The following is a 48,058-nucleotide window of genomic DNA, read 5'->3' on the forward strand; positions in this document are numbered from 1 at the left end:
TAAACGCATAACTGAGTTGTTTATCGCGTTCACCTTTAATTTTAAGCTTCATAGTAATTACGCTCTCCAGTGCCGGAAACTTGAATCAGGTATCTGCCTGAAGGTCACCCTGAATAAAAAAGAGGGAAGATGCCAGTAGCAGAAATTCAGCAGCCAGAATGACCCCTGACCTTTTTTCAGATATCTGATGGTTGCCCACAGCAGGCCCGCGATAACAGAAAGCTCCAGTGACATATTGTTCAGCACACCCAGGATAATTAAAGGTGCGACAATTAACAGTTCATCGAGAGGGAGACCGAAATAGCGTTCCTGCTGATTGAGTGTTTCCGGGAAGTAGTATTTATCCTCTTCCCCGTTCATGGTCAGCTCGCAATACTGAAAGCGACGCGGGTGAAAATGATACACATAACAATACCGACAAAGACCATCGGTGAGCGTACTTTGATGTAAATAAACAGGCCCATGATAATTTCGGCAATATAAAACCATTTTACAATGGAAGAGCCAGAACCGAAGGTTGAGTTAACGGTTGTGTTTTGTGATGCAAGTAAATCAGTTCCGCTGGCCAGAGCCGGGTGTGCGACCATAAGTGAAATTAAAATCAACCCTCCGTTTTTAATAAATTTTTTTAACTGTCGGTTTTCGCGAGCTTTACGAAATAAAGACGCTACCGCCCATCCCTTCATGACATTAAGGGCATTACCGTTTGTGGACATGCTTGTTTCTCCGGATGTAAACAAAATGAGTGTACGTAAGTGCTTGTTTACGCACGCGATATTGTCCCATGACTCTAAAAAAAAAAAACTGTGACACATGTCACATTATCTAAAATATTTAGGATTTTTCTGAATATATAAGTGAGTAGGCTTGGTCATTCAGGTTGTTGGAGTGTTGAATGCGAGATCTATAGCAATGAAAGTAAAAGAGAAAATGTGGGGTGGCCGGGGAAGGCCGCGTAAGTTCCGCCCGGGTGAGGCTGTTGAGTGGCGACTGCGGGCGCCGGATAATTTACTGATGGAGCTGAGAGTGTGTGCCAGAGCAGGAAAGAGAAGTGTTAATGACGAAATTATTGCACGCCTGTTATTGTCTCTGAATTATCAGCCGGATATTCCTGTTATTAAAACGGCGGAAGGTGAGAGACTGATTTCTCTGGCGGTGAAGTTTGAAGACTGGCTGTATAACCTGCTTGATGTGGATACACGTTGCGGGGAGGTAAATAAAAGGGATAGTCCCCCTGCGGAGCATCTTTGGGTGTGGCGTGAGGGTGAGCGAATATTACTTCCGGGTAAGACAACAGGATATAGCATGCGTATTCCGGGGAATCTTGCCGAAGAGATTCGCACAATGGCCAGGGTTCACAGGCGCAGTCTGAATGATGAAATGCTGACGAGGTTGATGAGTACACTGAAATATTTTACAGGGCGGGTACTTGAACAGAATGAGGATGCTCAAGCCCTGAAAGTGCTGTGCATGGAATTTGAGAGTTACTTAAAAGAAAAAATTAATGAGGCAGAAAAAAGCGCGCTTCCGTGGGATAAGGATGGCGCGCAGTGATCGACGGAGGCCGGGTCGTCCGGCCTCTCGTGCTATTTATCATCGATAATGAAGTGCTGTTTCTCTGCTGCGTCTTCAGCAATATTAATGGCGCTGATGTTATTGTTTATCAGGTCATCAAGTGAAACTCCCGCCTGTTGCCCCTTGAGGTTAACATAGATTTCAGAGACCAGTGCAGTCAGAATCATAATACCTTCCCGCGAGCCTGATACTTTCTTTATCAGGTCGCGGCGGAATCCATCAAGGTCGAAGGTTGACCCCTCTTCTTTGGATTTATAAACCATAAGACCAAGCCGGACAAGTTCATTGACTATTGAAGAATAGTTCATTTCAGAGGTGGTTGCGCCCTTCTGAAGTTCAATATCCAGTATATCCTGTATTTCCCTGTCGATTTTATCTTTGAAGTATATGTTCTTGCGCGGCATAATATTTCCCTGATTTTTTCATGCAGTGCCGGATACGGCACTGTCGACCATTTTTCATGTGAGTAAATTCACCCTCAACCTGAAGAATGCGTTCATATAAAGACTGTTCTGATTTAAATGTGTGTGTTAATCCGGCACTGTGATGTGTGTGCATCCGGCACCATCAGGTGTGTGGATTAGGCACTGTGATGTGTATGCATCAGGCACCATCAGGTGTGTGGATTAGGCACTGCATATCACTAACCTACTCTATTATCAGGATACACACAATCCCCACACTTTACAGTGCCTAATCAGGCACTGCAAGGTGTGGCAATCAGGCACTGCAAGGTGTGGTAATCAGGCACTGCAAGGTGTGGTAATCCACACACCTTTTTCCCACATATTCCAACTTTCCGCATAATGGCATAAGTTATTTCACTGAATTCAAAGAGAAAAACTGCAAGATGAAATCTTGCGTGGGGTGTGATGTTTTAAAGGGTTAGCAAAGAGCGGCAAGTAAATAAGTGTGCCCGGGTTGTAACTGGTATTTGAGAGCGTGGCTGAATGCATGATTCAGAGCGCTTCCGCGCGTTTGTAGGGAATTATCTTGATTCAAATGATCTGGCGGAGTATTTTTTATTGCGCAGCGTATACCGGTTTATGATCGACATAAGGTCCATAAAATGAAAATAACGAAATTCCCCATCCTGTTGATGATGTTCTCACTATCGATATTCGCCGCACCGCAGATGTGTTTTGACCAGGCGGGGAGAGACTATCAAATAGATCCGCTGCTGCTTATGGCAATTTCAATTAAAGAGAGTCGTCTTAAAGCGTCTGCGGTAAATGGATCAAACAACGATGGATCAGAAGATGTCTGCGGGATGCAGGTGAACAGTTATCATTACAGTAAACTTAAAAAGTTTAATATTACCCGCGATCGACTATTAAAAGATCCATGCATATGCGTTTACTCGGGTGCGTGGGTTCTGGCGCACAACTTCCAGTCCTACGGGAAAAACTGGGACAGCGTTGGAATGTATAATACAGGGCCACGTGATGTGATGATAAAAAAACGACGTGCCTACGCTACAGAAATAAAAAACATCTACCGTATTCTGCTCGCCAGAAAAACAATACTGGAACAATCATCAGAGCCCCCCTCAGTGTCAGCAGCGAGGAAAACCGAAAAAATCGTTATCAACAAAAATTAATAAAATAAAAAACCGCTCATAGGAGCGGCTTTTTCTCAGGCTTTGAGTTTTGCAAACTCTTCGGCCATTTTCCAGAGAACCTGATTTAATTTGATGTCACCATCTATTCCGGAGACTTCCCGCGTTCTGGTCATCTTCCCTTTTGGCGTTCTGCCACGAATCCCCCCACGGATCACATTTTCCTGCACCACGTTAAATGTTGTCCATAAATCCTGCCCTTTATCGAGAACACGGCGGGGGTTAATAATTTGCTCCGGCGTTATTGGTGCCGGTTTTCCGTCATACTTAAGTTCCAGGGCTGTTGCGCCAAAAAGGCGCTGCTCAGGCAAAGTAAGCTGAATGCTTTTCATCAGGTCAATATTTTCATCGACCGCGTCAAATGTTTCCAGCACCGTGTAAGCACCTTCGATAACCTGCCCGACAATATCTCCTTTGTGTGGCACGCGAATTTCGCCAAAATCCTTCCATGCAACCAGGCCATTACTACAAACCTGACGGAACATACCGGGGATCATTTTATAGCTACTTGAACCATCATGGCTATTCAGCAGAATAATTTCCGGTACTTCCTTTCCGTTAATCTGGTCATGACGACGCAGGCGGAGCATATGCTTTGTAAAGTCGCGTTTATCCTGGTCACGCGTACGGGACTGGGTTGCATAATATGGCTGAAAACCTTCATCACGTAATCGGTCAAGAATGACAATCGTTGGAATATACGTATAACGCTCTGAACGAGAATCGTGCTTTTCCTCAGAGAACGCACTCGGAACAATGCGCTGTAATTCGTCATTCGTCAGCGGGCGGTCTTTACGGATTGATGTTGGCATACGATAGCGGCTTGCGAAACTGACCATAATTATTTACTCCTGATTATTTAGTGAGAGATGAAGAAATAACGCGATGGAAATTATCCAGCGGCGCTGCAGCTGCTACCGGACACCCGTCGACTACCCAGACAGAGATATAATCCGGGCATTCGTAATCAATTAACGTCAGCTCAGAGGCATTCGCTGGCGGTGTAAAAATACCTGGTTGTGGCTCCCCTTCCGATGCAGCCAGGACCCAGCAAAACAGATCCGTGAACTGGGACGGAGTGAGGTCTGAATCACATGTTCCGGTAGGGGTGTTAACGTTCATAGGGTGTACTCCTCGGGTTGTCCGGGTTATTCCCTGCGAAAATGACGCGGGGACAGTTCATGGGGCAGCAGTCACTGCCCGTTCGTTAATCGTGATACGGGCAGGGTTCACCGCTGCCGCTCTGGCAGCAGGCACAATTCGACGTTTCCTCGACGCCAGCGGCCTGTGCCCATCCGCTATGCCACGCACTTACCAGCTCCGGAACGTCTGAAAACATATGCGGAGGGGTATGCTTACCACTGGCAAAATCGCCGTAGCCTTCAAGCATCGCCTCAAAAACAACATCCAGCGCCTCGTTTTTCGCTTTCACGGCGTCGATAACACGCATCACGTGCGCTTTACCCCACTGAATGCGCAGTGCCAGACCTCTCAGCGGAGGTAGTTCGCCCCCCATCTTCCTGGAAGATTCTTGAGCGGCGGTTTTGACGTTGACGTTTCGTGTGTGCATCCTGGTTTTCTCCTGTGGTGATGGTTGTCCATCTCCCTGGTGAGTTCTCTCGCGGCAAAGGGCAAAGGAGCAACGGCGAAGGGAGGAAGGAAAGGGGCGCAGACAAAAGTTTTTGCGGATACTCGCAAAAAGTTTTGGCGGAGTGCATTTCACCCCTTGGATGACGACCCGACGGTGCTACGACCAGCCCTCCGCGTGAGGACACACGGGACGATGGCCTCACCGGGGGAACAGGGTGCACACACCCGACACGTCGGAACGGCGTGGCGGCCTTAAAGCGACAGTCACACCGTCGCGGTCAGGGCGGCGCGACCGGCACGGTCGCAGCAAGCCAGGGGTTGACCTTCGCCATCAGACCCTAGCGAAGCCCGAACCCCGAAGGGATTCGGCGGAGACTGGCGGGTGCGCAGCAGCTGCCCTGGCGGAGTGGGGCTCGACGACCGGACAGCAGCGCTGGCCGGGAGCCGAAGGGGGCCATCGCCCTGCCCGTTTTTCTGTTTCAGGCCATGAGAGAGCAGTGCCATCACTTCCGCATTCAGATCTCCGGCGAGGCGAGGGAGGTTTGAAGACTTTAATTATTAATGCTAATGTACGCATACACTAGCATTAATCTACGGTCCATAAATGGCTGAAGAATCTCAGACTGAACAGTCCCGCGCTTATTTTTACCGCAACTTTAAGTACACCCTCGAACATCTGGCCAGAGATTACCAGGCAGAGCTGCAGCGTTATTCCGATGAATCATGGGAATTCCCTCAGAGGGCTGCACGTCTCAGCGCAGCAGTTAAACGCTATAAAACGTACCGGATGCTGAGTTTTATTTTTGAAATCGCAGACGACATCGATCTGGATTTAACTCCACTGATTGTAAAGCGTCTTTGCATGCGTCTTTTCGGACGTTCGGGCAGTCAGGACATCATCGTCAGCATTTTTGGCCAGAAAGGTCGCCAGCATCGCAGCAGAGACAACACCCCTGCCATCCTTGATGAAATTGCCGCCCGCTACCGTCTTGCTGCACATTCCTGCCAGGCTTCAACGCTCAGTGATATTGAAAGTGTGAAAAAGAATTATCAGGCAGGCATCCGTTCAGCACGGAACAGGGAAAAATAACCTTCCCATATTAATGCTAATGGATGCGTACAGTAGCATTAATATGTAATACAGAGGTAATACATGAAGGGAAGAGAGCGGGCGCGCCGGAGGCGCTGCCGCCCTGCCCCGTTCCCCTGGAGGGAACCTTCCTTTCTGGTTGTTCATGCGTGCGGTCGCACCAGAAGTGGAAAAAGGGGCTGCCAGCGAACCGGCAACCCCTTCATAAAGGCGCTTCAGGCATGTCAGACATCATCAGTTCCTGAATGGCGGGGGATTCCCCCGCCGGGGTTAGCTACTTAGCGGATTCGTAAGCCATAAAAGCCGCCACCTCCCTGTTCGTGTCCCTGTAGCGAATTTCGCAGAGCGATTTCCGGGTCAGGTAAGTGAATATCAGCAGTGTGAGACACACTATCAATACACACCAGAGCAGGGTGTTTCGCGGCAGTTTCATGGCCTTCTTCTCCTGTCAACGCAAAGCAGAAGTGTCACCATCGGTGCGAAACAGAGATGTCATGCTTTGGTTCAGAGAATGCGTTTGACCGCCTCGCTATATACTTCCGAGCGTTCTCTTTTCCCAACAGAAATCACGAAAACGACAACTTTCTCGTCTATAACCTGGTATACAAGGCGATAGCCTGAAGACCGGAGCTTAATCTTGTAACAATCAGGCATACCACGGAGCTTGTTTGCTTCAATCCGGGGTGACTCAAGTACTTCAACCAGCTTCTTTTTCAACTGTTCACGTACCGTCGAGCCCAGCTTTCGCCATTCCTTTAGTGCCCGCTCGTCAAAATCCAGAAAATACGCCATCAGAGTTCATCCAGCGTCACACGTACTGGCTTAGGATTACGAAGTCGTTCTTTCACTATCTCCACAAGTTCAGCATCTTCATCACTCAGGAGTGTCTGTTTGAACGGCAAGCGTTCATTGTCAGCGATATACTCGAGCATGAGACGAAGCGCTTCAGAAGGAGTTACGCCCATTTTTTCAAGCGCGGCGTAAGAACGCGCTTTAAGTTCATCGTCAATACGTAGGTTAATGCTACCCATGTCTTACACCCCTTGTAATTACAAATGTCATTACAAGTATCGCACTACAACATGCTTAGGGCAAGTCACGAAGTAAGTCAGAAAGTAGTCGTAAGAACGGTGATCACTGTCCGCTTTGTGCCAGAAGCGGACTTTTTAAAAATATTGCGTGCCCAACAATTGGGCGCAGGTCACATCAAGTACCCTCAGAATTATAGAGAATACCTGAAATTTTTGTAGAGCGAGGTTTGTTACCCTGCCCGACCAGCGACATGTGGTTAGTTTAGTGATCAGAAATGTCGAGCGTTTGGTCGTTCATTGACGCGGGATCTTCCAACGGTTCCACATGAGTGGTGATATGGATAAAAGGCAGTGCGGTGCGGATATCATTCTCTATACGCTCGGCCCAGTCGTGCCCATATTGAACAGTCCATCGCCCAGGAACTAGGATGTGCATTGTCATAAACGCCCGCCCGCCAGCCTGGCGTGTACGTAGTGCATGGAAATCAAGCCCCTGTTCACGATATCCTGCCAGCAGTGACTCGATTTTTTTGAGTTCTTCCGTGGGTAGCGATACGTCCATCAGACCTGCAGCTGAACGACTCATAAGCTGATAACCAGTCCAAACGATGTTGGCTGCGACCAGCAATGCAACGATCGGATCGACCCAAAACCAGCCGGTCAGATAAACCAGTCCGACACCAAAAATGACACCGACCGACGTCCAGACATCGGTCAGCAGGTGATGAGCATCTGCCTCAAGAGTGATAGAGTTGTGCTGCCTGCCAGCCCTTAACAAAATGCGAGCCGTCACAAAATTAAGGATTGATGCGACTGTTGAAACCAGTAATCCGAGACCAATCTCCTCAAGCGGCTGTGGAGTTAACATCCGCTCAACTGCGGTATAGGCGATACTGGCTGCCGCCAATAGGATCAGAAATCCTTCGAAAGCACTCGAGAAATATTCGGCTTTGCCGTGCCCATATGCATGGTTCTCATCGGCCGGAAGCGCAGCCAAGGTCAGCATCCAGAGCGCCATTAGGGCTCCTGCGAGGTTAACTACGGATTCGATGGCATCAGATAGCAGACCGACCGAACCGGTCATTTTCCACGCCACACCTTTGAGTCCGATAGTGGCAATAGCCGTGGCAATGGAAAGCCAAGCGTAGTGCGTCAGCGGACGAGGTAACCCTTTTGTTTTAGTCATTATTAACTTCCTAAAATAGGACGACTAACTCACATTTCTATCCATGATAGATAATTAAACAATCATTTCGCCATGAATATTTTTTCGTTTTTATTAAATTTAATTAAAAAGTCTCTGCAAGTGCTGTTTCATCTTCTAGTAAACTAAATTTTATTTTTAGGGTTTTCTTCAACTTGAAGTAATATTATCTCACAACAGATTAGTCACTTAGGTTAACTGAGCGGCTTTTATATTTTTCAATTAAAATATGCAAAACTCCCATTGCACCATGTGCATAAAAATAGACCTCAATGAAAGTAGTAAAGAACTTATGCCAGTGGATTACTGTTTCAGCCAGATTTGACTGCATGGTATTCAACAAGAACCATAGGCCACCTGAAAGTGCTACAATTAGCAATGCTAGAACTCCAAATCCTTGGATTGTACTGGCAATACCTCCCGAATGTGCATCGGGCAGTCGGAAACTAGTCAACGTTTTTATATCTTGCTTAATACCACTAAAGTCAAGCCCTACCCATGAAAAATAATAAGTAAAACCTCTTTGAGTAAGCATCCAACTTAACATAATAAAACCACAAATAATCAGTCCTAACCCTGAAATAATGTGCATCCAGGTTATAACTCCTTCAAGACTATGTTCACCAATTGCTTCGGTCTCTGTCAGATTAGAGTTAATAATTTGTGATAATATTAGAAATGCCACAATGATGTGAAGAATACGAAAAAAAGGAGCGTAATCATGGGGTAATAGATTCCAGAGTCGCAATTTCATTAATGAGTCCTTAGTAAATTTATCGATGATCTTAATCATACAAAAGAATTATTAGGATAACCTTAATTCTTAAAATTGCAGCAGGCATTAGTTCACCTCTGATATGGCCACTTGCGAAATGGGAATGGTAACTGTTATTACTATGTGTTTACTTGCTGTTCTTGTTACGCAGCCCCTTAAACACATTACTTTCAAATATGATTTCCTGCTGGGTTTAAATATGTGTCTTTCTATAGTGCGGCAACCTATTTTTACACCAACTCATGAATTAAATAAGAATCATAAATTAAATGAGAGGTTTAATTCTCTTGCTTAACGCGATGATATTAAATGGAAATTTTAATTTTTGTAATTTATTAAACAGTTAGAATGAGACATGGTAAATACGATCTTCCTTTAGATAATTCTGATAGCACTTTTTCTACTGGGCAGTCTGCAATGTCCGCTTCTCGCTCTTAGCGGACATTAGCATAGGCTATTTACCATAACGCCGCATTACGCGTACCGCTCAGACGGCCTGAGCGCGTTTCTGACGTGTCCCCGTTAAAAACAGTAACAAACCACCCGAAAATGCACGCCAGAAACGCTACGTAAGAATCTATCCTATGACTGGATATGCACTCAACTGAATAACGCCTGGTTTCAGTCCATTTTATCGGGATCAGCCTTCTTTCTGGGTAATTTAGGGGGCTTCACTTGCTGATTACTTTGCGTGCGGCGCGTGAGCCAAGGATGGTCAGCTTTAGGTTTTACGTAGAATTTTGAGCGTAAATCAAAACGGGCATTATCCACACGTTCATGGACACTTTTTTCATCATCCAGTGGTATAGGCTCCGGGCCATCAACATATTTTTCCCATCCCAACGCTTTCCCATCATACAGAACCTTAATTTCACCGTTAAAGCTTTCGCATACCGTGACAACCGAATGCCGAAGTCGATATCCCCGGCCTTCACTGCGAATCTGAAACGCACTGCTTTTGTACTGGAAAGTGAGATTTTTGGAGAGAACGCGCTTCGCCTGGAGGCTGAAGATATAACCCAGTTCCTCTTCAGAATGGTGTACATCAAGATGGGCGTTATCAGCAATACGAGGCGGCGTAGCAAACCGGTTGTTATAGGCTTCAATAAAGGTCGGCAACCATGCGTTTGCTGTTTCAATATCACTGATACCCTGAAGCCGCATTTCTTTGACCAGCCTGTCCTGCAGTGTCTGATTGGCACGCTCTACCCGCCCTTTTGCCTGCGGGCTGTTGGCATGGATTGGCTCGATGCCCAGTGTCTTTATCGCACGTGTGAACTGAGTCAACTCTCCTTCCCGCTCCGGGTTATTTACTCTGAATATACTGTGTCTGTCAGAATAGAGAGCCAGTGGTACGCCATGATCATTAAGGTAACCCCGGAGGGTTTCCATGTAAGCCCGGGTTGTTTCTGCAGGAGCGAATCGTAGCGCCATCAGAGCGCTGGTAGCATCATCGATAAAGACTATCAGTGTGCATTTGGGGCCCCGACCTTCAAACCAGTCATGAGGCGAGCCATCAATCTGGATGAGTTCACCGTAGGATGGGCGCCGCATCCGGCGCTGATAAATTCGGGCAAACTTACGACGACGTTCGCGCCATATGCCCTCCTCTACCATCCACTTCCTGAGAGTTTCAATGGATAAACACAAGCCGTGTATCTCGCGCAATTTTTCGCACGCAAGCGTAGGTCCAAAATCAGCGTAGCGGCCTTTGAGGAGTGAAATTACTGTTGCTCTGAATTCGGTAGAAAAGGAATTATTGGGACGCTTTCCACGTCGGCGGGAAACTAGACCAGAAGGCCCTTCATTTCTATACCGTTGCACCAGACGTTTAACCTGCCGAATAGAAATGCCAATGCGTGCCGCAGCTTGTTCCTGAGTAATATGGCGATTAAGTGACTCCTGAATAATGTGAAGTCGGTCGAGTTCCTTATGACTCATCGTAACAGTCTCTTTGATCATGAAAAATCCCCCAGAGAATTGTCTGGGGACATTTTAGAATGGTTCAAAGGGGACATTACAGCTTGGTGTTAACACAGGCCTTCTTCTCCTGCCTTGCGGCAACTAAGAGGCTATTCTGTTGGTGTCTAGTCAAGCAGATCGCCTCGTGTGGTTGGTTAATAACATTAACTTCCTACGGGGCTTTCTTCTTTCTGCCTCACAACATGGCAACAAACCACCTTCACGTCATGAGGCAAAAAGCCTCAAGCGCCAGTGCCATTATACCTTACACCGCCTCCTGCTGACCAGGTATCCGGCGATTACCGGACTGTTTTTCCGCGAAAATAGTCCGGGCGTTCCGTCAGTTCCCGCGAGATAAGTTCCTCCGCAAACAGCGGCGCAATCCGGTTTACCCGGCGTTCCAGATTTCGCCTGCGGGCAGCGGCTTTCCGTTCATCACTCCAGCGCCTGACCTGCCTCTCATCCAGAAAATCCACGCACACTGCATACCCGGCCCCCGCAATCCAGCGCGACATCACCGATTCAGGAGCCTGCTGCCCGGCATCCACCACTTCTGAGACCAGCTCCTGCGGACCCGGGCACGGGGTACGCGGCATCTTCCAGCGGAGTGAATAGCGCCACTTCATAGCCCGCTCCGGGCTGTCAGCTTGTTGGGAACCTGCCAGCGTTCTGCCCGGCGCATTTCATCCGGGGTATCCTTCACAATGAAGGTAATTTCATACATCACTTCGTACAGGGGGGCATTGCTGTAACGCAGCCAGTCCAGCTCTTTCAGCGACGTGAACCGCGTCTGCCAGCACCAGAATGCAGACTCAAGTTCCCGCGCGTCAAACTCGTCTGCCCAGCGCCGGTACCAGATATTGATGGTTTCCGGTGACTGAAAATTCAGTTCGGTCACCGCCTGCCCCAGCAGGTTCTGGCGTAACAGCCAGCGATGCTCAAGCGCCCGGTCTTCCTGGCGCATTTTGCGGGTGAAAGCAATTTTCTCGCGCTGCATCCGGCGATCTGTCCGGGTATGCATCACCTCCGGGAACAGTTCGGCCTGTACATCCGTGGAGATCGGCAGCGGGCAATGCTCCCCTTTGCTGGCAATCAGTCGATCCAGTGCTTCCTCAACCTGTTTGAGACTGCACAGGCGGTTCTTCGGCTCCCAGTTCAGGCCAGGAATACGCTGTGCCACCGCCGTGTTAATCCGACTGCTGCCGGTCAGCACGCGCAAAAAAGTGCGCACATGTGGCAGAGAGGGCAGACGCGCCCCCCGTTCGCGGGCGGTTTCCACACTGATAATGGCCTGCAGTGCCGCCTGGCGGGCAGGCTTCAGGGTCACAAGAGCGTGTGTTGACGGGATCATGCCATCACCTCCTCATTCAGCAGACTGACGACCGTGCGGGCGGAACAGCCGAAGCGGCGCATTCCGGCGACCTGGCTGACCAGCGTACCGATGCGAACGGGATCAAATTGCTCTCCCTGCCAGAGCGTGCGAACAACCAGACCTCCGGCAGACAGTAATACAAGAAGCCAGTACGGGGAAATATCACCCGGACTGCACACGCACAGATGGTACTCATCGCTGCCGTCCGCGCTGAGGCGGCACTGGACGGGGAACAGACCGCCAAACTCCGTTCGGTATTCGGCGCAGATGCACCAGTTCTGCGGCACGGGCAGCAGAGCCAGCACGGCATCACTGAGTCCACGACGGGCATCTTCACCCTGTTGGCGGACGGACTCCATGTCGGAGGCGGTCAGGCGGTTAATTTTGTTCAGGTCATAAATCATGGTCATGTTATTCCCGCCGCCCAAAGGCGGCGGCCTCCGGATTAAGCAGCGTGGTCAGTCAGGTCGGTTTCAGCGCAGTCAGTCTCATCCTGTTCAGCGGACTGAGTCCGGACCATCCAGTCCGGCAGCCAGCCCTGGGCATTCAGTTCATCTGCGGCAGCGACAGCCGCATCACGCCGTTTGAGTTTTACCACCTCCCGTGCCCGGTCGGGCAGCCCCGCCGCCTCATAAGCGGTGCCAATCTGCGCAATTTTGAGTTTACCGAAGAAGTTTGTCGCATCCGGCTGCCACCATTTGCGCAGATCAAAGTCCAGTGCCGCTTCCAGCCCGTCCAGTTCACTCCGTTCTGTACGGTGATACAGGCGTTCCTGAATACCGTTGATCCCGTGTGCCGCGCAGAATCCCAGCAGGGCACACACCTGTTCCGCAGACCATGACAGCAACCAGGTAAAATCCAGATGCCAGCTTTCCGGCAGCGTGGCCTGAAAGGCTTCACGCTGTGCCTTCAGTGACAGCAGGGCTTTACCCTCATCTCCGGACGGGGCCAGTGAGGCAAGCAGATACTGATTACTGGAGACGGACGCTTTGAGGGGTTCATCACGTTGACCATAGCTGCGTTCGAACAGCCCGAGACACAGTGTCCATGTCAGCAATGCCACCGATACATCAGGACGTCCCGCCAGTTCAGCCTGTACTGCCAGAGTCCGTTCAGCGGACATAGCTTTAACCAGCGTTGCCGGACAGGCATCGGCAGGTGTTTCCGGCGTGGTGTAGGTGATGACATTGTTATCCTGTGCCTGTTGCGCCTCCCGTTCCTGAGCCTCCTGTGCGCGATCTTCGTCAGTCAGCCTGCGGATACCTGGCTGAACCTGAAAATCGCCGTTATCCCATGACACCCATACCCCATGCGCCGCCCGAAATTCCGGTGTGGCCTCGCGGTATTTAGCCTCGATCCAGATATCATCAATCTGCTGCTGAAATTCGTACTGATCGTCGTAAGTCGCACAGTCCTCGATGGCCTTTTCCAGCTCGTCGATACGGCGTTGTTCATCATCAGTCAGCACAGCCGCTGGCATGGCAAAGCGGTACAGTTCTTTATCTTCGCCATGACCGCTGAGTTCCGTCATACGAAACTCAGCCCAGCCCCAGCCCTGCTCCTGCTTCAGACGGGCGGCGAGCACGGTGAGCTTGCCAGCCAGCAGGGATTTCACCAGTGAAGCATCTGCAAAGGTACTGTCCCTGTCGCTGAACAGATCGGCGGTCAGTGTACCGCCAGCAGCGGTATAGGCTTCCTCACCCACATACGCAAACATCGGGTGACTGATGGCCATCTTGTCATCGGTCACCATTTTGCGCAGGGTCTGTACAGCAGGATCGTGCCATTTTTCAACAGCCTCTTTCCAGACCTGCTCCTGACGCTCGTGAGTGTCAGCGAGGGTCAGCGCTTCACATTGCTCAAGGGTCATTTCATCCCGCGCCAGAGAATCCAGCAGGGACGGCGCAAGGTTCGCCAGTTTCAGGCAGCGCTGGACGTGGCGCGGGTGATACCCCAGCAGAGCACCGATCTGCGAGGCCGTTTTCCCCTCCTGCTCCAGCGTACGGAAGCCGATAATCTGCTCGGCGGGATGCATGTTTTTACGTCTGCCGTTTTCGATCATCGAGGCAGCCACCGCCATTTCCACAGGCAGAACTTTCACCGGAATAAACGGGGTGTCGGTAGCGAGTACCCCGCGCTGCACCAGAATGCCTGTCCCCCTGCGACGACCTTCCCCGCCAACGATGCCGATCGTCCCGTCCGGCAACGCCGTGCCGATCAGGTTCTGGAGGATACCCATTGCCTGAATACTGTCAGCCATCTCTTCCACTTCCGTGTCAGTATGCGGAATGATGCGCGTGTTGAGTTCAGTACGCGACAGGCGGGAGTACGGGAAGATTTGCACCGGGGTGTCCGCAAGTAACCGGACGAGCTTCTGCTCAGTGGATTGCGTATTTTTTTCCGCAGATTTTGTCGTGCGGGTGGATTTGGTGGTTTTTTTTGCCGTAGTATTGGTGGCGACCATTATTTTGCTCCTTTGTTTAAGTGATGGTTAGCCGTGTCCGGATTGCGCTCCGGCCACGGCACTCTTTCAGTCAGTGATGCGTTTCGGGTGTGCAGCCAGTGCCGCAAAGGACGGATAGCCGTCGAGTACCTGCATCATGACTTTTGCCCCTGCCAGCATTGCTGCATCCGCTACGCCTGCGCTGTTTTCACACACGTTAATCGTTGCCACGATCCCCGATTTCACATCTGAAAAACGCTCATACATGCGGTTACTGAAGAGGACACGTTTGCCCCCTGCCATCACCTGCCAGTTGTTGCAGTCATTAAAACGGGTGTCCACGTTGTCAAACTCGACCACGTGGGTGTCGCTGGCCTGAATGCGCAGCAGCTTCACGATGTCGGTGCTCTGCCCGACCGTTCTGGTCGTCTGGCGGGTGTTAAGGTTCTGCATGGCTCCTCCTTCTCTGGGTTAAGGCCGGACGTCCGGCCTCCGGTTACATCTGCACGTATTGCAGATTGCGTTTCAGTTCAAAAAGAAAATCGGGCTCAAACGACCAGGCACGCCAGTTAAGCGTTCCGTGGGTACGGATTTCCACCTGAACATCGCCGTAGCGGCTCACAGCGGACACGGTGACAGTGACACCTGCTTTCAGCGCAGTGGCCTGAGCCACCCACTCCCGCGCGACGGAAACAGGGTTTTGCCCTTCACTCATCTTCCTGGAAGATTCTTGAGCGGCGGTTCTGACGTTGACGTTTCGTGTGTGCATCCTGGTTTTCTCCTGTGGTGATGGTTTTCCATCTCCCTGGTGAGTTCTCTCGCGGCAAAGGGCAAAGGAGCGACGGCGGGGCGGCAGGAAAAGGGCGCAGACAACAGTTTTTGCGGTCCTTCGCAAAAAGTTTTGGCGGCGTTCACTTCACCCTTTGGATGACGACCCGGCGGTGCTACGACCAGCCCTCCGCGTGAGGACACACGGGGCGATGGCCTCACCGGATGAACAGGATGCACACACCCGACACGGCGGTACGGCGTGGCGGCCTTAAAGCGACGGCCCGCCGGCGCGGTGGAGGCGGCGCGGCCGGAACGGTCGCAGCAAGCCAGGGGTTGACCTTCGCCATCAGACCCTAGCGAAGCCCGAACCCCGAAGGGATTCGGCGGAGACTGGCGGGTGCGCAGCAGCTGCCCTGGCGGAGTGGGGCTCGACGACCGGACAGCAGCGCTGGCCGGGAGCCGAAGGGGGCCATCGCCCGGGGAGTTGAGATTTTAAAAAACACGGAACAGCAACCAGACTGCAGGATGTGTTGCAGCAGAATAAGCGCCATCAGGTCGTATATCAGGAGGAAAAGTGACAGTCCTGGTATCCGGAAAAGGGATTATCGAAGGGCAACAAGACAGCCCATCAGCTGGAAGCAAGTTCTGAGAGTGGTTATGACGCAAATGAAGGGAATTGCGCGTCAGCGCAATGCCCTTCTGCGCCACAGGCGCGCGGCCTTTTACGGCGCGGCCAGACGGGGGCATCCTCCCCCGCCCGGCTCACTGCCCCCGTCAGTTCTGAATTCTGAGCAGGACGGTTGAAACATCGGTATACGTGAATGTGCCACGCGGCAGCGGCTCCCATACATCAGCCAGGGGGCGGAGTATTTTCTGCTGGCGTGGCCCGTTCAGACAGACCGCCGTCAGTATCCCGCCGGATTCAAGCTGCGTTAAGGCGTGCTGTATGTGGCGGATATCCTGCGCATGCTGAAACGGCGGATTCATCAGGATTTTGTTCCAGAGGCTTCCCGGCTGGTAATCCAGAAAATCCCCGCACCGGACGTTAACGCCCGGAAACGCCGCCCGCAGATGAGCAGCTAACGCGGCGTTAAGCTCCACGGCGTCACACCGTACCAGCGGGGCCACCTCCCGGATGGCCCGTAAAATGGCCCCTGTTCCGGCCTCCGGCTCCAGAATACGGTCAGAATCGGTAATCTCCGCCAGGTCAGCCATCTGACGACAGACCGGGTCGGGAGTGACGAAAAGCTGCGAGCTGGCCCGGATTTCGGCCACTGGGGTGCGTCCGTCAAGTCTGGCCCGCATCGCCTGAATACGGTCCCTGAGTTCACTATGCATATGAATGGCCCTTACCTCCCCGGCGCAATGCCGGGGAGTCTGTCGGTTATTTTTGCGGGATTTCCACGGTTTTCATGTCGGTGATGTACACATTATCGAGCGTGTAACCGCTGGTCATGATGCGGCGGAAGCGGTACGCGCCATGCTCATCATTTTCAGCGACACCCCGGACCGACTTATAATCAGCCGGGGTTTTCGACCATTCGGCTTTGGTCATTTCGCGGAAACCCTCCCCCGGATAATTGACGATCGGCGGGCGTTTCGCGGCCTGCTTTGCGGCGAGGGCTTCTTCCGCAGACGGGGCTTTATAGTCCGTGATGCGGTCGGGGGTCAGTGTCATGGTCCCGTTGCAGCGCATAAAGCTGTAATACGGGGTGACAACTGAACTGACCGCGCCATTACTTTTATTGATGCGGATGATGGTCAGCCACTCGCCCCGGCTCTGAACCTGCCCTCCCGGCTCAAACTCCCGGGTACGGGTGACCACGCCGCCGCTTTCATCCAGCATGGCGCGTTCATAGGCCAGGCGGTTCTGGTAATGATTCAGCCAGCGCTTCTGATGGCGGATCGTGCGTTCATGATAAGGGGCGGCAATATCGCGGGCCTGTTCAAAGGTAATAATCTCATTCTCAAGCGCCGAATGCAGGGACATCTGGCCTTCGTACTGGCTTTTATCTGCGGGTCGCGGGTATTTTTCCAGCGTGAAACAGGTATAAATATGATCGTAATTACTGATAAGCCGCGCCATTTTCAGATCCAGCGTCTGCGCCCGCCACATCGTCAGATATTTCTGCGCCTGGGCAATATTCCGCTCCGCCTTGCGCTTGTCCGCCTCAATCTTTCTGATACGGCGGTAGCGCACATCCGGGCGTTCTTTGTATTTCGCCAGACGCAGGGAGGCGTGCGCCCGATCCTCCCAGTATTCCGCACGTTCAAAGAGCATCACGGCGCGTTTCATGCCGTTTTCAATACGCTGCGCATCCCGTCGCGCGCGGCGCTCGCTGTGATGGCCAATCAGGATCGGCTGTCCGGACGGGATAACCGACGCCAGCGCGTCCACCTGCGCGAGCGTCTGCTCTGACTCCCCGGCGCGTTTTTCGCTGTAGCCGCTGAAACGGTCGGCGCGTTGTTCCTGACGGTCGAAAAGGGTGTTGTCATCGTCTTCAATATCTCCGGCAAGAGACAGAAGCACGTCCTCACGGGCTGGCGTCCAGGCTGGCGCGACAAACAGCGCCTGTTTCGGTGCCCAGCGAAAACCCACGGCATGGATTTTCTGATACGTTTCATCATCAAGACGCAGCGCGGCATACAGCCGCAATTTGTTGTCATCCGGGGAATAGGTCGCCCGGTACGACTGCGCGGGGCTGTCTTCAGACGCGGGCGGCGGGGTGATGCCGGCAGTCAGTGCCAGTGCGGTGGATTGTATCATATTTTTTTCTCCTTCCGGTGGTTGCCGCCCCTCGCGGGGCGGCTCACCTCATCAGTTAAATGCGCGTTTCAGTTCAAGAGTGCGGAGTACCTGCCCATAGGCGGTATTTGTCATCGCGGGAATATGCACCCCGCGCCCCTTGCGGAGACGTCTGGCGATATGTCGCCCGAATGCCTTTAACGCGGGGTTAATCTCTGATACGGCAAGGTCGGCGCGAATGATGCGCGTCTGACGGCGGGGCTTTACAGCCTTTGCGGAAGGTGAAACAATAGAAACGATCATATAAAGTTAACTCCTTATGGTAGTTAATAAAGCCGTAAAAACCGCTCGAACGGTTTTTACAGCGTGGAGAAAGCAGGGTTTACCCTGCTTTTTTCATCTCTGCGGGTTGCTGCCTGTGTCTTCTGCCTCCTTCTGCACTTTGTTGGTAATGTCTTCGGGGTCGCCCAAAAACCAGCCGCTGACGGGTTGATAACGTTCGATAAATGCCCTGACAGCCCGCTTTCCGGTCATGGCGCGGATACGGGTAAACATTGGTAAAACGCCCTGAGCATCGCGTCCGCTGAACGCAATCTGGTAAACACGCATCGCCTGAGCCTGCATTTTTCTTCCTCCTGGTTTTTAAAGAACATCACCCGTTGAGTTTCGGGAGCCGCGGTGTTGACGTTTGCGGGAACCTGCTGCGCTGTTCCCTCTGGTATTTAACTTCACCCGTTTGAGAACCTTCGCCGCAGGGGCATAGACGCCACGGCCTGACGCATCTGTCCAGGGCAGAACGCAAAAGTTTTTGCGGCTTCATGCAAAAAGTTTTGTGGGCTGTTCATTACACCCTGGACAGCTAATGCGACAGGTTGTGGCTCTATCAGCCCAGGCAAGAGGGGCTTAAACGGTGAAAAGGCACCAGAAGTGGATGAGAGCAGGGGCCCGCCGCAACGTCGGGGCGCGACACGCGAAACGGCGTTGCGCCTTACAGCCCGGCAGCCTTACCGCCGGGGTGCGAAAAGCGCAGGAAACGGCGCGCCAGGGGCGGCGTGACCGGAACGGTCGCAGCAAGCCTGCCGTTGACGTTGCGACAGCCTGGGATGGAAACCCGCTGCCCGAAGGGCCGGGCAGAGACAGCGCAGCTGGCTCGGTGCGAAGCATGACAGCCCCGGTTCCCGTCAGGGAAGTCGCCCGTAGTCAGAAAAAACTGTCAGAGATTATCTGCAACTGAATGAGCAGGAACAGGAACAGGAACAGGAACAGGAACAGGAACAGGAACAGGAACAGGAACAGGAACAGGAACAGGAACAGGAACAGGCAGCGTATTATCACCGGCAGGAAAAAACTCACACACTGGCCAGAAAAAAATGTCACCCTGCATGAGAAAAAACCGGCCAGCGACTGCTTAAATACTACAGGAACGCCGCTATTTTCTAACCTCATCCTCTTTTCTGGCATATTCCGGGTTATTTTTGTCCGGAAGCTGCGCACTGAGCTGGCGATAATGCTGCAGCCGCTCCATGAAATACGCTCTCAAATGTTCAGGCAGTTCTCCGGCTACGGCTTCAGCGTCAACTGACATACTGAGACGTTCTCTCCATGCGACATACAGTGCAGCAAGGGTGGCTTCTCTCCGCTCCTGTTCTTGATTTAATTTCGCAGCAGCGCAGGTTCCAGGCATGACTTTTCCGTCAAAAATGAAATCTGTCTGAAGTGTACGTCAAAATAGGTAGAAGGGAAAAGGACGGGGAGCGGCGCGAAGCGCGGCGCAGGTCCTTCCTCCCGCAGGCGGCAGCCTGCATGGTTTTTCGCGCGGGCTGACAGGCGGCATAACCGCCTGCCATCATGCTTACCTGCCCTTTCCTCCCTGTAAGATGAAATGACCGCCGATGTACACGGCACACTGACAGGTCATGTACTCGCAGATTTCATCCATGACCTGCGCGGTTGTCAGTTCGCGCTGGCCTGCATCACGGCGGCGGGCATTAATCAGTGCTTTGTACTGGCGAAGAATTTCGCGGGTTTCCGGTTTCATATTCACGGGATACTCCTTCTTATGCGTCAATCGCGGTCTGTAACTGGCGCATGGCGTCCATTTCTTCAGCCAGGAAGGCGTCTGCATCCCCGCCCCCATCCTCTGCCACGGCATACAGTCGCTTCATTTCACTGCCTGCCAGTAACATTATTTTTTGCAGCGCACAGGCAGGAACGCTGACATCACGTATGGCGCGGCGCTCGTCCATCAGTTCTTCAGTGATGCCACGAACCATGCTCACATCGGCCCCCTGATCATACGTCGCATCCAGTCGCTGCATGACGCAGGTAATATCCTCATCGGACAAATTCCACTCAGTAGTCAGCATGCGGATATCCTCCCGCGTAATACACAAAACCAGCAATGCTTCATCAGATGACAGGTTATATTTCAGGAGATCGGTCATGATTTCTTTCACGGGTGCGTACATAGTTTTATCCTTTTAAAAAAGGGGCGGCATCGCCGCCCCGTCTGTTATTCAGCGGGACGCGGCGTAAACGGCACTGCCATCAGGGTTTTGAGCATATCCAGCGCGGCGCATTCCTCGGCAGCCGTGTCCGCCCTCTGATAACGCGGAATGTTCATTCCGGCTTCCATCAGGGGCAACAGGACACGCAGCGCATCTTCGGGTACAGCAATCTGGCGCGATGCCCGCGCAGCGGAGATTTTGCTGAGTTCATCGGCGACAAATTCCAGTCCTAACCCGTACCGCCACACTCCGGCACTGCCTGCTTTACCGATGACGCGGAGCACATAAGACACATCGTCGTCCGTGGGGCTGTACTCCGCGCCCGCTTCCCGCACGTCCTCCGGCGTCCAGGTAATGACGGCAATTTTTTTGTTGTTTTCATGCTGTTTCAGCAAGGCAATACAGATTTCACTGACAGTTCCGTACATGGCATGTTTCTCTTTAATTGATGAATGGCGGATACAGCGGGGCGGCATCGCCGCCCCGTCGGTTAATCAGTCAAGCGCGGCGTAAATGGCGTTGCATTCAGGGTGAAAAACGATGTGATTCCAGAGCTGGGTATCACGCAGCATATACAGGTGTGTGAGTGCAGCGTTGCCGCAATCGTGATGCGTCCAGCAACGGCGGGTAATGGCGAGCGAGGTCAGAATAATACCGGCGGCGTCGGCGCTGACGGTACGATCAAACCAGTTTTCACCGTTGATCATGTGAATCCGACCGCAGTCGGGCATCATGTAGCCGCCGCCGTCCGGCAGACGGATGAAATGCCAGAAACCACCGTTGTATTCCGGCATCCACTGTTTTGCCAGGGCATACACCTGTAATTCAGCCAGCATAAAATCGGTGCCGAACATGTACGGCAGGAAAGAAAGGCGGTCGGGTTCTTCGACGTTAAGGGTGTGCTGACGTGTAGCTAACTGCATGGTAAACCTCCGTAATCACATATTCCGCGACACCGGGCGGTGCCGTGCATCCAGACCAGTCGGGCGATCGGTCGGGGATACAAGGGCGCAAGGGAAGCCGCAGCCTGACGCGCACGGCAGACGGGAGCTGGAGGGTGAGACCGTGAAACCTGAGCGGTCGAACGACCGGAAGATAACGGCTGACGTGAAGGAAGGACCGGGTGACAGCAGCGGCGCCAGCGGACCCTTGTATCCCCGACAGCCCGACTACGATGGATGCACGGCACAGCCCGCACACGACACCGGACTGACAGGGTGGAAAACCACCAGGCCACGTCACGCAGGGACGGGGCCGCCATAAAAGCGGAGCCGGCGACATCCTTTTCAGCTATTGAGTCACCGGCAGATAAAAAGAAGGGGTTTCCCCCTTCCCTCTTTAATCCCCGATCGGATCTGTGTTGCGGACCTCGTTCAGGACGTCCCGCAACACGCGGCGGTCAAACCAGCGACGAACCGGTTCCCCGGGGAAACGCAGGAGATCGGTCATCACCCCGGCCGCTTCGATTTCTTCCCGGGACTCATTCACCAGGGTGAGCAGGACCGGACAAAACCGCGCATCCCGGACCAGTATGCCGTCCAGCACCTGATCCAGCCGTTCCCCGTCCTCACTGTCCAGCCAGTTGTCATGTTCGTATTCGTCCGCAACCAGTCGCCAGTCTCCGAAACGTTTTTCCATCAGCCGTGGTGCGTCAGATGGCACCAGTGCTGCCGCGATGCGCTTCGCGTCCTGACGAACGATTTCGCATACCCGGTCAGTGAAATCTTTCAGGAAGGCCAGCAGGTCGTCGCATTCGGCTTTTGTCAGCCATTCCTGCGCATAGGGCAGACTGATACATGTAAAATCAGGCAGGGCTTCGGGCCAGGGATAAGTCTGAGTCGGGTACAGATGCAGCCGGGCGGGCGTGCCAGCCAGCCGTTGCGCGCTGGCCGTCAGCAGGTGCGCCAGTCCGGCGTTTTGGGTCTGGCACAGACGAGTTGTCAGCGTCAGGATCTCGTCTGCACTGAGCACACCGCAGACGGACAGCCAGCCGGGTACGTCTTGCGGAGCCATCTGTACCACACCCACAGTTTCAGGCCAGCCGGACCGGCGCAGCAGATTTTCACCGTGGCGCAGAATGAGGGCGTTCAGGGTATCGTTATTCATGGTTATTCTCTCTGTATGCTGTACGGGAAGTATCGCCCCGTCAGAACGGGCGGGGCGGTCAGTCATATCAGGCAGCCAGGAGCTGCCTGAGCCACGTGATATCGGCCTGTACATCAGCCACAGACGGGTAATGACGGCTGATAAGGAGCCGGGTCTGTGCATTCTCTGCGTCCAGCGCCAGCCCCGCGACGTCAGTCAGGCGGGCCAGCAGGTCGGCGGGCACGATGATGGTCGGGATGTCGGCCCGTAATCCGGCATACATCTCCCGGACCGTGCGAAATGAAATGCCCTCTTCGGTATGACCGGTCACGCTGCCGATTTCCTGCAAAATCGCAGCGGCCTCGCTTTCCGTCATGTTTTCCACCTGGGCCATCACGTCCTGCTTCGTCCAGACCAGCAGGGCAATGTGTTCGTCGTTGCCAAACATATGTTTCAGTTTTTTATTCAGTTCCTTACGGGTGCCATACATCATGATCTTATGTTCCTCTGAGCAGATTCAGTCCACGCCGCCGGGGCGGCGTGGGAATTCAGTTTTTCAGTAAGGCGCGCACTTTCGCCGTATCAGCCAGGCGGCGGGCAACGCTGTCCGGCACAGGGTGGTTGTCATCCCGGGCGGTCCATTCCCTGTGCCACAACGCCTGTTCGGCGGTCGTCAGCAGGGTTTCAAGCAGGTCAGCCGGCACCATCACCGCCGGAACGGCCTGTTTCACCTGATCAATCAATTCCATCACCGCACTGGCAGACACACCCGACTCAAGCCGTTGTTCTTCCGGTATGGCGTCCAGACGCGCCAGCACCTCCCTTGTGTCCTGTTCAGAAACGGCATACTCCATCCCGTCGGCCAGCGCTTCAATATCCGCCGGGGACCAGACAATCAGGTTCAGCGGGGTTTCTGCGGGATACTGCTCACTCAGCAACTGGCAGAGGGTTTCACAGGTTCCGTACATGTTTTTCTCCTTAGTCCTTAAAGCAGGTATCCAGCTCAAGCATTTCGTTGTACGCCGCCATAAACAGGGCATTGATGCGGAAAAGCGTCTGACGGGCCAGGCGTTCGGTCAGCACGTCGGAATCAAAGCGATAACGGTGCTCCATGCCGTTCAGCGCGTCCCGCAGGTCACTCATGTTGTTGGCCAGTTCCGCCACGTCTGCGCGGAGTTTTTCGTGTCCGGCATAGTTCATTACGCGGCCTCCGGATAAAAGACGTCGTTGACGGCCGGGCGCTGCATGGCGCGCTGGACGGCTGACAGGCGCTCAATGCCTGCTTTGTGGTACTGCTCCATCAGCTCAATCCCGATATAACGGCGCCCTGCCTGGACGGCGGCCACACAGGTGGAGCCGGAACCGGCAAACGGATCGAGAACAATGGCGTTCGGGTGTGTGAAGCTCTCGATCAACGGTTGCAGGCTGGTAACAGGCTTTTCGGTCGGGTGGTGACGGTTGCCGCTGTATTTCCAGCCAATAACATCCGGTAAAGGGTCCGACGGCAGCGCCGGACGGCCTTTCGCCAGGATATAGGCGCATTCATGGCGGTAGCCGACATAGGCCGATTTCGACGAGTAGGTTTTGGTGAACACCAGATGCCCGACGACACAGAATCCGGCACTTTTCCACGCGGCCATGAAACGATCGACGCGGTTCCAGCCGTAGAAACTGACCATCAGCGCGTCTTTTTTGAGGACGCGGTACATCTCATTGCAGGCGGGTTGCAGCCATTCGTCGGTTTTGTCACCGGCAATACTGCGGCCGGAACGGTCACGGAACCCGACCAGATACGGGGGATCGGTGAGGATGAAATCAACGGCGCGATCCGGAAAGGAGGCCATAATATTGACGCAGTTACCCAGGATAAAACGGGACACAGGGACACCTCGTGGTTACAGGGGGCACCCAGGAGGACGTCGGTACGACGTCCGTTCCCTGCTGCCCGGAGCCTGTACGCCGCGACCGGTAACGGGTCAAGCTGACCGTGGAATAACGAGCCGACAGTCCCCATTGTCGGCGAGCTTATGCCGCGAAAGCGGCTTGAAGGGCGCTCCTTAAAATGCGAGTGGATGGCGTAAAATCACAGCGACGCCGGACAGGAGCGGAAAAGCCGCCCGTCCCGTGTCCGTCCGGGCGCGGCACACTGGCTCCGGGCAGTGGATATCCCCGCGCATTGCGCGGCATGGATGCGGAGCAGCGCGACATCCTTTTTCCTGCCTGAAGTACCGGGCAGTCGCCCTGCCCGGCATTCCGTCAGCGGGTGATATCCCGCCAGTCATTGTCCCACTCGTCGCGCAGCACCGGCGCATCCGTTGTACCGGTCACGTTCCACGCATCAAGGAACTTCAGCCCGCGCAGAATGCTGTTTTCCACGTCATCGAGCAGAATTATGCTGTTGAACCAGACCACGCCTGCTGCATATTCCCACCGATGCCGGTCATCCTCGCGTTGCAGCACTGGCCACCAGGTGCGCCCCATTTCCAGAACGCCCGCTTCGGCATGCTCCAGGTCAGTCGCGCTAATCAGGTAATACACCATCATTTCAGTGCCACCGACGTCGACGCTCAGGCCAACAAGCCAGGTATTCAGATTTAATTCCATGTTATTCCGGGCGGTTTCCCGCCCGCCTCCGGTCAGCCGCCAAAATGCGCCACGTTGTTGATAATCCACTCCGGGCCGGTTACGTCCGGGAAACTGTCCTCATCGTCCGGGTCAGCCTCACCCCACTCCAGCTCGTCCGTGATGTACACGTCTGTTTCGCCGCTGACGTACCGGGCATAGCCGCAGTAATTACAGCCCTGCTCCGCAAACCAGTGCTCCACCTCCCCGCCATACCGCTGACTGAGTTCAGCCACAACGTCTTCACCGACCGGACTCCAGGGCGTGTCAAAATCCACCGTCAGCGTGTTCTCTCCGACAAAGCAGATATTCGCCTCATAGCCGACCGGCCACTTGCAACCGTACTGGTTCAGATAGTGGTCATATGACGACGGGACACCCGTCAGCAGGCCACCGTTGAAGGCGTTCACCTCAATATCCAGACGCGTCGGCAGCACGTCGCGGAAATCCATTGGATCAGCAGCAGGTACGGCAAAACCGGCGTCGCACAGGCTGTCCCACCATTCATCCACCGGCGCAGGCCGGAAACTGTCCCCCCAGTCGCATGATTTTTGCTGGTACAGCTGCCGGATGACCACCTGTTCCGGTTCACTGAGGGTGGCCCAGCGGGCATGGGCAATATGGCAGTCCAGCCAGCACTGATGCAGCTTCAGGCAGGTTTCAACATTCAGCACAGCTCCGGCCATAAACATCGCCAGCCAGTCGCTGTACGCCTGCACTGAAGGCCGGTTGTCTGCGGCCGCCCCGTAAGAAACTAGCTGCGGGTATGGCGCGTAATGCTGCTCTGTCAGGGGGCGCAGTATCCCCGCGCAGCCCGCCAGGAAAAGCTGGATACCTTCTTTTCTGGCGCGGCGATGCAGAGACGGTTCACCTCCGGCAATCCACGTTTTGAGGGCATCACTGTTTTGAATACCACTGAACATCAGTCTGTTGGCACACCAGTTCGGCATGGGAAGCTCCTTACACAGTCAGGGTGGGCAGGAGGCATCACCGCGATACCGTTCCCTACCGCACGCTGCCTGTTCGTCGCGTCCGGTAACGGGTCAACGCCGACCGTGGAATAACGAGCCGACAATTCTCATCGTCGGCGAGCTTATGCCGCGAAAGCGGCTTGAAGGGCGCCCTTAAACTGGCGAGGGTATGGCGTACAATAACAACGACGCCGGGCCTGAGCGATAAAGACGCCCGTCCCGTGTCCGTCCGGACGCGGCACACTGGCAGCGGGTGGCAGGCTGATTCAGGTAAGGAGAACATCAGTGAGGGAGCGTAAGAGAGTTGTTATGACACGAGCCCTGTCCACAGTTAAGGGAGGAAAAGTCTGTGGATAAGCTGGACACAGCACGCTGTATTACAGGTGCAATGCCCATATGAGGAAGTTGTGTTTTTTTTGAGCAAAAGACAGAGAGTGGGAAATACTGACTATTTTGTCAGTCCCAGCTTTTTCATGTATTTAATGACGGATTCAGGTCGCCGCTGGTATTCACTGGCGAAACTCGCGACATCGAAAGTTGATGAACCAGCCTGTTCAATAAGGTGCTGAATTTCAGCCTCTTCCCAGGGGCTACCATGTCGTGGACAGGTGTGCTTATAGCCAGCTCCGGGCGAAGACATCTTTATTAGACTGGATTGAATTTCAGACAGCGTCTGATGTTCAATATCCTCAATAAGCCCGAGCTCCTGTATCTCCCGGGCGTTCTTCAGGAACTGGCGAATAAGCTTTCCATGTTCTCTGGCATCAACCACCGGCATTTTAGAATAACTCTTTTGCATTGCTGCGGGTTTCATCTTCAGCATTGGGGGGTTGAGAGGATAAATTAGTCTCAGTCCGTTCAACTGGTACAGTTTCCTTTATCCTGCCCTGTAAAAGCGCTTCGACTTCACGAGGGTAAACCGCTTTAAGCAGCTGCATCAGATCGTCAAACGATGTATTCCTGTTAAGTAACTCGCTGAACAGGAACGGAAGACGCTCATCCTGCTTTCCAAAAGCAAACCCTGTAAGCAGCGCGGCGCGCCATAAACGTCCCCTTTCCCCCTGGGGTGTTTCATCTGTTTTCTGGCAGACAAAACGGTCCGCTTCGTTGGTTTCAGGATTCAGGTAAAACGTGATTTTGCGTCGCGTATCCATTGTTTTTATCCAATAAGGTACATGCCGTTAACGAGATCAAATTGGGATGAACGAGTTTTATAGAAGCGTTCTTCCCTGACCCCACAGTGTTTCTTCACATGATCGGCGATCAATTCAGCACCTCCGCCAATAACCATTACATGGGAGTATCCCTCAAAGCGGCTGATGGCTTCAATAACCCTGTTAACAAGACGGTGGTGAGAGTTCTCAATCGCTTCACGAACCAGTTCAATTCGTGACGTGTCATTGATACGTGATGAGAGATAAGAAGCATCGTTACGATGAATTATAATATCGTCAGCCAGATAGCTATTCCCTTTGGTTCTTGCCACGGACAGCGCCTCTTTTACCGCACCGGTGATCAAGGATACCCCGAGGGTTGAATCACCATAAATACGCGAAATCCCTCGCATTTTCCCCATAACCTGAGAAATATCAAGCGTGGTTCCCCCCAGATCAACAATCAGGAGTGAATCCAGTTCGTTAAGATTTTTTACCACCTCAAAACCTGCTGGGATGGACTCGGGCATAACCTCGACATGCTTAATGGTGAAAGTCTTGCCACCATTAAGTTCGACCGGCCGCAGCAGATTCGCTTTTTTACGTTCAATGTTTGCCTTATTAGGCTGGTTATTTTTATCGTAATACTCAGATAAAGGCAGGCTTACAACCACATCGACTTCACAAGGTTCGATCCCGCTGTTAAGCAACGCATGGTGAACGGCAACAACATTCACATCGCTGTATTGCCAGGCGACGTTCGTGGTAACCACAGCATCAGGGCTGATAGGATCAAAAGAGTATTGCTCACCATTCAACATATAGTTGAACGCTTGTTGTCCACCAAATGCAACAGCCCATTCACGCTTAAAGCTGTTAGGGCTGATTGACTGCCTGACCTCATCATCCTTCCACTGAAGTTTGATATTAGTTGATCCATCATCGATATAAATTTTCATTGAATGTCACCTGGGTAGTTGAAAACGCCTTAGAGAACAAAACGAGATGTATTAGAGAATTATTAGTGAATTATACATAAACAACAGCCCCTATCAATAAGAAAAGAGCACCATTTGAGATAAATTAGAGAACAATTTGAGCAAGTAAAGAGATGTTGGGTCTGACGTTGAGCAAAGAAATATTCATCGCGAATACAACATGATGAAGCCGTCGGCATACAGAACACTTGCGAAAAAGAAAAAAGAAGAAATAATACTGTATATACAAACAGGTATTTTAAGAGGTATGCCGTGTTACTTTTTCTTGCTCCCGAACAGGAGCCGGTGCAGTCCACTGCCCCGCTGTTCACCGAACGTTGCCCGGCAGGTTTTCCGTCGCCGGCCGCCGATTACACGGAGGAGGAACTTGACCTGAATGCCTATTGTATCCGGCGTCCGGCTGCAACGTTCTTCGTCAGGGCTATCGGGGATTCAATGAAAGACATGGGCCTGCATTCCGGCGACCTGATGATTGTCGACAAAGCCGAAACACCGCTGCAAGGTGACATTGTCATCGCGGAGACCGGTGGCGAATTCACGGTTAAACGCCTGCAGCTGAAGCCCCGTATTGCCCTTCTGCCGCTGAATCCGGCCTACCCCACGCTTTATCCGGAAGAACTGCAGATTTTCGGGGTGGTGACGGCTTTTATACACAAAACCCGGAGCACAGACTGATGTTCGCTTTGGCTGACGTCAACTCGTTCTATGCCAGTTGCGAAAAGGTCTTTCGCCCCGATTTGCGTGACAGGCCTGTGGTGGTCCTGAGTAACAACGATGGTTGTGTAATCGCACGCAGCGCTGAAGCGAAAAAGCTGGGCATAAAAATGGGGGTGCCGTGGTTTCAGCTGAAGTCGGTGAAATTTACGGAACCAGTCATCGCGTTCTCCAGTAATTACGCCCTCTACGCATCCATGTCGAACAGAGTCATGGTTCATCTGGAAGCGCTGGCGCCACGCGTTGAGCAGTACTCCATTGACGAGATGTTTTTGGATGTTAGCGGTATAGACAGCTGCATCGATTTCGAGGATTTCGGCCGGCAGCTGCGTGAGCACGTTCGTTCCGGCACGGGGCTGACCATCGGCGTCGGAATGGGGCCCACGAAAACGCTGGCAAAGTCCGCACAATGGGCCTCCAAAGAGTGGCCACAATTTGGCGGCGTACTGGCGTTAACGCCGGGCAATCCCCGCCGTACAGAAAAACTGCTGTCACTGCAGCCGGTGGAGGAAATCTGGGGGGTGGGCCGCAGGATCTCAAAGAAGCTGAACACAATGGGCATCACTACGGCACTGCAGCTGGCGCGTGCGAACCCTGTATTTATCAGGAAGAATTTCAACGTTGTGCTGGAGAGAACCGTCCGGGAACTCAACGGTGAAAGCTGTATTTCACTGGAGGAAGCACCGCCCCCCAAACAGCAGATAGTCTGCAGCCGGAGCTTTGGTGAACGTGTCACGACTTATGAGGCGATGCGGCAGGCAGTCTGTCAGCACGCTGAACGTGCCGCCGAAAAGCTGCGTGGCGAGCGTCAATTCTGCAGGCATATTGCCGTGTTCTTGAAAACATCGCCGTTTGCCGTAAATGAGCTCTACTACGGTAATCTGGCCAGTGAAAAACTGCTCACCCCCACGGAGGATACACGGGACATCATAGCCGCAGCAGTGAAAGCACTGGACAGGATCTGGGTGGATGGTCACCGCTATGCAAAGGCGGGCTGTATGCTCAACGATTTCACTCCTACCGGGATTTCTCAGCTCAATTTATTTGATGAAGTGCAGCCGCGGGAACAGAGCAAGCAACTGATGAAAACCCTGGATGGTATTAACCATTCAGGACTCGGAAAAATATGGTTTGCTGGGCGTGGGATTGCACCTGAGTGGCAAATGAAGCGTGACATGCTTTCCCCCGCCTACACTACTCGTTGGAAAGAAATACCCGTTGCGAGGATTGGATAAAGCCGTTTTTAGAAAGGAGGCAGTGCTCGCCGCAGCCGAGCGACCGGGCATCGCCCGCGAGTGAGCGAGGAAGCACCAGGGAAAGGTACCTGCATGTTCTGCTTACGCCCAATATCAAATGTTAGCCCTCTTCTTTGAGCTCTTATCCACTTATCCACCGTCATATTTTTATAAGATCTTTTTAAATTAGTTTTTAGGTTTACCTTTTTAGACCCCCTTTGAGCCCTTATGTACTGCGGGTTCCAGAGGATCATTTGTGACAACTTGCCCTTTCATTGTGACAAATCACCCTCATTTACCCTATTGAACTGTGACTATCTGCCCTGAACCCTGTGACAAATTGCCCTCTGCGATCCATTTGAATCACAAACTTATCCCTGCCTGTTGACTCTCTTTGATGAAATGTGACAATCTTAAAATCTGTCACATTTTGAATGGAACGGTCATGACGGAAGTTGCGGTAATAAACCATAAAAAGCGCAAAAATAGCCCTCGTATAGTTCAGTCTAATGAGCTTACCGAAGCGGCTTATAGTCTCTCTCGTGATCAGAAGCGTATGCTGTATTTGTTCGTCGATCAGATCCGTAAATCAGATGGCTCGCTTCAGGAGCATGATGGTATCTGTGAAATACAGGTAGCTCATTATGCAGCAACATTTGGATTAACCTCTGCGGAAGCCAGTAAGGATATACGTCAGGCGCTCAAAGGCTTTGCTGGTAAAGAGGTCGTATTTTACCGACCTGAAGAGGATGCTAACGGTGAAAAAGGGTTAGAGTCTTTCCCCTGGTTCATTAAACGTGCTCACAGCCCTTCCCGAGGACTGTACAGTGTTCATATAAACCCCTATCTGATTCCATTTTTTATTGGTTTGCAGAACAGATTTACCCAATTCAGGCTTAGCGAAACAAAGGAGATAACTAATCCCTATGCTATGCGGCTGTATGAATCTCTCTGCCAGTACAGAAAACCCGATGGTTCAGGCTGTGTGTCGCTCAAAGTAGACTGGATAATGGAACGTTACCAGTTGCCGCAAAGTTATCAACGAATGCCTGATTTTCGACGCCGTTTCCTTCAGGCAAGTGTTGATGAAATCAATAGCAGAACGCCGATGCGTCTGAGTTATATAGAGAAAAAGAAAGGACGACAGACAACTCATATTGTCTTTTCTTTCAGTGACATAGTAGCTAGCTCTCTCTAAATAATGAGGGCAGATAGTCATACTTCCGAGGGTTGAATGTCACAGCCCCTCAGTGCAAATTGTCACAGATAAGTGGTGTTCTCAGGGCTATTTGTCACACTTGGAATGGTTTTCAGCTATTTGATACCCATGAAATCAAGCCTTAACCCCTTTACTTTCTTGAAGGCAGATTGTCACTCTTAGCTAAGAGCAATTTGTCACACTTCTTTCAGGGCATTTTGTCACAGAAGAAATATTAGACACTAACAGAGTAAGTCTCCTGGCTGCCTAAAGTTGAGTGCAATTTGTCACACCTTGCGTCCAGTGAAACCTTAAAGTACATCATTGGGATAAAGTTAGTGTCATATCTTTTACGCTGAAGAAAGGGGATAGCGTTTTGAAGTCGGCTCCATTTTTCTGGTAGTGCTAGTTATCGATCCTGCAGTTCCCCTTCTGCCAGGAATATCAACAGCAATGAGAACCTGGCATTAAGAGTTATTCTGTGAAGTTGATTATCATTTTTTCATGAAATCATGTTTTCATTATTTCATTTTATTGCGATACATCTCATACCCAGCCATTATCATTTCAGTCATAGATATCCCCTGCTCCGCAGCATAAGCTTTCATTTCTTTGTGCTTAGACACAGGTACCTTTATCTGGATAGGCTTCACAGATGATTCAGGAGCTGCGCTTCGTCCTGTAACATCCAGAGTTGGTTCATCATCTTTTGGTGGATCAATTTTGATAGTACTTTTCGGGCCTTTCATAGAGAACCTCTCACATAAAATGAATTAATGAAATCATGCTATCATGAATTAATTATATCATGAACTTCTTCAATCATTTGTTTTGCGAGTTCGTTTAAAGATTTAAATGATGTTTCATGTAGTGCGCGCCCGGCATCAAGGGCTTCACCATAGCTTGTTTTAAAAGGTATAACCGTTTTCAGTACTTTGTAACCCCATGCTTTAATCGTTTCCTGAGCTTTTTCCCCCTGAGAAGGAGACGGAGATTTAGCTACAGCGAATACGATTTTGCTTTTATCAATCCCTTTTTTTATCAATTCGCGGGCCAGTTCGAGTGAAGGCTCGAGATCATCGATTGTCGTTCCTGTCGAGATTATTACCAGGTCTGATTCATCTGCTACATCGAGTGATGTTGTCTCTGCCGCTGGACGGCCATCAATAATTAATAAATGACAGCTGTCCTTCATTTTGACTGCCGTATCAACCCGACGGTAAAGGGCGCAGTCAATTTGACTTAATCCACTTTTTTCTCTTCGCTCAGTCCATTTGAATGATGTCTGCTGCTTTACATCCATATCAGCCAGATGAGTCTTCCATCCAGCCTCCGTAAATCCTACAGCCAGAGTTCTGGATTCGGTGCTTTTGGAACCACCACCCTTCTGACCAATTACTGATATAACCTTACCCATGTCATCACCATTTCATTAAATCATGATTTCATTATTAACAATTTGTGCAAATCAAACTATGACACAGAGTACTATACAATAACAATATGAAATCATGATTTAATGATATAAGGAAAGCATGAAAATCGTAACTGTGTGAAATTGCTCACGATAACCAGTCATTAAATAATGATTTAATGATTTAATGACTAAAGAGCAAGGTGGGCAGGTATGAAGAATTTCACGATCAAACTGTATTTTGATAGTAAGTCATCGCCCCGAATATTTGGCGCAGATGAACAGGATTCGTCTTCGATACAGACTGAATTTCAACAAGCATTGAAAAGATCACGAGACTGTAACTCGTATGCTGTTTGTTTATGTACAGGCAGAGAACTACCGCTGGCTGTGAAGTTAAAAAATGAGAAGCATCATCTTGCACGCTTCCCCCTCACTGGTAATAAACATAAGGATGAGTGTCGGTTCTATAGCCGACTCTCACCTGAAGGTGCGCAAGGGACTTACAACAATGGTGCGATTACTGAAAAGCCAGATGGCATTATCAACGTTAAGCTGGATTATGCTTTGCAGACAAAATCAGTATCTGATGATATTCCTGCAACTCCCCTGACTGGTGATGCTTCCCGTAAAAGTAAAAGAGCCACCGTGTCTCTGTGCGGCCTAATGCACTTAATCTGGGAAAATGCAGGATATAACAGATGGTTTCCAAAGATGGATGGAGTGAGGTCATCAACATTGCTTGGCTTCCATCTTTGGACTCAGGCATGTGAAATTGAAATTGGCAAAACACGATTGTCAAACGTATTGCTTACACCTGCAGTGACCGGTTCCAGAGATAGTGTCCGGAACAGTGGGGCTGTAGAATTCGCCAGGCAGAATAAATGCAGGATGGTAGTCGTGGCCGAACTGGCAAAATACTCTGATAAATACATTTCAGGGGTAAACCGTCTGCCTGTGAAGGAGTTCGCAGGTATGCCTTTTCTTGGTCTTGATACCTCCAGATGGAATTCTGCCATTGAAAGATTTCCACATGAATTCAGTGGCTGGAAAAATGGATATAAAATTTTCATCATTGCTCTTACAGATGTGCCCAGCGCTAAGTCAGCCCAGGTTCGTCAGCTTGCCATGATGATGACGAGTGAGCGCTTTATACCGCTTGATTCGCAATATGAAGGCACGATGGAACAAAAATTATACGAGTTACAGCGGTCCTTTTTTAAACCACTAAGATATGACTCTTCCGAGATGGAGTTTCATCCCGACTTTAGTCTGCTCGATGTGCAGTCTCAAAATCATATGCCTTTCCCGATTGAGGTGTGGGGGATGAAAACCGATGCTTACATTGCTCATCGTCGGGAGAAAGAAAGGTGGTACAACAGTGAATACGGTGAGAAAGGGTGGTGGTCCTGGGACGCTACCATAAATGATAAGTTGGTTATTGATTCATCTTTCCCTTTGAAGAAAATATCTGGCTACACTAACTTAATGAAAGAATGAAAGAATGAAAGAATGAAAGAATGAAAGAATGAAAGAATGAAATCATGATTTAATGTTTTTTCATTAGCTTTAAATGGCCTTCTTGTAAAAAGAAGGCCTGATAGTTGCAATGCAACAAAGTTTTCAGATTGTTGTAAGCATAATGAAATACCTACCAGGGCTGGTCATAATGATATTGATCACCGAGCCATCCTTGTTTACACCAACATCCTGAAAACTATGTCTCTCGTTCCCATTGTCGTAGATGGATATTCCTTGAGCTAGTTTCACATTCCCGCTATCGATACGGGAGACGATCTCATTCTTTAACGAAATACTGGTGTCGTCAGAGTTCAACGTCACTACTCCAGAAATGGGGGAGTAACTCTGCCACTCATTTCTGATATCTGCCTGTTTGTTTATTATAGGATTTAGCAGTGCAGGAGACAGCTTTTCGCCATCTTTCCTGTTTTTGAAAACAATTACACTGTTGTCCAGATTATTCAGGTCTGCTGTCGAGGTTGAGAAACCACGCTTCTCAACGTCTTTTATAATGTTTTTTAGAGCATCCTTCTTAACGGTTGTTACGCTGTAAACCGAAACTTGTTGAGATTGTTTCATTGGAGCGATTGTTTCATCTGCTGATTGAGCAGCATTGATATTGAAAGAAACATACAGTAATGATGCAAATATCGTCGTTTTCATTTTCATTTTTAGCACTCGCTGTAATATAGATTTCTTCCGGATAGGTTCTGTAGTCGGGCAAAGACAGAGCTATTGTGCGTTTTGTGTCAGATATTTTTTTTCAACATGGCCACTGCATCAGCCTCTGGCATCTGGAATTGTACCCGGTGCCGCGCAGCAACATCGAGCGCAAACACTTTCGTATAGACCTCCGTCGAACTAATGCTCTTGTGGCCCATCAGACTTTGCAGCACCTTCAGCGGAATACCGTTGTACAGCATATGCATGGCATAGGAATGCCGGAAAGTATGTGGCGACACCGGGACCGAGAATGTCACACCGTCGGCCGCAGCGGATTCAACCGCTTCATTCAGCCAGGTACGCACTGTACGGTCGGTGATTTCCCAGATACGTGCCTTCTCCATTCTGCCGGTACGTTTATTGCGGCGCTCGAGCGGGATTTTCAGTGTGGCAACCATCATCTCCAGCTGACTGACATACTGTTTATCTGACAGCGGCACCAGACGATGTGCCTGACTGCCGGCAGGTGTTCTGCCGGCCGTTCTTGCCGCTTTTTCCGCCCGCTGTTTGAGGGTGGCCAGTTGCACAAACGGGTAGGGCGGCGCCAGCGAAAAATCTGACCGAGTCAGGGCCAGCGCTTCATTGATCCGTGCGCCGGTATTCCACAAAGTAGCCAGCAGCATCTTACGGTGCAGATCGGGAACATAATGCAGCAGGGCGCTCACTTCCGGGGCCAGCAGATATTTCGGCAGTTCATCCTGGACGATCGCCATCTGACGCAGAGCCAGCGCAGCCGGGTAATCGATGGCCACAGGCAGGTGCACTTTTTCCGGGGCGTAGGCCTGTCCGGGAAGAGAAGGGTAATTCATGATACCTCGGGTGCTTCATCACTTTCTGGTGCAAACGTCTGACGTTCCCGGGCGTCATGAATATAATGGAACTCATCCAGCATAAGCAGCACGCGGCGACCAGTCTTCCGGTGAAACATTCTCCGCATCTCTGGGGTTAGCTGGTTTCGTTCCCATCCGTAAGGAAAAATTATGCTGTAGTCATTTCTTTCAGGAAGAATATCAGGGCCTGCGACAATACGCGCCACTTCCTGATTCAGACGCTCTCCGCGCCAGCCATAAGATGACAGACGCTTGCGGATACGCCCGATCGGGAAACGGTTATCAGAATGACGGGGAAATATGAGTTTCCCGTCCTCACCCCGGGTGAGACCAAACATATCCAGAGACTGTTCGAACACCACTGTTCGCGTGGGGAAATACTCACGCATAGTTTTCATCATATTTTCCATTACTGCCCCCTGAAACACTTCAGAAAGATATTTGACTGTCTGCGACAAACCAGTCAGCCATGTTTGTTCCTTATCGAGAAATCCCGCTATAAACTGGAAAGTATCTCACTCATAACGGATTTGTTAGCGCGATAGCGTACTGCAGAGACAACTTGAGTCCGCCCGGAGATTGAGTGGCCCGATCCTCGAAGGGATCAAAATAACGAAAGTCAGTCTTTACAAGATGAATCCATCGTCCCTGAGAATACCTACACAAAATTCGTCCCTGAGAAGCAACATAACGGCCATCCAGAAAGGTAGAACGCCCTCCCTCGGCTGGGCTAAGCAGCATCAACCATAAATCGTTATGACCATAAGTTGTATGTAGAAGCAGATACATGTCTTTCAATGTCAAATTGAACCTTCCTTATAGTCACTCAGAGTAATCACACTCGCCGGCATAATATTTTGCTGAGGCATCTTTTCCGCAGGATGTCATCTTCGCCCAGACATTTCTGTGTTAATTGATACCGGGATTATCACCTGGTGTGACAGTCCTGGACGCATTCAGAATTTTCCCGACACCGCTTAAGAATTTTCTCGCATCACTCACAAAGGTGATGGTAACGCATGATGCAATCCCTAACCTGAAACATCACTCAAGTGATAATAAGCAGACATATAACCACACCATTAAATTACCGGATGGCTGTTTTCTGATGATCCGATTTTTTATCTATTCACGACTTTCCGGAAGTGTACCACGGTGAGGGAATAAGCAAAGCGGTCATTTCTGCCCCTGCGCGTCGGGTCACAGGGAAGGGTCATAACACAACATCTGGTAGCAATAACAGCTGAAAGAGCCGCTACATCTTGTGTTGTTGGGCCGCAGCGCGCCGGTGGGATTCAGGAAGATCCGGCTCCAGGGGTTTTCGGATCTCTGCGAGAAGAGAAAGAAACTAATACTACTGGAGCAATAATTATCAGTTATTGTTGCTTTAATTACATTATTGCCTGAAAGGCAACAATCATCACACTCTGTTGCAGAAATCAGCACACCGAAAAAGAAAGCCGCCCCTCTCATGCGTAACCCGTTACATGCGCTTCGGGTTCAGATCAAATATTGATTAACCCTTGACGGAAATAAAATGAAGCCGGTACGGGATCGCCGTAATATGAATAAAATTATTCAAAGCCTTCGGGCATTCATCAGCAACTGAATAAAGGTATCAAGGAATGTATCCTGTATTTGAGAATGGCTCCTGCTGGGTCAAGGTAGATTTTCATCTTCATACCCGTGCAGATAAAGAATTTCGCTATGCCGGAGAGTCCGACAGATATATTCGCGACTACGTCAGTGCCCTGAAAGCGGCTGGAGTGGGCGTCGGCGTGATCACCAATCACAATAAATTCGATCCCGGTGAGTTTAAGGCACTGCGCAAAGCCGCGCGCCGTGAAGGTATGGAGCTGCTTCCCGGCGTGGAGCTGTCCGTTAATGATGGCCAGGCCGGTGTGCATACGCTCGTGGTGTTTGCTGATGAGTGGTTTATCAATCCGCAGCAGACAAACCATATTGAAAGTTTCCTGACGGCCACGTTTGCGGGCGTTGATAATTTTGAGAACGAAAATGCCCGTTCAACAGAAAATATCACACAGACCATCCAGCGCCTTGACCGGTACGAACGGGATTACTTTATTGTGTTTGCCCACGTGGAGGCCCCTAACGGATTATGGGGCGGGCTGAGCCCTGGCAGGATTGGGGAGCTTTTTGATAACGAGCTTATCCGCCGGCGCGTGACGGGATTTCAGAAGGTGATGACCCACGACCTGCGGATCAAAATTAAGGGCGTGCTCGGTGAACGCTATCCTGCCGAAGTCCAGGGATGCGATGCCAAAACGCTGGATAACATTGGTGTCAGAAAAGTCGCCAGCTATCTGAAACTGGGGGATTACAGTTTTGAGGCTGTCCGCTTTGCGCTGCAGGATTTCCCGCACCGCGTCAGCAGGGAGAAACCGGCACTGAGCCACAGCCATATCCGCCAGATAGCATTCGAGGGAGCCGGTTCGCTGGGCGGAACTGTGGTGAAATTATCTCCGGAGCTGAACACCCTGATAGGGATCCGCGGCAGCGGCAAATCCTCCATCCTTGAAGGGATCCGGTATGCCCTGGACATTCCCTTTGGCGAGAAGGCTTCTGACCGCGATTACAAAGAAAATCTGGTCAGTAATTTACTCAAAAGCGGGGGGAAGATTACCGTTGAGGCCGTATGCCGTCACGGGCGGGCCTATCAGATAGTCCGTATCTTCGGTCAGGAGCCGCAGGTCATTTTTGACGGACAGGCCCGGCACGGGGTGGCGCTGCGGGAAACGGTGCTGCACAAGCCGGTGTATTTTGGCCAGAAAGATCTGTCCAATACCGGTGCCGGATTTGAACATGACCTGATTGAAAAACTGGTCGGGGAGCGCCTGGCCGCCGTGCGGAACAAAATCCGCCAGCAGGAAGACGCCGTCCTTGACAGGTTACGCGAGTATCGTCGTCTGAAAACATCAGGAGAAACACTCTGTGAATGGCAGGCGAAAGAGAAGGATGCGCAGTTTCGCCTGCGCTTTTATGCCCAGCACGGTATGGAAGAAAAACTGGCGCGTCAGACCACCTTCGGACGGGATGAGCGCTACCTCAGCAGTACCACTGCACGGGCAACCCGGGCGCTGGACAGTCTGCAGGACGTGATCAGGGAAAAACTCGATGAGCTGAAGCAGGATCAGAAACATGAGTCCGCCCATAACCAGGCGGATATTGATGATTATCGTGAGGGATATGACCGCTTTACCGCGCATCTCGGCTCCCTGAACACCATCGTGGACGGCGCCCGCCGGCTTCTCAGAGAACTCGATACGAAGCAGCAGGCTTTTCTGGAGAAAAAGCTGGCGCTGACGGAGGAATTTGCCGAAATAGAGCGTGGCCTAGCTGAAGAGCTGCGGCTGGCAGGCGTGGAAAAAGCCGATCCGGCTGACTTTCTGAAGCTGAAGGCCGGGCTGGAACTTGCGCAACAGAAAATTGCCGAGCTGACCCGGGCTAAAAGCAGTCAGGCGTTACTGGAGAAAAATCTGACAGAAGCGCTGAGCCGATTACATGAACTGTGGGTGGAAGAATATCAGGAAATTGAAGCCGTACTGGCCGGCATCAGCCAGGCCGGTTCGCCTCTGAAGATCGTGCCGTGCTTTGCAAACGACAAAAAAGCCATGCAGGCCGTTCTGAAAGAGGCCTTCACCGGCAGCCGGCTGCGGGAAAGTACCTACCAGACCGTGGCTGACAGCTTCAGAGATTTTGGCGAGCTCTGGCTGAACAGGGATAAACTGCCGGGGATTATCAGCGGTTCTGCAGAGACATTCAGCATGTATCTGGAACAGCAGATAGAATCGCTGATTGTCTGGCAGATCCCGAATACCTACACCATTGAATTCCGGGGTAAGCCCCTTGAACAACATTCGCTGGGTCAGCGCGCCTCCGCTTTAATGCTGTTTGTTCTGAATCAGCAGGATAATGATGTGGTTATCATCGATCAGCCCGAAGACGACCTGGACAATCAGACGATTTATGACGACGTGATTAAAATCATCCGGGCAATGAAACCCCGTACCCAGTTTATCTTTGCCACTCATAATGCCAACATCCCGGTGCTGGGAGATGCAGAGAATGTTTGTGCCTGTAAATATGCAGGCGGAAAGATCCAGACATCCGCTGGCGGCGTGGATGCCCCGCCTGTACAACAGCACATCATTTCTGTGATGGAGGGAGGGCGTGAGGCCTTCGAGCGACGCAGGGAAGTTTATGGCTCGTGGCTCAGCAAAACCTGATTCCATCATGCTTAAGGGCATGCAGAAAAAGCCGCAAATGCGGCTTTTTCAATTTTCCGATTATACCGCTTTTCGGATCTGCGAGAGAGTTGAGAAGAATTATTTCCATTTTGGAGAGGATAGGTAGACGATTGTTACTCGTTTTGGACAAGTCAGCCTGAAGGAAAATCAGCGACGAACCGGCACTGATTATTTGCATCCTGAACGTCTGTCCTTACCTCTGACATTGCGACCATCCTTAAAGCCCGCTTTACGCAACATCAGACGTTAGTAAGTCATTCTCAATATTGCTCTAATCAAAGTGAATCCCCAGATCTGATGCAATTTATGCAAATCAAATGCTCCAGAAGACGGCTGGCAGACTATCAACAGGATATCTGTATGGCCACTCTTGCACTCTGCATTCCGATTGACGCCGCATCGTAAGTTGAAGTTTGCTAATCTTTGAGATGTAGTACCCTCTATACAGTGCGGATTTTAATTAATGGAATAAATGATTATGAGTGAAAATGATACAATCCAAAAGAAGTCTAAAAGCCAGATTAACAAAGCGGTATTCTTTACATCTGCTTTGTTAATTTTCCTTCTTGTCGCCTTTGCCGCCGTATTCCCGGATGTCGCCGACAAAAATTTTAAACTACTTCAGCAACAAATCTTCACGAATGCCAGCTGGTTCTACATCCTTGCAGTGGCCCTGATTCTACTGAGTGTCTCGTTCCTGGGACTCTCACGCTACGGTGATATCAAACTGGGTCCGGACCATGCACAGCCTGATTTTAGCTATCACTCCTGGTTTGCGATGCTTTTCTCGGCAGGGATGGGGATCGGCCTGATGTTCTTTGGCGTTGCTGAACCTGTGATGCATTATCTTTCACCTCCTGTCGGCACTCCAGAGACCGTTGCGGCAGCGAAGGAAGCAATGCGCCTGACGTTCTTCCACTGGGGCCTGCACGCATGGGCAATCTATGCCATTGTGGCACTGATCCTGGCCTTTTTCAGTTACCGTCACGGTCTGCCTTTAACGCTGCGTTCCGCACTTTATCCCATTATTGGCGAGCGCATATACGGACCTGTAGGCCATGCGGTTGATATTTTCGCCGTTATTGGCACCGTCTTTGGCGTTGCGACATCGCTGGGGTACGGTGTTTTGCAGGTGAATGCTGGTTTGAATCATCTTTTCGGGGTGCCTATTAATGAAACGGTGCAGGTGATTCTAATCGTTGTCATCACTGGTTTAGCGACGATTTCGGTGGTGTCCGGCCTGGACAAGGGAATACGTATACTGTCTGAGCTCAACCTGGGCCTGGCAGTGCTGCTGCTGGCGCTGGTCCTGTGTCTGGGACCAACCGTGCTTCTGCTGAAGTCATTTGTGGAAAATACGGGCGGTTATCTTTCTGAACTGGTGAGTAAAACTTTTAACCTTTATGCGTATGAACCTAAGTCGAGCAACTGGCTGGGGGGCTGGACATTACTGTACTGGGGATGGTGGCTTTCATGGTCGCCGTTTGTGGGGATGTTCATCGCAAGAGTCTCGCGCGGTCGAACCATTCGCGAGTTTGTCACCGGCGTGCTGTTTGTTCCCGCCGGCTTCACGCTCATGTGGATGACGGTGTTTGGTAACAGCGCAATCTATCTCATTATGAACCAGGGGGCGGCTGATCTCGCCAATACCGTTCAGCAGGATGTCGCGCTGGCCCTGTTTAATTTCCTGGAGCATTTCCCGTTTTCTTCCGTGCTGTCATTTATTGCAATGGCGATGGTCATTGTCTTCTTTGTCACCTCGGCTGACTCCGGGGCAATGGTTGTTGATACGCTGGCATCGGGTGGCGTCGCTAACACGCCTGTATGGCAGCGAATTTTCTGGGCCTCGCTCATGGGGATTGTGGCAATCGCACTGCTGATTGCGGGGGGACTGAGCGCGCTGCAAACCGTGACAATAGCGAGCGCATTACCTTTCTCAGTGATTTTACTGATATCCATATACGGATTATTAAAAGCCCTGCGTCGGGATTTGACCAAGCGTGAAAGCCTGAGCATGGCGACTATTGCTCCGACTGCAGCGCGTAACCCGATTCCATGGCAGAGACGCTTGCGCAATATCGCTTATCTGCCAAAGCGCTCTCTTGTGAAACGCTTTATGGGCGACGTTATCCAGCCCGCCATGACGCTGGTTCAGGAAGAACTGAATAAACAGGGAACGATAAGCCATATAAGTGATACTGATGACGAACGAATTCGGCTTGAAGTCGATTTGGGCAATGAGCTGAACTTTATTTATGAAGTGAGACTTCGTGGCTATAACTCACCGGCTTTCGCCATGGCTGCAATGGACAATGACGAGCAGCAAGCTGAGCAACATCGATATTATCGCGCTGAGGTCTATCTGAAAGAAGGCGGTCAAAACTATGATGTGATGGGCTGGAATCAGGAACAGCTGATTAATGACATACTGGACCAGTACGAAAAACACCTGCACTTCCTGCACCTCGTTCGTTAATACAAAAATGCCGTCCTGCCGGGCGGCATTTATTTTCCCGAACTTAATACAAGGATATGCTGAATGATTTCACGCTGGCAATGGATTCTCAGGCAGACACTTAAAAAGCTATGGTTCAGGGCAACGTTATTCGCAATGGTAGCAATAATAACGGCCCTTTTATCTATTCTTTTTAGATCAATGATCCCAGAGTCAGTATCAGTGAAGGTTGGTGCGGAAGCAGTTGATAATATTCTGAACATACTGGCATCGAGTATGCTGGCGGTGACCACATTTTCACTGAGTATCATGGTCACCGCTTACGGTTCAGCCACTACTAATGTGACGCCCAGAGCCACGCGTTTAGTTGTAGAAGACGTAACCACACAAAATGTACTGGCCACTTTTATCGGTTCTTTTCTCTTCAGCCTGGTAGGGATTATTGCCCTCAATATGGGAGCCTACGGAGAAAGGGGTAGAGTCATTTTATTCATTGTAACACTGGTTGTCATTGCCTTAATAATCATCACATTGCTTCGCTGGATACAGCATTTGACCTCTCTGGGCAGGGTAGGTGAGACAACAGCAAAAGTAGAACAGGCGGCGATCGAGACATTTATTGCGAGAGCAAAAAGTCCATGTCTTGGCGGATATCCATGGCTTGAGAACAATGAACAACCAAAAGGAACTGTTGCCGTATATCCGGAGAAAATTGGCTATGTTGAATATATTGACATGGTCAAGCTCGGCAGTCTGCTGAGCAATGATCCTCGTCATGTATATCTTGTGGCGCAGCCAGGCAGTTTCATACATCCATCGATGCCAGTTTTGTACCTGAGTTCTGGTCAGGAGTCATCAATCTGTACCGATTTACTTGAAACGATCATTGTCTCGGATGTGCGTTCATTTGCTCAGGATCCCCGATTCTGTCTCAGCGTCATGGCCGAAATAGCCTGCAGGGCCCTTTCGCCCGCAGTAAACGATCCCGGTACTGCGATTGATGTCATTGGCAGAGGTGTTCGAATACTCTCCGCTTACGCGCAGAATAAAATAGATGAAACTGAAGTGATATATCCTTCAGTACATGTTGCGCCACTTCAGATCAAAGACCTACTGGAAGACTTTTTCTTACCTGTTGCACGTGATGGTGCGAGTATGAGGGAGATTCAGATAAGAGTCCTTAAAGGACTGTCTATGCTGAGTAAGGGTTGGCCTGGGATGTTTGCTGAAGCCGCACATATACTGGCATCTGAAACATTAGAGCATGCAACTCGTACTGATCATATAGCCCATGACGAATATCTTATAAAATCAATTTATTATAATTTATTCAGTGGCGAAAATCCTAATAAAAAACCATAGTTGCGGGACAAAGGATTTGTCCTCTGGCAAGGTGAAAGCAAAGCATTCCAGTGAGAATGAGCGTCTACTTTGAGCTGTGATTTCAACTGATGGACGCAACACAATTATTGAACTCACAGCGTGAAGCGGACGTAGCTAATTTTGCACAGCCCTCGATTAGAAAATTTAAGAATCCAGCCTTCAATGGTGTCATGGCGACAGGCAATACTCCAGTCCAGTGGCATATGAAGCCACATTGTCGCTGCCGGGAATTTGTTTCACCCATTATCGCACCGGAGAACAGGCAGAAGACGAAGCAGCGCTTATGGCAGCGATCCTTGCAGATGCAATGAATGCCGGAGCTGAACGAATGGCACAGAGTTCACGGGATGTCACCATTCACCGGATGATGGTCATGGTGGAGCGTCATTTACGCGCTGCAATCTATGCATCTACCACCTCGGTACTAGTCGACGCGCAGCAGGACCATCCTTTTGCCGCAATCTGGGGGGATGGTCACGTATCATCCTCGGACGGACAGTTCTTCCCGGCTGGCGGACGGGGTGAAGCCAGCCTTGAATACAATGCAAAATACGGCAAGCGGCCAGGCGCGTCGATTTATGGCTTTTTGTCGAACTGGTTTGCGTCCTTTTTCTCCAGAATGATCCTGGCCTCTGAGAGTGAGGCGCCTTACGTACTCGACGGTTTGCTTCACAACGAAAGTTCTGTGGAGATTCATGAGCATGCCACTGATACTGCCGGTGCGACTGAAACAACATTTTCGATGTTTCACTCCTTTGGCTACAGGCTCATACCCCGCATTCACAACCTCGGGAGTCGCAGGCTGTACGTCATTACGCCCTCAGAGGAGTACAGGCCACTTGATGCTCTGATTGCCGGAAGGGCCAGGATGGATGTTATAGAGCAACGCTGGGATGAAGTGCTGCGGCTTAAGGCTTCGATCGGAGCTGGTCTGATGCCACCGTCGTTGATACTAAAAAAGCTGGCTGCCTCCCCCAGACAAAACAGGCTCAACCAAGCCCTGCGTGAAATGGGACGTATTGAACGCTCTATTTTTATCTGTGACTGGCTGCTTGATACCCGCTTACGTCGCAGATCGCATGCCATCCTTAACAAAGGTGAAAGTCGTCAAGTGCTTGCCCGCGCCATAATGGTACTGGATTAAGCTGATGAAGCCCATGGACCCGCCACCGGCGATGGTCGCCAGCGCCATTCTCGGGCACCGCCACGATGCTCCAGCTCTTGCCCGACTGCAGGAAGCCGGGGATTAATCTACCCGTGTTTTCCGGTTTCAGCCCCCGCCCGCTTAAAAAACTGTTCACGGCTAACCAGTGCTGGACGTCTTTCCTCGACGCCGGTGGTTTGCGCGGTATCGAAGTCGAAGCCGTCACCAAAATGCTCGCCTGCGGGACCCGCATCGGCGGCGTGAAGGAATATGGCTGCGATAATCCTGACTGCCACCATGTTAAATATATCACCAACGCCTGCCACAGCCGTACCTGCCCCTCCTGCGGGAAAAAGGCCACTGACCTCTGGATTGCCGCTCAGCTTAACCGCCTGCCGGACTGCGACTGGATACACCTGGTCTTCACCCTCCCCGACTCGCTGTGGACTCTGTTTGAGGTCAACCGCTGGCTGCTCAACGACCTCTGCCGCCTCGCTGTCGATAACCTGCTGAATGCCGCCGGCAAAAGGGCGCTGGATATCGGTATTTTCTGCGCGATTCACACTTATGGACGTCGTCTCAACTGGCACCCTCATGTCCACGTATCTGCCACCTGCGGCGGCATCAATGCGCTCGGAAAGTGGAAGAAAATCAGCTTCCGCAAGGATGCCATGCGCACCCGCTGGATGTGTAATATCCGCCAGTTGCTGCTGAGCGTCTGGTCTGAAAGTATTGCAATACCATCCTCTCTCACCCATATCACCACCGAATCACAGTGGCGCAGCCTGGTTCTGACCACCGGCGGCGATTACTGGCATGTATACATGTCAAAAAAGACGGTCGGGGGCAAAAACACCGTGAAATACCTGGGCCGTTACCTGAAAAAGCCGCCGATTGCAGGCTCGCGGCTGGCACACTATGCCGGAGGCACCATGCTGATCTTTCGCTACCACGACCACAATACGGGAAAGCAGGCCACGGAAACGCTGACGCAGCGGGAAATCGTGGCGCTGCTGAAACAGCACATCCCGGAGAAGTTTTTACGGATGGTGCGCTATTTTGGTTTTCTGGCCAACCGGGTGTGCGGAGAAAAGCTGCCGGTGGTCTACAGCGCGCTGGGGATGGAAAAACCGGAGCCGAAGGTGTGCTATGCGCAGATGAGTAAGCAGTTCCTGCGGCGAGACCCGTTTGAATGCGTGCTGTGTGGAGGCAGGATGGTCTACCGTCGTGCAATATCGGGGCTGAATGTGGCAGGGCTGAAGAAAAATGCGCGGGATATCAGTCTGCTGAGGTATATCCCAGGCTGATGCAGAATAAATGTGCCTGTAATTCGGGGGGGAGTATAAAAAACAGCCCGCCGCGGTATAAAAATCGACCTCGTGTAGAGAGAAATACCGGAGTGATGGGAAAAACGGTTTACCGCACGAGGCATAAGTTGCGGACAGCAGTATCGCCTAGTTTTTCAATTTACTATACGTCAAGGTTCTTAGTGAGCCGTTTTTAAAAGAAATGATAAGATAACATTGTTTATAAATTGTTGATGTTTGATTTAGTAGCATATGAAATCCAGCAGCTTTATAGGGTTTTCCTTTTATCTCTGCTTGCTGGGTTCCAGAAACGTTAAATTTTAAACGGAGGGGGCTTTTGTTTAAGGCAAATCATGTTCCGGTATTAATGTATCATCATGTCAGCCATTGCCCTGGGCTGGTTACACTTTCTCCCGAGACATTCCGGAAACAAATGAAATGGTTGGCTGAAAACAACTGGAAAACACTGTCATCAGATGAACTGGAGTTTTTTTATCGGGGTGGAAAACTTCCCCGTAAAAGCGTTATGTTGACATTTGATGATGGATACCTTGACAACTGGTTTCAGGTATATCCTTTATTAGGTGATGCTGCCAACTTACTGATTTAGTGTATGATGGTGTTTTTGAGGTGCTCCAGTGGCTTCTGTTTCTATCAGCTGTCCCTCCTGTTCAGCTACTGACGGGGTGGTGCGTAACGGCAAAAGCACCGCCGGACATCAGCGCTATCTCTGCTCTCACTGCCGTAAAACATGGCAACTGCAGTTCACTTACACCGCTTCTCAACCCGGTACGCACCAGAAAATCATTGATATGGCCATGAATGGCGTTGGATGCCGGGCAACCGCCCGCATTATGGGCGTTGGCCTCAACACGATTTTCCGCCATTTAAAAAACTCAGGCCGCAGTCGGTAACCTCGCGCATACAGCCGGGCAGTGACGTCATCGTCTGCGCGGAAATGGACGAACAGTGGGGATACGTCGGGGCTAAATCGCGCCAGCGCTGGCTGTTTTACGCGTATGACAGGCTCCGGAAGACGGTTGTTGCGCACGTATTCGGTGAACGCACTATGGCGACGCTGGGGCGTCTTATGAGCCTGCTGTCACCCTTTGACGTGGTGATATGGATGACGGATGGCTGGCCGCTGTATGAATCCCGCCTGAAGGGAAAGCTGCACGTAATCAGCAAGCGATATACGCAGCGAATTGAGCGGCATAACCTGAATCTGAGGCAGCACCTGGCACGGCTGGGACGGAAGTCGCTGTCGTTCTCAAAATCGGTGGAGCTGCATGACAAAGTCATCGGGCATTATCTGAACATAAAACACTATCAATAAGTTGGAGTCATTACCC

57 protein-coding genes and 4 pseudogenes (1 of these 61 cut by a window edge) are annotated in these 48,058 nt (G+C 51.2%); 17 read left to right on the forward strand and 44 right to left on the reverse strand.

What is annotated here, in order from left to right; all coding sequences use genetic code 11:
- The 3 genes in view from OGV75_RS00975 to OGV75_RS00985 are tightly spaced (at most 5 nt apart) and all read right to left on the reverse strand, a layout consistent with a single transcriptional unit that may run on beyond the window.
- Nucleotides 1–52 carry the start of a TraE/TraK family type IV conjugative transfer system protein gene (locus OGV75_RS00975; protein ID WP_008324957.1) on the reverse strand. Its footprint begins 533 nt before the window's first position, so the window shows 52 of its 585 coding nt (coding positions 1–52); it begins with the start codon at nucleotides 50–52; its stop codon lies beyond the left edge, outside the window.
- 5 nt (nucleotides 53–57) lie between these two features.
- On the reverse strand, nucleotides 58–360 hold the full coding sequence (traL, locus tag OGV75_RS00980; protein ID WP_008324958.1) for a type IV conjugative transfer system protein TraL: 303 nt from the start codon (nucleotides 358–360) through the stop codon (nucleotides 58–60).
- Nucleotides 361–362: 2 nt separating this feature from the next.
- Entirely contained in the window at nucleotides 363–716 is a 354-nt protein-coding gene (locus tag OGV75_RS00985) for a type IV conjugative transfer system pilin TraA (protein ID WP_104652443.1), read from the reverse strand.
- Between the two features lie 196 nt (nucleotides 717–912).
- Between OGV75_RS00985 and OGV75_RS00990 the strand changes: the two genes are divergently transcribed.
- Nucleotides 913–1,554: an Arc family DNA-binding protein gene (locus OGV75_RS00990; RefSeq protein ID WP_286480275.1), complete on the forward strand. Its 642-nt coding sequence runs from the start codon at nucleotides 913–915 to the stop codon at nucleotides 1,552–1,554.
- Nucleotides 1,555–1,586: 32 nt separating this feature from the next.
- Here OGV75_RS00990 and OGV75_RS00995 read toward each other — a convergent pair whose 3' ends face one another.
- A complete protein-coding gene (locus OGV75_RS00995) occupies nucleotides 1,587–1,979 on the reverse strand; it encodes a relaxosome protein TraM (protein ID WP_008324961.1) in 393 nt (130 codons plus the stop codon).
- Nucleotides 1,980–2,644: 665 nt separating this feature from the next.
- Here OGV75_RS00995 and OGV75_RS01000 point away from each other — a divergent pair.
- Nucleotides 2,645–3,175, forward strand: a complete 531-nt coding sequence (locus OGV75_RS01000; RefSeq protein ID WP_104652230.1) for a lytic transglycosylase domain-containing protein — start codon at nucleotides 2,645–2,647, stop codon at nucleotides 3,173–3,175.
- Nucleotides 3,176–3,210: 35 nt separating this feature from the next.
- Here OGV75_RS01000 and OGV75_RS01005 read toward each other — a convergent pair whose 3' ends face one another.
- From OGV75_RS01005 to OGV75_RS01015, 3 genes are all read right to left on the reverse strand, one after another.
- Complete coding sequence (locus tag OGV75_RS01005; RefSeq protein ID WP_008324970.1) at nucleotides 3,211–4,032, reverse strand: DUF932 domain-containing protein; 822 nt, start codon at nucleotides 4,030–4,032, stop codon at nucleotides 3,211–3,213.
- A 16-nt stretch (nucleotides 4,033–4,048) separates the two neighbouring features.
- The gene (locus OGV75_RS01010; RefSeq protein WP_008324972.1) at nucleotides 4,049–4,315 is read right to left on the reverse strand and encodes a hypothetical protein; all 267 of its coding nucleotides are present in this window, start codon (nucleotides 4,313–4,315) and stop codon (nucleotides 4,049–4,051) included.
- An 85-nt stretch (nucleotides 4,316–4,400) separates the two neighbouring features.
- Nucleotides 4,401–4,763, reverse strand: coding sequence for a hypothetical protein (locus OGV75_RS01015; protein WP_104652231.1), 363 nt, complete (start codon nucleotides 4,761–4,763; stop codon nucleotides 4,401–4,403).
- 624 nt (nucleotides 4,764–5,387) lie between these two features.
- Here OGV75_RS01015 and OGV75_RS01020 point away from each other — a divergent pair.
- Nucleotides 5,388–5,873 (forward strand): hypothetical protein, encoded by a 486-nt coding sequence (locus OGV75_RS01020; protein ID WP_008325142.1) that lies wholly within the window; start codon nucleotides 5,388–5,390, stop codon nucleotides 5,871–5,873.
- 274 nt (nucleotides 5,874–6,147) lie between these two features.
- On the opposite strand, the gene OGV75_RS01025 is transcribed toward OGV75_RS01020, so the two are convergent.
- The 3 genes from OGV75_RS01025 to relB form a co-directional block, all read right to left on the reverse strand.
- Complete coding sequence (locus tag OGV75_RS01025; protein WP_008325141.1) at nucleotides 6,148–6,306, reverse strand: type I toxin-antitoxin system Hok/Gef family toxin; 159 nt, start codon at nucleotides 6,304–6,306, stop codon at nucleotides 6,148–6,150.
- A 71-nt stretch (nucleotides 6,307–6,377) separates the two neighbouring features.
- Nucleotides 6,378–6,665: a type II toxin-antitoxin system mRNA interferase RelE gene (relE, locus tag OGV75_RS01030; RefSeq protein ID WP_000323025.1), complete on the reverse strand. Its 288-nt coding sequence runs from the start codon at nucleotides 6,663–6,665 to the stop codon at nucleotides 6,378–6,380.
- Nucleotides 6,665–6,904, reverse strand: coding sequence for a type II toxin-antitoxin system antitoxin RelB (gene relB, locus OGV75_RS01035; RefSeq protein ID WP_000534858.1), 240 nt, complete (start codon nucleotides 6,902–6,904; stop codon nucleotides 6,665–6,667). Before relB ends, relE begins: the two co-directional genes overlap by 1 nt.
- A gap of 24 nt (nucleotides 6,905–6,928) precedes the next feature.
- Here relB and OGV75_RS01040 point away from each other — a divergent pair.
- Nucleotides 6,929–7,045, forward strand: a pseudogene (locus OGV75_RS01040) (hypothetical protein); the annotation flags it as partial.
- Nucleotides 7,046–7,166: 121 nt separating this feature from the next.
- On the opposite strand, the gene OGV75_RS01045 reads toward OGV75_RS01040, so the two are convergent.
- The 13 genes from OGV75_RS01045 to OGV75_RS01105 form a co-directional block, all read right to left on the reverse strand.
- Nucleotides 7,167–8,090 (reverse strand): cation diffusion facilitator family transporter, encoded by a 924-nt coding sequence (locus tag OGV75_RS01045; protein ID WP_000167917.1) that lies wholly within the window; start codon nucleotides 8,088–8,090, stop codon nucleotides 7,167–7,169.
- A 199-nt stretch (nucleotides 8,091–8,289) separates the two neighbouring features.
- Nucleotides 8,290–8,862: a cytochrome b/b6 domain-containing protein gene (locus tag OGV75_RS01050; protein WP_001515348.1), complete on the reverse strand. Its 573-nt coding sequence runs from the start codon at nucleotides 8,860–8,862 to the stop codon at nucleotides 8,290–8,292.
- A 642-nt stretch (nucleotides 8,863–9,504) separates the two neighbouring features.
- Complete coding sequence (locus OGV75_RS01055) at nucleotides 9,505–10,845, reverse strand: ISNCY family transposase (RefSeq protein ID WP_000589001.1); 1,341 nt, start codon at nucleotides 10,843–10,845, stop codon at nucleotides 9,505–9,507.
- A gap of 299 nt (nucleotides 10,846–11,144) precedes the next feature.
- Complete coding sequence (locus OGV75_RS01060; protein ID WP_059593834.1) at nucleotides 11,145–11,471, reverse strand: hypothetical protein; 327 nt, start codon at nucleotides 11,469–11,471, stop codon at nucleotides 11,145–11,147.
- Nucleotides 11,468–12,196 carry a plasmid SOS inhibition protein A gene (locus OGV75_RS01065; protein WP_059593832.1) on the reverse strand — a complete coding sequence of 243 codons (729 nt, stop codon included), beginning with the start codon at nucleotides 12,194–12,196 and terminating at the stop codon, nucleotides 11,468–11,470. Before OGV75_RS01065 ends, OGV75_RS01060 begins: the two co-directional genes overlap by 4 nt.
- The gene (psiB, locus tag OGV75_RS01070; protein WP_059593852.1) at nucleotides 12,193–12,627 is read right to left on the reverse strand and encodes a conjugation system SOS inhibitor PsiB; all 435 of its coding nucleotides are present in this window, start codon (nucleotides 12,625–12,627) and stop codon (nucleotides 12,193–12,195) included. Before psiB ends, OGV75_RS01065 begins: the two co-directional genes overlap by 4 nt.
- Nucleotides 12,628–12,662: 35 nt before the next feature.
- Complete coding sequence (locus tag OGV75_RS01075; RefSeq protein WP_059593830.1) at nucleotides 12,663–14,681, reverse strand: ParB/RepB/Spo0J family partition protein; 2,019 nt, start codon at nucleotides 14,679–14,681, stop codon at nucleotides 12,663–12,665.
- Between the two features lie 66 nt (nucleotides 14,682–14,747).
- Nucleotides 14,748–15,113 carry a hypothetical protein gene (locus tag OGV75_RS01080; protein WP_059593828.1) on the reverse strand — a complete coding sequence of 122 codons (366 nt, stop codon included), beginning with the start codon at nucleotides 15,111–15,113 and terminating at the stop codon, nucleotides 14,748–14,750.
- Nucleotides 15,114–15,156: 43 nt separating this feature from the next.
- The gene (locus OGV75_RS01085) at nucleotides 15,157–15,429 is read right to left on the reverse strand and encodes a hypothetical protein (protein WP_059593826.1); all 273 of its coding nucleotides are present in this window, start codon (nucleotides 15,427–15,429) and stop codon (nucleotides 15,157–15,159) included.
- 776 nt (nucleotides 15,430–16,205) lie between these two features.
- Nucleotides 16,206–16,769, reverse strand: coding sequence for a methyltransferase (locus OGV75_RS01090; RefSeq protein ID WP_049040216.1), 564 nt, complete (start codon nucleotides 16,767–16,769; stop codon nucleotides 16,206–16,208).
- Nucleotides 16,770–16,815: 46 nt separating this feature from the next.
- Entirely contained in the window at nucleotides 16,816–18,198 is a 1,383-nt protein-coding gene (locus tag OGV75_RS01095; protein ID WP_049040215.1) for a DUF3560 domain-containing protein, read from the reverse strand.
- A 51-nt stretch (nucleotides 18,199–18,249) separates the two neighbouring features.
- The gene (locus OGV75_RS01100; RefSeq protein ID WP_059593821.1) at nucleotides 18,250–18,480 is read right to left on the reverse strand and encodes a CCDC81 family HU domain 1-containing protein; all 231 of its coding nucleotides are present in this window, start codon (nucleotides 18,478–18,480) and stop codon (nucleotides 18,250–18,252) included.
- Between the two features lie 93 nt (nucleotides 18,481–18,573).
- Nucleotides 18,574–18,801 carry a hypothetical protein gene (locus OGV75_RS01105; protein WP_008322854.1) on the reverse strand — a complete coding sequence of 76 codons (228 nt, stop codon included), beginning with the start codon at nucleotides 18,799–18,801 and terminating at the stop codon, nucleotides 18,574–18,576.
- Nucleotides 18,802–19,108: 307 nt separating this feature from the next.
- On the opposite strand from OGV75_RS01105, the gene OGV75_RS23600 reads away from it, so the two are divergent.
- Nucleotides 19,109–19,411, forward strand: a complete 303-nt coding sequence (locus tag OGV75_RS23600; protein WP_165601395.1) for a hypothetical protein — start codon at nucleotides 19,109–19,111, stop codon at nucleotides 19,409–19,411.
- Here the strand turns inward: OGV75_RS23600 and OGV75_RS01115 are convergent.
- From OGV75_RS01115 to OGV75_RS01190, 16 genes are all read right to left on the reverse strand, one after another.
- Nucleotides 19,378–19,623 (reverse strand): hypothetical protein, encoded by a 246-nt coding sequence (locus tag OGV75_RS01115; RefSeq protein ID WP_286480287.1) that lies wholly within the window; start codon nucleotides 19,621–19,623, stop codon nucleotides 19,378–19,380. The two genes, OGV75_RS23600 and OGV75_RS01115, sit on opposite strands and share 34 nt — an antisense overlap.
- Complete coding sequence (locus OGV75_RS01120) at nucleotides 19,607–19,861, reverse strand: DNA polymerase III subunit theta (protein WP_049040212.1); 255 nt, start codon at nucleotides 19,859–19,861, stop codon at nucleotides 19,607–19,609. Before OGV75_RS01120 ends, OGV75_RS01115 begins: the two co-directional genes overlap by 17 nt.
- A 168-nt stretch (nucleotides 19,862–20,029) precedes the next feature.
- A complete protein-coding gene (locus tag OGV75_RS01125) occupies nucleotides 20,030–20,215 on the reverse strand; it encodes a hypothetical protein (protein WP_370552268.1) in 186 nt (61 codons plus the stop codon).
- A gap of 19 nt (nucleotides 20,216–20,234) precedes the next feature.
- Nucleotides 20,235–20,645, reverse strand: coding sequence for a DUF1380 domain-containing protein (locus OGV75_RS01130; RefSeq protein ID WP_104652235.1), 411 nt, complete (start codon nucleotides 20,643–20,645; stop codon nucleotides 20,235–20,237).
- A 44-nt stretch (nucleotides 20,646–20,689) separates the two neighbouring features.
- Nucleotides 20,690–21,160, reverse strand: a complete 471-nt coding sequence (locus OGV75_RS01135) for a DUF1380 family protein (RefSeq protein ID WP_230330263.1) — start codon at nucleotides 21,158–21,160, stop codon at nucleotides 20,690–20,692.
- An 18-nt stretch (nucleotides 21,161–21,178) separates the two neighbouring features.
- Entirely contained in the window at nucleotides 21,179–21,607 is a 429-nt protein-coding gene (locus tag OGV75_RS01140) for an antirestriction protein (protein WP_196093991.1), read from the reverse strand.
- Between the two features lie 415 nt (nucleotides 21,608–22,022).
- On the reverse strand, nucleotides 22,023–22,790 hold the full coding sequence (locus tag OGV75_RS01145; protein WP_049040209.1) for a YubG family protein: 768 nt from the start codon (nucleotides 22,788–22,790) through the stop codon (nucleotides 22,023–22,025).
- Nucleotides 22,791–22,857: 67 nt separating this feature from the next.
- A complete protein-coding gene (locus OGV75_RS01150) occupies nucleotides 22,858–23,262 on the reverse strand; it encodes a DUF1380 family protein (protein WP_191219949.1) in 405 nt (134 codons plus the stop codon).
- 55 nt (nucleotides 23,263–23,317) lie between these two features.
- Nucleotides 23,318–23,737, reverse strand: coding sequence for a DUF1380 family protein (locus tag OGV75_RS01155; RefSeq protein ID WP_049040207.1), 420 nt, complete (start codon nucleotides 23,735–23,737; stop codon nucleotides 23,318–23,320).
- Nucleotides 23,738–23,747: 10 nt separating this feature from the next.
- Nucleotides 23,748–23,969 carry a YubE family protein gene (locus tag OGV75_RS01160; RefSeq protein ID WP_049040206.1) on the reverse strand — a complete coding sequence of 74 codons (222 nt, stop codon included), beginning with the start codon at nucleotides 23,967–23,969 and terminating at the stop codon, nucleotides 23,748–23,750.
- Nucleotides 23,969–24,649: a DNA methylase gene (locus tag OGV75_RS01165; protein ID WP_286480277.1), complete on the reverse strand. Its 681-nt coding sequence runs from the start codon at nucleotides 24,647–24,649 to the stop codon at nucleotides 23,969–23,971. Before OGV75_RS01165 ends, OGV75_RS01160 begins: the two co-directional genes overlap by 1 nt.
- 376 nt (nucleotides 24,650–25,025) lie before the next feature.
- The gene (locus OGV75_RS01170) at nucleotides 25,026–25,373 is read right to left on the reverse strand and encodes a hypothetical protein (RefSeq protein ID WP_097361869.1); all 348 of its coding nucleotides are present in this window, start codon (nucleotides 25,371–25,373) and stop codon (nucleotides 25,026–25,028) included.
- 32 nt (nucleotides 25,374–25,405) lie between these two features.
- On the reverse strand, nucleotides 25,406–26,341 hold the full coding sequence (locus tag OGV75_RS01175) for a DUF1281 domain-containing protein (RefSeq protein ID WP_008322841.1): 936 nt from the start codon (nucleotides 26,339–26,341) through the stop codon (nucleotides 25,406–25,408).
- Nucleotides 26,342–26,810: 469 nt separating this feature from the next.
- Nucleotides 26,811–27,161 carry a hypothetical protein gene (locus OGV75_RS01180; protein WP_230675860.1) on the reverse strand — a complete coding sequence of 117 codons (351 nt, stop codon included), beginning with the start codon at nucleotides 27,159–27,161 and terminating at the stop codon, nucleotides 26,811–26,813.
- Nucleotides 27,142–27,516, reverse strand: coding sequence for a plasmid partitioning/stability family protein (locus OGV75_RS01185; protein ID WP_008322837.1), 375 nt, complete (start codon nucleotides 27,514–27,516; stop codon nucleotides 27,142–27,144). Before OGV75_RS01185 ends, OGV75_RS01180 begins: the two co-directional genes overlap by 20 nt.
- Nucleotides 27,517–27,521: 5 nt before the next feature.
- Nucleotides 27,522–28,475 (reverse strand): plasmid segregation protein ParM, encoded by a 954-nt coding sequence (locus tag OGV75_RS01190; protein WP_286480278.1) that lies wholly within the window; start codon nucleotides 28,473–28,475, stop codon nucleotides 27,522–27,524.
- Between the two features lie 291 nt (nucleotides 28,476–28,766).
- On the opposite strand from OGV75_RS01190, the gene umuD reads away from it, so the two are divergent.
- The 3 genes from umuD to repE all read left to right on the forward strand — a co-directional run bounded on the left by umuD (nucleotide 28,767) and on the right by repE (nucleotide 31,661).
- A complete protein-coding gene (gene umuD / locus OGV75_RS01195; protein ID WP_009364906.1) occupies nucleotides 28,767–29,189 on the forward strand; it encodes a translesion error-prone DNA polymerase V autoproteolytic subunit in 423 nt (140 codons plus the stop codon).
- Nucleotides 29,189–30,463: a Y-family DNA polymerase gene (locus OGV75_RS01200; RefSeq protein ID WP_286480279.1), complete on the forward strand. Its 1,275-nt coding sequence runs from the start codon at nucleotides 29,189–29,191 to the stop codon at nucleotides 30,461–30,463. The genes umuD and OGV75_RS01200 overlap by 1 nt, the downstream gene beginning before the upstream one ends.
- Before the next feature lie 445 nt (nucleotides 30,464–30,908).
- Nucleotides 30,909–31,661, forward strand: coding sequence for a replication initiation protein RepE (gene repE, locus OGV75_RS01205; RefSeq protein WP_008322834.1), 753 nt, complete (start codon nucleotides 30,909–30,911; stop codon nucleotides 31,659–31,661).
- Nucleotides 31,662–32,182: 521 nt separating this feature from the next.
- On the opposite strand, the gene OGV75_RS01210 is transcribed toward repE, so the two are convergent.
- Complete coding sequence (locus OGV75_RS01210) at nucleotides 32,183–32,410, reverse strand: hypothetical protein (protein WP_008322833.1); 228 nt, start codon at nucleotides 32,408–32,410, stop codon at nucleotides 32,183–32,185.
- Between the two features lie 41 nt (nucleotides 32,411–32,451).
- On the reverse strand, nucleotides 32,452–33,078 hold the full coding sequence (locus OGV75_RS01215) for a ParA family protein (protein ID WP_008322831.1): 627 nt from the start codon (nucleotides 33,076–33,078) through the stop codon (nucleotides 32,452–32,454).
- A gap of 210 nt (nucleotides 33,079–33,288) precedes the next feature.
- Between OGV75_RS01215 and OGV75_RS01220 the strand changes: the two genes are divergently transcribed.
- Complete coding sequence (locus OGV75_RS01220; protein WP_286480281.1) at nucleotides 33,289–34,575, forward strand: DUF1173 family protein; 1,287 nt, start codon at nucleotides 33,289–33,291, stop codon at nucleotides 34,573–34,575.
- A 123-nt stretch (nucleotides 34,576–34,698) separates the two neighbouring features.
- Here OGV75_RS01220 and OGV75_RS01225 read toward each other — a convergent pair whose 3' ends face one another.
- The 3 genes from OGV75_RS01225 to OGV75_RS01235 all read right to left on the reverse strand — a co-directional run bounded on the left by OGV75_RS01225 (nucleotide 34,699) and on the right by OGV75_RS01235 (nucleotide 36,616).
- Nucleotides 34,699–35,265 carry a hypothetical protein gene (locus tag OGV75_RS01225; protein ID WP_286480282.1) on the reverse strand — a complete coding sequence of 189 codons (567 nt, stop codon included), beginning with the start codon at nucleotides 35,263–35,265 and terminating at the stop codon, nucleotides 34,699–34,701.
- An 80-nt stretch (nucleotides 35,266–35,345) separates the two neighbouring features.
- Entirely contained in the window at nucleotides 35,346–36,128 is a 783-nt protein-coding gene (locus OGV75_RS01230) for a site-specific integrase (protein WP_008322828.1), read from the reverse strand.
- A complete protein-coding gene (locus OGV75_RS01235; protein ID WP_502873965.1) occupies nucleotides 36,125–36,616 on the reverse strand; it encodes a hypothetical protein in 492 nt (163 codons plus the stop codon). The genes OGV75_RS01230 and OGV75_RS01235 overlap by 4 nt, the downstream gene beginning before the upstream one ends.
- A gap of 1,158 nt (nucleotides 36,617–37,774) precedes the next feature.
- Between OGV75_RS01235 and OGV75_RS01240 the strand changes: the two genes are divergently transcribed.
- From OGV75_RS01240 to OGV75_RS01275, 8 genes and pseudogenes are all read left to right on the forward strand, one after another.
- Complete coding sequence (locus tag OGV75_RS01240) at nucleotides 37,775–40,396, forward strand: TrlF family AAA-like ATPase (RefSeq protein ID WP_153754021.1); 2,622 nt, start codon at nucleotides 37,775–37,777, stop codon at nucleotides 40,394–40,396.
- Nucleotides 40,397–40,895: 499 nt separating this feature from the next.
- Nucleotides 40,896–42,893: a BCCT family transporter gene (locus tag OGV75_RS01245; protein WP_153754020.1), complete on the forward strand. Its 1,998-nt coding sequence runs from the start codon at nucleotides 40,896–40,898 to the stop codon at nucleotides 42,891–42,893.
- A gap of 63 nt (nucleotides 42,894–42,956) precedes the next feature.
- On the forward strand, nucleotides 42,957–44,234 hold the full coding sequence (locus OGV75_RS01250; RefSeq protein ID WP_153754019.1) for a DUF2254 domain-containing protein: 1,278 nt from the start codon (nucleotides 42,957–42,959) through the stop codon (nucleotides 44,232–44,234).
- Nucleotides 44,235–44,487: 253 nt separating this feature from the next.
- A pseudogene (locus tag OGV75_RS01255) lies at nucleotides 44,488–45,390 on the forward strand (Tn3 family transposase); the annotation flags it as partial.
- Nucleotides 45,386–45,505: pseudogene (locus OGV75_RS23605) on the forward strand (hypothetical protein); the annotation flags it as partial. The pseudogenes OGV75_RS01255 and OGV75_RS23605, both read left to right, overlap by 5 nt.
- Nucleotides 45,465–46,706, forward strand: coding sequence for an IS91 family transposase (locus tag OGV75_RS01265; RefSeq protein WP_153754018.1), 1,242 nt, complete (start codon nucleotides 45,465–45,467; stop codon nucleotides 46,704–46,706). The pseudogene OGV75_RS23605 and the gene OGV75_RS01265, both read left to right, overlap by 41 nt.
- 367 nt (nucleotides 46,707–47,073) lie before the next feature.
- Nucleotides 47,074–47,289 (forward strand): annotated as a pseudogene (locus OGV75_RS01270) (polysaccharide deacetylase family protein); the annotation flags it as partial.
- Between the two features lie 55 nt (nucleotides 47,290–47,344).
- Nucleotides 47,345–48,042, forward strand: a protein-coding gene (locus tag OGV75_RS01275) for an IS1-like element IS1B family transposase (protein WP_095033700.1) whose coding sequence is annotated in 2 segments (ribosomal slippage) — nucleotides 47,345–47,594 and nucleotides 47,594–48,042 — 699 coding nt in all. Because the reading frame shifts where the segments join, the coding sequence is not laid out codon by codon here.
- The last annotated feature ends 16 nt before the right edge of the window (nucleotides 48,043–48,058 follow it).

Source organism: Citrobacter sp. Cb028, assembly GCF_030336705.1.
GTDB classification, from domain to species: Bacteria; Pseudomonadota; Gammaproteobacteria; order Enterobacterales; family Enterobacteriaceae; genus Citrobacter; species Citrobacter braakii.

Excerpts from the sequence above, each read along its gene's own strand:
- OGV75_RS01075 (WP_059593830.1), bottom strand. The coding sequence starts at position 14,681 with ATGGTCGCCACCAATACTACGGCAAAAAAAACCACCAAATCCACCCGC.
- OGV75_RS00990 (WP_286480275.1), top strand. The coding sequence starts at position 913 with ATGAAAGTAAAAGAGAAAATGTGGGGTGGCCGGGGAAGGCCGCGTAAG.
- OGV75_RS01210 (WP_008322833.1), bottom strand. The coding sequence starts at position 32,410 with ATGAAAGGCCCGAAAAGTACTATCAAAATTGATCCACCAAAAGATGAT.
- OGV75_RS01120 (WP_049040212.1), bottom strand. The coding sequence starts at position 19,861 with ATGCCTGGAACCTGCGCTGCTGCGAAATTAAATCAAGAACAGGAGCGG.
- repE (WP_008322834.1), top strand. The coding sequence starts at position 30,909 with ATGACGGAAGTTGCGGTAATAAACCATAAAAAGCGCAAAAATAGCCCT.
- psiB (WP_059593852.1), bottom strand. The coding sequence starts at position 12,627 with ATGACCATGATTTATGACCTGAACAAAATTAACCGCCTGACCGCCTCC.
- OGV75_RS01085 (WP_059593826.1), bottom strand. The coding sequence starts at position 15,429 with ATGCACACACGAAACGTCAACGTCAGAACCGCCGCTCAAGAATCTTCC.
- OGV75_RS01065 (WP_059593832.1), bottom strand. The coding sequence starts at position 12,196 with ATGATCCCGTCAACACACGCTCTTGTGACCCTGAAGCCTGCCCGCCAG.
- OGV75_RS01230 (WP_008322828.1), bottom strand. The coding sequence starts at position 36,128 with ATGAATTACCCTTCTCTTCCCGGACAGGCCTACGCCCCGGAAAAAGTG.
- OGV75_RS01020 (WP_008325142.1), top strand. The coding sequence starts at position 5,388 with ATGGCTGAAGAATCTCAGACTGAACAGTCCCGCGCTTATTTTTACCGC.
- OGV75_RS01125 (WP_370552268.1), bottom strand. The coding sequence starts at position 20,215 with ATGAAACCGGAAACCCGCGAAATTCTTCGCCAGTACAAAGCACTGATT.
- OGV75_RS01100 (WP_059593821.1), bottom strand. The coding sequence starts at position 18,480 with ATGATCGTTTCTATTGTTTCACCTTCCGCAAAGGCTGTAAAGCCCCGC.
- OGV75_RS01225 (WP_286480282.1), bottom strand. The coding sequence starts at position 35,265 with ATGAAAATGAAAACGACGATATTTGCATCATTACTGTATGTTTCTTTC.
- OGV75_RS01000 (WP_104652230.1), top strand. The coding sequence starts at position 2,645 with ATGAAAATAACGAAATTCCCCATCCTGTTGATGATGTTCTCACTATCG.
- OGV75_RS01045 (WP_000167917.1), bottom strand. The coding sequence starts at position 8,090 with ATGACTAAAACAAAAGGGTTACCTCGTCCGCTGACGCACTACGCTTGG.
- OGV75_RS01105 (WP_008322854.1), bottom strand. The coding sequence starts at position 18,801 with ATGCAGGCTCAGGCGATGCGTGTTTACCAGATTGCGTTCAGCGGACGC.
- OGV75_RS01190 (WP_286480278.1), bottom strand. The coding sequence starts at position 28,475 with ATGAAAATTTATATCGATGATGGATCAACTAATATCAAACTTCAGTGG.
- OGV75_RS23600 (WP_165601395.1), top strand. The coding sequence starts at position 19,109 with ATGAGAGCAGGGGCCCGCCGCAACGTCGGGGCGCGACACGCGAAACGG.
- OGV75_RS01175 (WP_008322841.1), bottom strand. The coding sequence starts at position 26,341 with ATGCCGAACTGGTGTGCCAACAGACTGATGTTCAGTGGTATTCAAAAC.
- OGV75_RS01160 (WP_049040206.1), bottom strand. The coding sequence starts at position 23,969 with ATGAACTATGCCGGACACGAAAAACTCCGCGCAGACGTGGCGGAACTG.
- OGV75_RS01150 (WP_191219949.1), bottom strand. The coding sequence starts at position 23,262 with ATGATGTATGGCACCCGTAAGGAACTGAATAAAAAACTGAAACATATG.
- OGV75_RS01060 (WP_059593834.1), bottom strand. The coding sequence starts at position 11,471 with ATGAAGTGGCGCTATTCACTCCGCTGGAAGATGCCGCGTACCCCGTGC.
- OGV75_RS00985 (WP_104652443.1), bottom strand. The coding sequence starts at position 716 with ATGTCCACAAACGGTAATGCCCTTAATGTCATGAAGGGATGGGCGGTA.
- OGV75_RS01080 (WP_059593828.1), bottom strand. The coding sequence starts at position 15,113 with ATGCAGAACCTTAACACCCGCCAGACGACCAGAACGGTCGGGCAGAGC.
- OGV75_RS01180 (WP_230675860.1), bottom strand. The coding sequence starts at position 27,161 with ATGCAAAAGAGTTATTCTAAAATGCCGGTGGTTGATGCCAGAGAACAT.
- OGV75_RS01265 (WP_153754018.1), top strand. The coding sequence starts at position 45,465 with ATGCTCCAGCTCTTGCCCGACTGCAGGAAGCCGGGGATTAATCTACCC.
- OGV75_RS01155 (WP_049040207.1), bottom strand. The coding sequence starts at position 23,737 with ATGTACGGAACCTGTGAAACCCTCTGCCAGTTGCTGAGTGAGCAGTAT.
- OGV75_RS01200 (WP_286480279.1), top strand. The coding sequence starts at position 29,189 with ATGTTCGCTTTGGCTGACGTCAACTCGTTCTATGCCAGTTGCGAAAAG.
- OGV75_RS01010 (WP_008324972.1), bottom strand. The coding sequence starts at position 4,315 with ATGAACGTTAACACCCCTACCGGAACATGTGATTCAGACCTCACTCCG.
- relE (WP_000323025.1), bottom strand. The coding sequence starts at position 6,665 with ATGGCGTATTTTCTGGATTTTGACGAGCGGGCACTAAAGGAATGGCGA.
- OGV75_RS01220 (WP_286480281.1), top strand. The coding sequence starts at position 33,289 with ATGAAGAATTTCACGATCAAACTGTATTTTGATAGTAAGTCATCGCCC.
- OGV75_RS01130 (WP_104652235.1), bottom strand. The coding sequence starts at position 20,645 with ATGTACGCACCCGTGAAAGAAATCATGACCGATCTCCTGAAATATAAC.
- OGV75_RS01025 (WP_008325141.1), bottom strand. The coding sequence starts at position 6,306 with ATGAAACTGCCGCGAAACACCCTGCTCTGGTGTGTATTGATAGTGTGT.
- OGV75_RS01135 (WP_230330263.1), bottom strand. The coding sequence starts at position 21,160 with ATGCCGCCCCGCTGTATCCGCCATTCATCAATTAAAGAGAAACATGCC.
- OGV75_RS01090 (WP_049040216.1), bottom strand. The coding sequence starts at position 16,769 with ATGCATAGTGAACTCAGGGACCGTATTCAGGCGATGCGGGCCAGACTT.
- OGV75_RS01115 (WP_286480287.1), bottom strand. The coding sequence starts at position 19,623 with ATGAGGTTAGAAAATAGCGGCGTTCCTGTAGTATTTAAGCAGTCGCTG.
- OGV75_RS01015 (WP_104652231.1), bottom strand. The coding sequence starts at position 4,763 with ATGCACACACGAAACGTCAACGTCAAAACCGCCGCTCAAGAATCTTCC.
- OGV75_RS01005 (WP_008324970.1), bottom strand. The coding sequence starts at position 4,032 with ATGGTCAGTTTCGCAAGCCGCTATCGTATGCCAACATCAATCCGTAAA.
- OGV75_RS01170 (WP_097361869.1), bottom strand. The coding sequence starts at position 25,373 with ATGGAATTAAATCTGAATACCTGGCTTGTTGGCCTGAGCGTCGACGTC.
- traL (WP_008324958.1), bottom strand. The coding sequence starts at position 360 with ATGAACGGGGAAGAGGATAAATACTACTTCCCGGAAACACTCAATCAG.
- OGV75_RS01250 (WP_153754019.1), top strand. The coding sequence starts at position 42,957 with ATGATTTCACGCTGGCAATGGATTCTCAGGCAGACACTTAAAAAGCTA.
- OGV75_RS01185 (WP_008322837.1), bottom strand. The coding sequence starts at position 27,516 with ATGGATACGCGACGCAAAATCACGTTTTACCTGAATCCTGAAACCAAC.
- OGV75_RS01145 (WP_049040209.1), bottom strand. The coding sequence starts at position 22,790 with ATGAATAACGATACCCTGAACGCCCTCATTCTGCGCCACGGTGAAAAT.
- relB (WP_000534858.1), bottom strand. The coding sequence starts at position 6,904 with ATGGGTAGCATTAACCTACGTATTGACGATGAACTTAAAGCGCGTTCT.
- OGV75_RS01240 (WP_153754021.1), top strand. The coding sequence starts at position 37,775 with ATGTATCCTGTATTTGAGAATGGCTCCTGCTGGGTCAAGGTAGATTTT.
- OGV75_RS01140 (WP_196093991.1), bottom strand. The coding sequence starts at position 21,607 with ATGCAGTTAGCTACACGTCAGCACACCCTTAACGTCGAAGAACCCGAC.
- OGV75_RS01055 (WP_000589001.1), bottom strand. The coding sequence starts at position 10,845 with ATGATCAAAGAGACTGTTACGATGAGTCATAAGGAACTCGACCGACTT.
- OGV75_RS01245 (WP_153754020.1), top strand. The coding sequence starts at position 40,896 with ATGAGTGAAAATGATACAATCCAAAAGAAGTCTAAAAGCCAGATTAAC.
- OGV75_RS01050 (WP_001515348.1), bottom strand. The coding sequence starts at position 8,862 with ATGAAATTGCGACTCTGGAATCTATTACCCCATGATTACGCTCCTTTT.
- OGV75_RS00995 (WP_008324961.1), bottom strand. The coding sequence starts at position 1,979 with ATGCCGCGCAAGAACATATACTTCAAAGATAAAATCGACAGGGAAATA.
- OGV75_RS01095 (WP_049040215.1), bottom strand. The coding sequence starts at position 18,198 with ATGATACAATCCACCGCACTGGCACTGACTGCCGGCATCACCCCGCCG.
- OGV75_RS01215 (WP_008322831.1), bottom strand. The coding sequence starts at position 33,078 with ATGGGTAAGGTTATATCAGTAATTGGTCAGAAGGGTGGTGGTTCCAAA.